The sequence below is a fragment of the Streptomyces sp. NPDC001732 genome, assembly GCF_053596315.1.
The window spans coordinates 113909-171579 of sequence record NZ_JBSFFY010000014.1 but is presented as its reverse complement, the minus strand read 5'-3'; the positions used below and the strand labels follow the sequence as shown (position 1 = coordinate 171579).

The following is a 57671-nucleotide window of genomic DNA, read 5'->3' as shown; positions in this document are numbered from 1 at the left end:
ACGGGGTGACGTGCAGCGTGGTCGCGGCTCCGGCACGGACGACGGTGGCCCCGGCGGTGAGCGGCCAGAGGACCTGGTCGATCTCGCCGGCGGTGCCCGGCGCCGCGGTGGCGCGGACCCGGTCGGTGGCGTCGAGGGCGTGGGCGGCCTGGCGCACCGCGATCCGTGCCGCGACGACGTCCCGCGGCACGGTGACGGGGGCGCCGGTGCGGGTGTGCAGGACGATCGGCTCGCCGGTGACGACGGCGCGCAGGATGCCCGCCGGGGGCTGTTCCAGCAGCTGCCCGTACGTGATCTCGTCGGTGCCGTCGACGATCGCGACGGCGTCCGCGGGCCGGGACCGGAGCAGCTCCAGCGGGTCCGGGGCGTCCGCGGGGGCCGGGGCGGCGGTGGCCGGCAGGGCGCCCGGCAGGGCGACCCGGTCGACGACGGCGTCCGGGTCGGCGCAGACGGCCTCCAGGAGATGGACGAACTGCCCGGCCATGCGCTCCGCCGTGGTGGCGTCGAACAGGTCCTCGGCGTATTCGAGGGCCACCGTGATGCCTTCGGCGGTGCCGTCCTCGGCGGCCGTCTCCTGCATGTGCAGGGTGAGGTCGAAACGGGCCGCGCCCATGTCGACCTCCTCGTCGAACGTCGCGGTGAGCCCCGGCAGGGCCAGGCTGTCGGCGTCGTCGGTCTCGAAGACGAGCATCACCTGGAACAGCGGGTGGTGGCCGAGGGAACGGCCGGGCCGGGCGACGTCGACCAGCCGCTCGAACGGCACGTCCTGGTGCGCGAACGCCGCGAGGTCGGCCTCCCGGACCCGGGCCACCAGCTCCCGGAACGACGGGTGGCCGGAGACGTCGGTGCGCAGGACGAGGGTGTTGACGAAGAACCCGACCAGGTCCTGGAGGGCGTCGTCGGTGCGGCCCGCGACCGGCGTGCCGATCGGGATGTCGGTGCCGGCGCCCAGCTTGGACAGCAGGGCGGCGAGCACCGTCTGGAGCACCATGAACGGGGTCGTGCTCGTCTCCCGGGCGACCGCCTGGACGCGGCCGTGCAGCGCGGCGGGGATGCGGAAGCCGAACTCGGCGCCGCGGTGGCTCGCCACGGCGGGCCGCGGCCGGTCCGTGGGCAACGGCAGCAGCTCGGGAATGCCGTCCAGGTGCTCCTTCCACCAGCTCAGCTGGCGGCTGACGAGCGTGCCGGGGTCGTCCTCGGAGCCGAGGAGTTCCGCCTGCCACAGCGTGTAGTCGGCGTACTGGACGGGCAGTTCGGGCCAGCGCGGCGCCCGGTCCGCGAGCCGGGCGGTGTACGCGGTGGACAGGTCGCGCACGAGCGCGCCGGTGGACCAGCCGTCGCTGGCGATGTGGTGGACCAGCAGCAGCAGCCGGTGCGTGTCGGGGCCCTCCTCGAACAGGGTGGCCCGCAGGGGCGGTTCGTTCTCCAGGTCGAAGGTGTGCCGGGCGGCGTCGGCGAGGCTGCCCGTGCCGGTCTCCAGGACCGGCCGGGACTCGTCCACGCCCAGCACCCGCTGGTACGGGACGCTGTCGGCGTCGGACGGGAAGACCGTGCGCAGCGCCTCGTGGCGGGCCACGACGTCGCCGAGCGCCGCTGCCAGGGCGGCGGTGTCGAGCGTGCCGTCGAGCCGCAGGACGAACGGGACGTTGTACGTGGTGCTCGGGCCCTCCAGCCGGTGCAGGAACCACAGCCGCTGCTGGGCGAACGACAGCGGCACCCGGGCCGGGCGTTCGCGGCGCAGCAGGGCGGGCCGCCTGTCGGCCGTCACGTCGAGCCGGGCGGCGAGGCCCGCCACGGTCGGCTCCGCGAACAGGACGCGGACGGGCAGCTCGGCGCCGAGCGCGGAGCGGACCCGGCTGAGCAGCCGGACCGCCGAGAGCGAGTGGCCGCCGAGGTCGAAGAAGTTGTCGTCGACGCCGACCGTGGCGACGCCCAGGACCTCGGCGAACAGACCGGCGACGATCTCCTCGGCCGCGGTGCGGGGAGCCTGCTGGACGGTGGCGGCGGCGTGGTCCTCCGCCGGCAGTTCGGCGGGCACTTCGAGGACCACGACGAAGCGGGTCGGCACCAGGTAGTCGGGCAGCACGGACTCGGCGAGGCGCCGCGCGGACTGGGCGTCGCCCTCGTGGACGACGTAGGCGGTGACGCGGCCGGAACCGGCCACGACCCCCGCGTCGGCGAAGACCTCGCGCAGCCGGGCCGCCACCTCGGCCGGATTGATCCGGAAGCCGCGCACCACCCGGACGTCCTCGGCGCGGCCGAGCAGTTCGACGGCGCCGTCGCGGTGGCCGCGGGCCAGTTCGCCGGAGGGCAGGGTGGCCACCACGCCCGGCGGCACGAGCCGTCCGTCGCGGTCGACCAGGGCAGTCTCCCGCTCGTCGTCGGCGAGCAGGTCGAAGGAGCCGACGGAGGCGGACGGATCGGCTGCCGCCGCGGCCAGCAGCCGGATCAGGCGGGCGCCGAAGGCGTCCATCGTCGCCCGGTCGAACAGGTCGGTGGCGTACTCGATCTCGCCGACGACACCGGCGGGTTCGCCGTCCGGGCCGTACCGCTCCTGGAGGCGGACGTCCATGTCGAACTTGGCGGCGTCGCCCACCACGTCCTCCAGGCGCGTCTCGACGCCGGGCACGGAGAGGGAGACCTCGTCGAAGTTCTCGAACGTGAACATGACCTGGTACAGCGGGTGCCGGGCCAGCGAACGGGCCGGGTTGACCACCTCGACGAGCCGCTCGAACGGCACGTCCTGGTGGGCGAACGCGGCCAGGTCCGTCTCGCGCACCCGGTCCAGCAGTTCGGCGAAGGCCGGGTCGCCGGAGACGTCGGTGCGCAGCACCAGCGTGTTGACGAAGTAGCCGAAGAGGTCCTCCAGGGCCTCGTCGGTGCGGCCCGCGACCGGGATGCCGATGGCCAGGTCGGTCTGGCCGCTGAGCCTGCTCAGCAGCGCGACGAGACCGGCCTGGATGGTCATGAACAGCGTGGTGCCGCTCTGCCGGGACAGCCGCAGCAGCGCGTCGTGCAGCTCCGCGTCCAGGCAGAGCGGTGCCTCGGCGCCGCCGTACGTGGCCACGGGCGGGCGCGGCCGGTCGGTGGGCAGTTCCACGAGTTCGGGCAGCCCGCGCAGCGTGTCCGTCCAGTAGGCGAGCTGCTGGGAGATGGCGCTGTCGGGGTCGTCCTCGCGGCCCAGGAGCTCCCGCTGCCACAGGGTGTAGTCGGCGTACTGCACCGGCAGGTCCGGCCAGTCGGGGGCGTGCCCCTCGACGCGGGCCGTGTAGGCGACGGACAGGTCGTCGCCGAGCAGGGTCTCGGACCAGCCGTCGCTGGCGATGTGGTGCATCAGCGGCAGCAGCGCGTACTCGCCCTCGCCCGTCCTGAACAGGGTCGACCGGATGGGCAGTTCGTTCACCAGGTCGAAGTGGTACTGCGCGGCCTCGGCGAGGGCGTCGGTCAGGTGTTCCTCGTCGATGTCGACGAGGTGCAGGTCCGCGACGGCCTCGCCGACGGGCACGATGTGCTGGTACGGCGTGCCGTCGGCCTCCCGGAACAGGGTGCGCAGGCCCTCGTGGCGGTCGACCACGTCCTGGAGGGCGGCGTGCAGCGCGGGCACGTCGAGCGGCCCGGAGAACCGCATGACGAGCGGCACGTTGTAGGTGGAGCTGGGGCCTTCGAGGCGGCTGAGGAACCACAGGCCGCGCTGCCCGAAGGACAGCGGGACGCGTTCCGGGCGCGGCATCGGCCGCAGGGCCGCACGGGCCCCGTCGGCCTGGTCGGTCCAGCTCGCGAGACCGGCGACGGTGGGCGTCTCGAAGAGCGCCCGGACCGGCACCTCCACGCCCAGGGCGGAGCGGATGCGGCTGATGAGCCGGGTGGCGAGCAGGGAGTGCCCGCCCAGCTCGAAGAAGTTGTCGTCGATACCGACCCGTTCCGCGTCCAGCACCTCGGCGAACAGGCCGACGAGCAGTTCCTCGCGCGGGTTGCGGGGGCGGCGGCTCTCCGCGCCGCCGGAGAAGTCCGGGGCGGGCAGCGCCTTGCGGTCGAGCTTGCCGTTCGGGGTGAGCGGCAGCCGGTCCACGGCGACGAAGGCCGCAGGCACCATGTGCGCGGGCAGGGCGGCCGTGACGTGGTCGCGGACGTCGGCGGGGTCGCCGCCCACCAGGTAGGCGGTGAGCCGCGGGTCGCCGGGGCGGTCCTCGCGGACGATCACGGCGGCCTGGGCGACGTCGGGGGCGCCGAGGACAGCCGACTCGATCTCGCCCGGTTCGATGCGGAAGCCGCGGATCTTCACCTGGTCGTCGGCCCGGCCGAAGTAGGACAGCGAACCGTCGGCGGCACGGCGGGCCAGGTCGCCCGTGCGGTACATGCGGGTACCGGCCGGGCCGTACGGGTCGGCGACGAAGCGCTCCGCGGTGAGGCCGTGCCGGCCCAGGTAACCGCGGGCCAGGCCGGCCCCCGCCACGTACAGCTCGCCGGTGGTGCCGACGGGCACGGGCTGCAGGCCCTCGTCGAGGACGTACACCCGCAGGTCGGGTATGCCGACGCCGACGACGCTGTTGGCGACGGTGGCCGCCGAGAGCCGGTCCAGCGCGTGGTGGGTGACGTGCACGGTGGTCTCGGTGATGCCGTACATGTTGACGAGCGCGGGCGCGTCGTCGGCGTGCCGCTCGTACCAGCCCGCGAGCCGGCTCAGGTCCAGCGCCTCACCGCCGAAGATCACATGACGCAGTGCCAGGTCCGTGCCGGGCGCCTCCTCGTCGGCCTGCATCAGCTGGTAGAAGGCGGACGGGGTCTGGTTGAGGACGGTGACCCGCTCGCGCTCCAGCAGCCGCAGGAAGTCGAACGGCGACCTGCTGACCTCGTGGGGCACCACGACGAGCGTGCCGCCGTGCAGCAGCGGCCCCCACAGCTCCCAGACGGAGAAGTCGAAGGCGTACGAGTGGAACAGCGTCCACACGTCACAGGCGTCGAAGCCGAACCACTGCTCGGTCCGGGCGAAGAGCCGCGCCACGTTCCGGTGCGGGACGAGCACGCCCTTGGGGCGGCCGGTGGAGCCGGAGGTGTAGATGACGTACGCGCCGTTGTCCGGGCGCAGCGCCGGGACGGCGGGGTTGTGCGCCGGCCCGTCGGTCAGCTCGTCCAGGAGGATGCGAGGCGTGGCCGCGGGCAGCGTCACGTCGGTTCCGGTCAGGGTGACCACGGCGGCGGGGCGGGCGTCGTCCAGGACGTAGGCGATGCGCTCGGCCGGGTAGTTCGGGTCGAGCGGCACGTAGACCCCGCCGGCCTTGAGCACGCCGAGGACGGCCACCACGAGGTCCGCGCCGCGCGGCAGAGCCAGGGCGACCGGGGTCTCCGGGCCGACGCCCCGCTCGACGAGGGCGTGCGCGAGCCGGTTCGCCCGGGTGTTGAGCTGCGTGTACGTGAGGCGCTCGGCACCGTCGACCAGTGCGGTGGCCTCCGGGTGGGCCTTCGCGGCGGCCTCGAACAGGGCGCCGATCGTGGTGTCCCCCGTCAGGTGGGCGGACTCCTCCGTCGCGGCGGGCTCGGACAGGCCGCCGACCAGCGCGCGGCGCTCCGCCGGGGCCAGGATGTCGACCTTCCAGAGGCGCTGGTCCGGGTCCGCGACGACGGCGTGGAGCATCCGGGTCAGCCGGTCGACGATCGACTCCACGGTGGACCGGTCGAACAGGTCCGTCGCGTACTCGACCAGGCCCTCCAGCCCGGCCGGTTCGCCCGCGGGACCGTACGTCTCCGCCATGTCGAAGTCGAGGTCGAACTTGGCGACGCCCGACCCGATGTCCTCCAGACCGGCCTTCAGGCCGGGCAGTTCGAGATCGGCCTCCGCGTTGTTCTGGAAGAGGATCATCACCTGGAACAGCGGGTGGTGAGCCAGGGACCGGGGCGGGTTCAGGACCTCGACCAGCCGCTCGAACGGCACCTCCTGGTGGGCGTAGGCGGCGAGGTCCGTCTCGCGGACGCGCGCCAGCAGCTCCCGGAACGTCGGGTTGCCGGAGGTGTCGGTGCGCAGCACCAGCGTGTTGACGAAGAAGCCGATCAGCTCGTCGAGCGCCTCGTCGGTGCGGCCCGCGATGACACCGCCGAGCGGGATGTCGCTGCCCGCGCCGAGGCGGCTGAGCAGTCCCGCCACGGCGGCCTGGAACACCATGAAGAGCGTGGTGTTGGTGTGCCGCGCCAGCTCCAGCAGCTTGTGGTGGAGCTCGGCGTCGAGCGTGAAGCGCACCTCGTCGCCGCGGAAGCTCGCGGCGGCCGGCCGGGGGCGGTCGGTGGGCAGCTCCAGCTGCTCGGGCAGCCCGGCGAGGTTCTGCTTCCAGTAGTCGAGCTGCTGCGACAGCAGGCTCTTCGGGTCGTCCTCGGAGCCGAGGAGTTCCCGCTGCCAGAGCGTGTAGTCGGCGTACTGCACCGGCAGCACCGGCCACGACGGGGATCGGCCCTCCAGCCGGGCCCCGTAGGCGACGGACAGGTCGCGGGCGAAGGGGGCGTCGGACCAGCCGTCACTGGCGATGTGGTGGAGCAGGAAGAGCAGGACGTGCTCGGTCTCCGAGAGCCGGAACAGCGTGATGCGCAGCGGCAGTTCGGTGGCCAGGTCGAAGCCGTACCGGGTGGCGACGGCCAGCTGTTCGGCCAGGCCCGCCTCGTCGGTGTCGACCGTCACGATGTCGGGCTGCGCCGCCTCGTCGATCAACTGGTGGGGCTGCCCGTCCACTTCGGGGAAGCGGGTGCGCAGCGACTCGTGGCGCGCCACGATGTCGCCGAGCGCGGCGTACAGGGCGTCCCGGTCGAGGGCGCCGGACATGCGCAGCAGGAGCGGCACGGTGTACGTGGCGCTGCGCCCTTCGAGCCGGTAGAGGAACCACAGGCGCCACTGCGCGGCCGACACCGGGACGAGCTCCGGACGCGGCATCGGGGCGAGGGCGAGCCGGGACTGCTCGGCGCCCTTCATCCGCTCGGCGAGTTCGGCGACGGTGGGCGACTCGAAGAGGTGCCTGATGGCCAGCTCGACGCCGAACATCGAACGGATGCGGCTGAGCAGCCGGATCGCGGTGAGCGAGTGCCCGCCGAGGTCGAAGAAGCTGTCGTCGATGCCGACCGTGGGCACGCCGAGGACCGCGGCGAACAGACCGCACAGGATCTCCTGCTCCGGGGTGCGGGCGGCACGGAAGGAGAGCGGCACCACGGCGTCGGCCCCGTCGGCCGGTGCGGGCTCCGGGGCGACGGCCCGCCCGGCCTCCGGCACGACGGCCGGAGGGGCCACCGGCGCGGCCGGCGCGGCATCCGGCCGTGCGGCCGTGTCCTCGGTGTCCTCCCCGGCCCTGGCGACGAGGTCCCCGACGGACACCGAGGCGTCCTCCACGAACGCGGTGAGCAGCCGGACGAGGTCGGCGGCCAGGACGTCGACCTGGCGGGCGCCCAGCAGGTCCGGCCGGTACTCCAGGCGCAGGCGCAGCTCCCGGCCCGGGAGCACGGAGAGGGTCAGCGGGTAGTGGGTCGCGTCGTGGTCCTCCAGGACGCTCGCGCGCAGGCCCGGGGCGGGCTCCCAGGCGTCGTCCTCGCCGTGCGGGTAGTTCTCGACGATGGTGAGGGTGTCGAAGAGGTCGCCGAGCCCGGCGATCCGCTGGACGTCGTTCAGCCCGAGGTACTGGTGGGCGATCAGGCGCGACTGCTCGTCCTGGATCCGGTCCATCAGCAGCCGGAGGGACTCCGTCCGGTCGAGCCGGACGCGGACGGGCAGCGTGTTGATGAACATGCCGACCATCGCCTCGCTCCCGGCGAGGTCCGCGGAGCGGCCGGAGAACGTGGCGCCGAACACCACGTCGTCGTGGCCGGTCCGGCCGCCGACGAGCAGGCTCCACAGGCCCTGGACGGCCGTGTTGAGGGTGAGGCCGTACTCGCGCAGCCGGTCCTGGAGCCGGGCGGACACCGTGTCGGGCAGGTCGCAGTAGACCTGTACCGGGCGGGCCGGGGCCGCCGTGCCGGGCCCGGCCAGCAGGCTCGGCGCCTCCAGCCCGGCGAGCGCCTCGCGCCAGGCCGCCTCCGCGGCCGTCCGGTCCTGGGCACCGAGCCAGGCCAGGTGGTCGCGGAAGGCGGCGGGCTCGGGCAACTTCTCGCCGCGGTGCAGCGCGAACAGCTCGTCCATGAGCAGCTGCATGGACCAGCCGTCGAACAGGATGTGGTGGTTGACGATGACGAGCCGGTGCTCGTGCTCGGCGAGCTTCACCAGGGTGAACCGCAGCAGCGGCGGCCGGGCCAGGTCGAACTTCTCGGCCCGTGCGGCGGAGACGATCCGGGCCAGCTCCGCCTCCCGCTCACCGGCGGCGAGCCCGGACAGGTCGGCCTCGCGCCACGGCAGCTCGATGTCGTCGAAGACCACCTGGACGGGCCGGGACAGGCCCTCGTGGTGGAAGCCGGCGCGCAGGTTGGGGTGCCGGTCGAGGACCGTGGCCGCCGCCGCGCGCAGGGCGGCGGCGTCCAGCGGGCCGTTCAGCTCCAGGACCTCCTGGACCGCGTACACGTCGGCGCCGTCGGTGTCGTACAGGGCGTGGAAGAGCAGGCCCTCCTGGAGCGGGCCGAGCGGCAGGACGTCGGAGATGGCCGGAAGGGACGCTTCCAGCTGCTCGATGTCGCTCTGCGAGAGGTCGACGAGCGGCAGGTCGGAGGGGGTGAGTCCGCCGGTGGTCACGGTGGCGAGGCCGGTGAGGGCGGTGAACCACTCCTCGGCCAGCTCGCGGACCTGCTCCTCGGTGAGCAGTTCGCCGGCCCAGGTCCAGTGGGCGACGAGCCGGGGCCCGTCCGCGTGGTCCACGACCGCGGCGTCCAGCTCGACGACGAGGCCGAGGGGCGCGGCGTCGTCGAAACCGGCGCCGAGCGCGGGCGCCTCGGGCGCGGGCGCCCAGGGGGCGGTCCCGGGCGCGGCGAACCGGCCCAGGTAGTTGAGGCCGAGCTGGGGCCGGGCGCGCCCGGCGAGCTCCGGGGCGGTGTCCGCGTTGCGGTGGCGCAGCAGGCCGTAGCCGATGCCGTTGTCCGGCACCGCGAGCAGCTGCTCCTTGACCCGCTTCAGCGCCCGTACGCCACCGGTGGTGCCGGGGTCGACCCGGACGGGGTAGGCGGTGGTGAACCAGCCGACGCTGCGGGTGAGGTCCAGGCCCGGCGCGATGTCCTCGCGGCCGTGCCCCTCCAGCTCCAGCAGCAGCGCGGACGTGTCGGTCCCGCGACGGCCGCGCCACTCGGCGACCGCCTGGGCGAGACCGGTGACCAGGACGTCGCGGACACCGGTGCGGACGCTGCCGGGCACGGCGGCCAGCAGGGGCGCGGTGACGTCGGACGGCAGGGTCAGCGTGAGGCTTCCGGCCCCGGCCCGGACGTCGAGCGCCGGGTCGAGCGGGCGGCTGCCCAGGAGCGGGTCGGGGGTGCCCAGCGCGGACCGCCACAGGGCCAGCTCGCCCGTGCGGCGGGTGGCCTCCTCGTCGAGGAGCGCGCTCCACCGCCGGAACGAGGTGCCGACGGGTTCGACGGTGCCGCCCTCCCAGGCGGTGCGGAGGTCGGTGAGGATCGGCTGCCAGGAAACGCCGTCCACCGCCAGGTGGTGCACGAGCAGCAGCAGCCGGCCCGGTTCCGTGCCGGCGTCGAACCACACCGCCCGCACCAGGTCGCCGGCGCGCGGGTCCAGCTCCGCCCGTGCCGTTGCCGTGTACCGGTCGACGGCTTCGCGCAGGGCGTCCTCGTCCGCGCCCGTGACGTCGGCGCGGTGGACGACGGCGGGGGCGGTGCCCGGCTCCGGAACGGTGAGCCGCCAGTCCTCGTCGAGGCGCATCCGCAGCGCGCCGTGCCGGTCGAGGACCGTCTGCAGGGCGGCGGTCAGCCGCTCGGTGCCCAGCTCCGGCGGGACGACGAGCAGCGTCGACTGATGGTAGGCGGCGACGGGCCCGCCGAGGTCCCGCAGGTCGGCCATGATCGGCGTGGGCTTCAGGGTGCCGGTCGCGACGTCCCGGACGACCGGGGCGTCGGTCCCGGCCGTCCGTGCGACGGCGGCGATGCGGGCGACCGTCTTGTGCTCGAAGACGTCCCGCGGGGTGATGTGCAGCCCGGCCCGGCGGGCCCGGCTGACCAGCTTGATGGAGACGATGCTGTCGCCGCCCAGGTCGAAGAAGCCCTGGTTCAGGCCCACTTCGGTCAGGCCGAGGACCTCGGCGAACAGCTCCGCGAGCAGCCTCTCCTCGTCGGTTCCGGCGGCGGTGGGCTCCCCGCTCTCGGGGGCCGGCAGCTCGGCGGTGCGCAGGAGGCCGTCCGGGGTGCGCGGCAGCTCGGCGACGGTGACGTACGCGTCGGGGACCAGGTGCTCGGGGAGGACCCGGGCGAGGTGGTCGCGCAGGTCCACGGCGCGCACGGACTGGCCGGGAGCGGTGACGAGGTAGGCGACGGGCCCGTCCGCGACGGCCGCGTCGGCCACGGCGGGGTGGGCCAGCAGGGTCGTGACGACGCGGGAGACGTCGAGGCGCGTGCCGTGCACGAGGACCGGCCGCTCCAGGCGCTCCAGGGTGCCGTCGGCGGTGTACCGGGCGGGCGCCCCGTCGACCAGACCGGTCACCCCGTCGGGCACCGGGACGCCGTGCTCGTCGACGACCCGGACGGGACGGGCGGCGAGTTCGCGGCGCTCGTCACCGGTCAGCAGCTCGACGCCGCCGATCCGCAGCTCCGGGTCGGCCACCACGGCGTCCAGCAGCCTGGCCAGGCGCGCGATCAGCCGGTCGACGGTGGAGCGGTCGAAGAGGTCCGTGGCGTACTCGGCGATCACGTCGACCCCGGCCGGGGCGCCGTCGTCCGCGAAGCGCTCCTGGAGGCGCAGGTCGAGGTCGAACTTCGCGACGCCGGTGGGGGCCTCGTCCGCCTCGGCGGTGAGACCGGGCAGTTCCGGCCTGGCCAGACCCAGGTTCTCGAAGGTCAGCATGGTCTGGAAGAGCGGGTGGTGCGCCAGGGACCGGGGCGGGTTCAGGGCCTCGACGATGCGGTCGAACGGCACCTCCTGGTACGGGTACGCGGCCACGTCGGCCGTCCGCACCCGGTCCAGCAGCTCCCGGAACGTCGGGTCGCCGGAGGTGTCGGTGCGCAGCACCAGGGTGTTGACGAAGTAGCCGACGAGCCCGGCGAGGCGCTCGTCGGGGCGGCCCGCGGCGGGCGTGCCGAGCGGGATGTCGGTGCCGGCCCCGAGCCGGGTCATGAGCGCGGCGAGTGCCGCCTGGACCACCATGAAGACGGTGCTGCCGGTGGAGCGGGCGAGCGCGGTCACGCCGCGGTGCAGTCCGGCGTCGAAGCGGGTGCGCAGCTCGTCGCCGCGGAAGCTCGCCGCCGGGGGGCGGGGGCGGTCGGCCGGCAGTTCGACGAGGACGGGCAGGCCGTCGAGGGCGGTCCGCCAGAAGTCGATGCCGTCCGCCTCGCCCTGCCAGAGCGTGTAGTCGGCGTACGTGACCGGAAGCTCGTCCCACTGCGGCGCGTGCCCGGCGCACCGGTCCGCGTAGGCGCGGGACAGGTCCTCCACGAGCGGTCGCTCGGACCAGCCGTCACCGGCGATGTGGTGCATGAGCAGCAGAAGGGTGTGCTCGTCGCCGCCCGTACGGGAGAACAGGGTGGCGCGCAGCGGCGGTTCGGTGTGCAGGTCGAACGCGTGCCGGGCGGCCCCGGCGACCGCGCCGTCGACGTCGTCGGTGGTCACGACGGCGAGCCCGGCCGGGTCGTCGAGGACCTGCTGCCGGGCCACTCCGTCGGCCTCGGGGAAGACGGTCCGCAGGGTTTCGTGCCGCAGGGACACGTCGCGGACGGCGGCGCGCAGCGCGTCGACGTCCGGGTCACCGGTGAGCCGCAGGACGAGCGGGATGTTGTAGGTGGCGCTCGGGCCTTCCAGGCGGTGCAGGAACCACAGCCCGCGCTGGGCGTGCGACAGCGGCATCGGGTCCGGGCGCTCGGCACGGACCAGGGCGGGGCGGGCGGTCGCGGCCTCGTCGAGGCGGCCGGCGAGCCCCGCCACCGTGGGCGCCTCGAACAGGGTGCGGACCGACACCTCCCGGTCGAGGGCGGTGCGGATGCGGCTGATCAGCCGGGCGGCCAGCAGCGAGTCGCCGCCGAGGTCGAAGAAGCCGTCGTCGACCCCGGCCCGCTCGACGCCCAGGACGTCGGCGAAGAGCCCGCACAGGATCTCCTCGGCGGCCGTGCGGGGCGCGCGGCCCGCCGCGGCGGCGGTGACGTCGGGGGCGGGGAGGGCGCGGCGGTCCAGCTTTCCGTTCGGGGCGAGCGGCAGGGCGTCGAGGACCACGTACGCGGTCGGAACCATGTGCTCCGGCAGGCGCGCGGCCAGCCGCTCACGGGCCGCGGCGGTGTCCGCGCCGCCCACGAGGTAGGCGACGAGGCGCTGCCGTCCGGGCTGGTCCTCGCGGACGGCCACGGCCGCCTGCTCCACTTCGGCCAGTTCGGTCAGGGCCGCCTCGATCTCGCCGAGTTCGACGCGGAAGCCGCGGATCTTGACCTGGTCGTCGACGCGGCCGGTGAACTCGACCAGGCCGTCCTCGTGCCGGCGGGCCAGGTCGCCGGTGCGGTACATCCGCTCGCCCGCCGCGAAGGGCGACGCGACGAACCGCTGGGCGGTGAGACCGGGACGGTCGAGGTAGCCGCGGGCCAACTGCACGCCCGATACGTAGAGTTCGCCCTCCTCGCCGGGGCGCACGGGGCGCAGCGCGGCGTCGAGGACATGGACCTCGGTGTTCCACAGCGGCGTGCCGATGGGCACGGTGCGGTACCCGGAGTTCGCGGGCACGTCGTAGGCGGTGACGTCGATGGACGCCTCGGTCGGGCCGTAGTGGTGGCCGAGCCGCAGCCCCAGTTTGGTGACGATCTCGTCCGCGAGGGAGGGCGGCAGCACCTCGCCCGCGACGAACACGAGCCGGAGCGCGAGGCCCGTGGTGTCGCGGAGCGCGGGCACCGCGACGGACAGCAGCGAGGGCACGAACTGGGCGACCGTCACCCCGTGTTCGGCGGCGTACGCGAGGAGCCGGTCCGGGAGGCCCACGACGTCGTCGGGCGCCATGCAGATCGTCGCGCCGGAGACCAGCGGCAGCCAGATCTCGGTGCCGGCCGCGTCGAAGCTGAAGGCGGTGCGGGCGAGGATCACGTCGGACGGCCCGATGTCCCAGGTGTGCGCCTGCCACAGCATGTGGTTGGCCACGCCCCGGTGCGGGACGACGACGCCCTTGGGGCGGCCGGTCGAGCCGGACGTGTAGATGACGTAGGCGGCGTTCCGGTCGTCGAGGACGACGTCGGGCGCGGTCGCGGGACCGGCCGCCGGGTCGAGCGTGTCGAGCATCAGCAGCGGGGCGGACGTGTCCGGCAGCGCGGCGGCCGTCGCGGTGGTGGTGACCACCACCGCCGGGCGGCCGTCGGACAGCATGAACGCGATCCGGTCGGCCGGGTAGCGCGGGTCGACGGGGAGGTAGGCGGCGCCCGTCTTGAGGACGGCCAGCATCGCGACCACCGCGTCGGCGGACCGTGGCAGGGCGAGGGCCACGATCCGCTCGGGGCCCGCGCCCAGGCCGGTCAGGACCCGGGCCAGCCGGTTGGCCCGGCTGTCGAGTTCGCCGTAGCCGAGGGCCGTGGCACCGAAGACCACCGCCGGGTGGTCGGGCGTGCGCCGTGCCTGCGCCTCAATCAGCGCCGGCAGCGGTGTCGGTGCCCCGGCACCGTCCAGGCCGGGCCCCATCGGGTTGCGCGTCGCACGACGGTTCACGCTGCTGACTCCTGTACTTCGTCGACAACCAGGCAGGAAGCCGGGGCGCGCACGCTTTTCCGGCATGGTGGCAGACGGTAGGGAGAGGCCTTTTCGAGGCGTTATCGTGCGCTTCTCGACCTCCGGCGGGGAGAAATATCTGGGTGATAAATGGCCTCGGTACATTTCGAGGCCGCCGAGTTCAGGAGTCGAGTTAATGGCCCGCAGACACGTCATTTCGTTGGCCGACATCCCCGACAGCAGCCTGTATCAGATCGTTGAGCGGGGTCGGCAGTTCGCTTCCGGCGCGTGGCCGTGTGAATCACTCGGCGGCGCCGTGGTCGGGATCTATTTCCGCGCCACGTCCACCCGCACCCGCACCGCGTTCTCCGCGGCGGCCCTGCGGCTGGGCGGCAGGATCATCCAGTACGGTCCCGGCGACCTCCAGCTCAACACGGGCGAGACGATGGAGGACACCGGCCGCGTCTTCGCCGGCATGCTGGACGCCCTCGTGGCCCGTACGGCGGGCAGCGAGGCGGAGCTTCGTGCCCTGGCCTCCCAGGACCGGATGGCCGTGGTGAACGCGATGAGCGCGCTGGAGCACCCCACGCAGGCGCTGACCGACCTCACGACGATGGCCGGGCACTTCGGTGACCTGGGCGGGCGCCGCGTCCTGTACCTGGGCGAGGGCAACAACACCGCCGCCGCCCTGGCGCTCGCCCTTCCCCGCTTCCCCGGTACCGAGCTGCACCTGCGCACCCCGCGGGGCTACGGCGTCGATCCGGGCGTCCTGGCCCTGGCGAAGGAGTACGCGGCACGCCACGGCTCGGTCGTGACCGAGCGGCACGACACGGACGACCTGCCGACCGGCGTCGACGTCGTCTACACGACCCGCTGGCAGACCACGGGCACGTCGAAGGCCGACCCGGCGTGGCGGAAGACGTTCGCCCCGTTCCAGGTCGACGAAGCCGTCCTGGACACCAGCCCGGACGCGGTGTTCATGCACGACCTGCCCGCGCACCGCGGCGAGGAAGTCACCGCCGCGGTGCTGGACGGGCCGAGGTCGATCGCGTTCACCCAGGCCGAGGCCAAGATGCACAGCGCCGCCGCAGTCCTGGAGTGGAGCCTCGGGGCGCTGTAGTCGCCCGGTGCCGTGACCGGCAGGGCCTGCCCCGCCTGGGCAGGCCCTGCCGGTCACGGCATGGGTCGTCCTGCGGGCGGGCGGCGCACCGGGCACGCCCGCTCGAAGGCGTGCGCGAGCCGGAACAGCACCGGCTCGCCGAACGCCCGTCCCGTGAAGGTGATACCGACGGGCAGCCCCTGCGACCAGCCGGCCGGCACGCTGATGGCCGGGTACCCGGCGACGCCGGACACGACGGCGGCCCCGTGCGGCTCGGGATCGCCCCGGACGAGGTCGATCGGCCACGGCGGCGGACAGGTCGGCATGACCAGGGCGTCCAGCCCGTGCTCGTCCATGACGGCGTCGATGCCGTCCCGGCCCGCCATGCGCCGCACCGCGGCCAACGCCTCCCGGTACGCCGCGCCGTCGAGGTCGGGCACGAAACCGGCCAGCATCTCCAGGGTCTCCTGGCCGAAGTGGGCGAGTTCGACGTCCGCGTGGTCCCGGTTCGCCGCGACGAGCCCGGCGAGGGTGCGCGGATGGTCCCCCGGCGTCTTCGCGAGGTACCGGGCGAGGTGGTGGGCGGTCTCGTTGACGACGACGGCGCCGATGGCCGGATGGGTGGTCAGCTCGGCCGCGGCGGGAATGTCGGTGCCGTCGACGATCACGGCGCCCGCCCGGCGCATCACGTCGAGTGCCGCCTCCGCGACCGCGTCGGCCGCCTCGCTGTACCCGAAGAACACCTTGCGGGGCACACCGATACGGGCTCCGCGCAGGCCGTCGTCGTCGAGGAAGGAGCGGTAGTCGAGCACGGGAGCCGTCCGCGTCGCCTCGTCCAGGGGGTCGGGACCGGCGATGACGGACAGCACGTCCGCGGCGTCGGCGACGGTACGGGCCAGCGGCCCGACGGAGTCGAAGCTGGGGATGGCCGGGATCATTCCGGCACGGCTGGTGAGCCCGGTCGTCGGCTTCACCCCGACCACGCAGTTCGCGGCGGCCGGGCCGAGGATGGAGCCCACGGTCTCGGTGCCGAGGGCGACGGCGCACAGGTTCGCGGCGACCCCGGCCGCCGAGCCGGAGCTCGACCCGTGCGGCGAGTGGTCCGTCGCGTACGGGTTGCGGGTCTGGCCCCCGCGGGCGCTCCACCCGGCCGAACCGGTGATCCACGACGTCTTGTTGGCCTTGCCGAGCAGCACCGCCCCGGCGGCCCGGAGCCGGGCCACGGCCGTGGCGTCGCGCGCCGGACGGGAGCCGAGCATGACGGTGGAGCCGCTGGTGGTGTGCATCCGGTCGGCGGTGTCCAGGTTGTCCTTGAGCAGGACGGGGACGCCGTGCAGCGGCCCCCGCACCGGCCCGGCGTCGAGGCGGGCGGCCTCCGCCTCGGCATCCGGGTTCACCTCGATGACCGCGTGCAGCTCCTCGTTGAGCAGCGCGATCCGGTCCAGGTACCAGCGGGTCGCCCCGAGCGCGGTGACCCGCCCCTCGGCGAGCGCCGCCCGCAGCCCGGCGAGTGTGGTCTCCGTCAGATCAGCCATGGGTCACCACCGACAGCTCCCGCAGCAGCGCGGACTCCTGCTCCGCCAGGTAGAAGTGCCCGCCGGGGAAGGACCGTTCCGTGTACGGGCCGGTCGTCGCCCCGGCCCAGGCCCCGACGTCCTCCGGCCGGGCATCGGCGTCGTCCTTGCCGTAGCAGGCGACCACGGGGCAGTCGAGCAGCTTCGGGGTCCCGGGCCGGTAGGTGCGCACGAGGGTGAAGTCGGCCCGGATCGGCGGCAGCACGAGGTCGAGCAGCTCGGTGTCCTCGAAGAGCGAGGCGTCGTACCCGCCGAGCCTCTTGACCTCGCCGATCAGCTCCTCGTCGGACATGTCGTCGCCGTCGCCCCGGCGGGCGGATCCGGGCGGCGCCGACGACCGGCGCGAGGGCGGCACCTGGCCGGACACCACCAGGGCCCGCACCGGGACGCGCTGCGCCACCTCGTACGCGATCCAGGCGCCCATGCTGTGCCCGAAGAGCACCAGGGGCCGGTCGTCCAGCTCGGTGAGCGCCCGCACGACCGCGTCGACCAGCGGCTCCATCCGGTCCATGCACGGCTCGGTCACCCGGTCCTGCCGGCCCGGGTACCGCACGGCCAGCACCTCCACGTCGGACGGCAGCTCGCCGGCCCACGTCCGGAACGCGCTCGGACCGCCCCCCGCGTGGGGAAAGCACACCAGCCGGAGCCGCGGGTGCGCCACCTCCCCGTAGCGCCTCAGCCACGCACTGGCTACCCGACTTGTCATCATCCGTACCTCCGGAGGGCGGTCCTGGGCATGTCGCTCGGGCCGGCGCGGTACGTCCCCGTCAGGGCAGCGGAGGACCACGGAGCGGCACGCTTCAGCAGACCCTACGAAGGCCCGGTATCGACCGGTTATCGCCCGGAACCCCGGCGGCGGACCGGACCACGCGCTCCCGTGCCGCGTCGCGCTCGGTGACGCCGGTCTCCGCGTAGGCGATCTCGGCCGCGTGCAGCGCGAGGAGCTCCGGCATGCGGTACTGGAACCAGCCGTCGGGCCCCACGTCGGCGACCTCCAGCAAGGTGGCGTCCACCAGTTCCTCCAGAAGGCCCCGGGCGTCCGCCTCCTCCGTGTCGAGCAGCGCCTCGGCGACGCGGACGTCGATGCGGTCCGTGTCGACGAGGCCCAGCCGCCGGTAGAGCTCCGCCGCCGAGGAGCCGAGCGTCCTGCGACCGCTGTCCAGCGCGGACCTCAGCGCCGGAGCCCCGGTGTAGAGCTCCTCCAGCCGGTGGCGCGGGTCCTGGAGACGGGTCAGGAGATGGGACAGGCGCCAGTGCGGCTTCGCGGCGAGCCGGGCGGATGCCGCGGACAGCGCCAGCGGGAAATGCCCGCACAGGGCGGCCAGTTGATGGACCGGCAATTCTCCTTCCGACGAAAGGTCGTTCACCGAAAGCGAATTGAGCAGTCGCACCGACTCTTCCGGGGCCAGCTCCGACAGCCTGAACCGCACCGTCGTCTTGACGGCGAGCACCCGCCGACTGGTCAGCAGAAAGGCACAACTCCCCGTCCGGGGAACGAGTTCGTACGCCGTCATGTCGTCCGGCACACCGTCGAGGATCACGAGCATCCGCCGGTTCCCCATGTACCGGTGAACGTCGTCGATCCGCTCCTGAAAACTTTCCGGAATGCGCGAGTCCGGCACACCGAGCGATTTCAGGAGCACGGTGGGGACGTCGGCGGACCCCGTGGCACCGAGATCGACGTAGAGCTGCCCCTCGGGGAACGACTTGGCGGCGGCGCGCGCCCAGTGCAGCGCCAGCGCGGTCTTCCCGATGCCGGGCAGCCCGACGACGAGACCCACCGCCGGGGCCCCCGCGGCACCCCTCTGCACCAGGGCGTCGAGGGCCTTGAGCTCGCGCTCCCTGCCGACGAACGGAGCGGAGACGGGCGGAAGCGCCGGCAGCGTGACCTCTCCGGCGGACAGCACCGTCGTGTCGGCGCTGGGCAGGAGTTGAGTGGTCTCCTGGAGCATGGCCATGTGCAGGTCCTGGAGGACCCGGCCCGGCTCCAGGCCGATCTCCTCGCGGAAGACGCTCCGCGCCTGGCGGAAGAGCCGCAGGGCCTCCGGCCGGTGCCCCGAGCGGTAGTGCGCGAGCATGAGGGCGGCCCGCCCGTGCTCCCACAGGGGCTGGTCGTTCACCAGGGCGGTGAGCTCGGGAATGACCTCGCGGTGCTTGCCGAGTTGCAGCTGCAGGGTCACGTACTGCTCGTACGCGGCGAGCCGCTGCTGCTCCAGCAGCTCCGCCTCCGTCTCGATCACGGCGCTGGAGATGTCCGCCAGGGCCGGTCCGCGCCACAGCGCGAGCGCCTCTCCCAGCATCGCGACCGCCGCGCCGCTGTCCCCCTGCTGACCGAGCATGCGCGCCGTCTCCGCGGCGGCGGCGAACTCCACCGCGTCGACCCGGTGCCGCGTCCTGCGCAGCAGATAGCCGGACGTGGTGGTGGCGATCACCTCGTCGGTGTGGCCGGCGGCCAGGATCGCCTTCCGCAGACTGGCGATGCAGATCGCGATCTGCGTGCGGCACGTCACCGGCGGCCGGCCGTTCCACACCGCGTCGATCAGCCGGTCGTGCGAGACGACCTGGTCCGAGGAGAGCAACAGCATCGCCAGCACGGTCCGCTGCCTGCGTCCGCGGATCTCGACCCGCTGGGACCCCGCCCAGACTTCGAGCGGGCCGAGCATCCTGAAGTCGAGCCGGCCGACGTGTTCCGTGGTCCCGCTGCGTTCACGCGCGACCGGTGAGTGCGCCGTCTCCGCGCACAGTGGGCGCTGCGGCAGGCAGTCGATCCCATGCGTCATGGTGAACCCCCGTTGTGAGACTGCTGTCTGGTCCTTCTGGTCATTGGAGGGCGACCCCGCTCGCCACTCACCGCACCGCGTGCACCCCCGTGCCGTGCGGTGTCGTGGAAGCCCGAGCCGGATTTCGATGTCGTGCGATCTGGGGCGCAAATGCCCGCTCCGCCATGCCATCGGCGCACGCCCCCCAAGCGGCGCCGACCTCACGATGAGGTTCTGCACGGGCCGGGCCTCGCCCGGAGCACCGTCTCCGCCACGCCGTCGGCGTCGACCGGCCGAACGATGCGGTCCTGAATGGATATCGGCACTGCGCGGCGCACCCTTGGCTTCACGTACCAGGGCCTCTACCGGACCGGGTCGCGCCGTCGATCGCTTCGTTCCCCCGTTGTACGTATCCGGTCCGTACCTGTCCGGTTCGCATACGGGGCTGAAGGCAGCCCCCCTCTGCCATCGATGCCTTGATCTGCAGCAACGATAAGCAGACCTCACCCGGACGGACTAACTCCATCTTTTACGACCCTCTTAACCGCTGGCCGAAAACCGCCCGCTCAGATGTCTCATGTGGTCGGCCGTGCCGGCTTCCCGCGACGGATCGGGGCGGTTGCGGAACCGAGGAGGACCGGCCCGGGGCCCCTCGCCCGGATCGGGCCGGACCGCTCCGGCCGGAAGGCCCCGGGCGGCCGGAGGAGAAGTACGTTCCGTCCGCGCGGAGTTCACCGGGTACGGGCCGGTCAGCGCGCTCCTTTTTCCATCCGCGCGTCGGCGGCCCCGACGATCACCGAGGCCCAGTCCGGCTCGCCCCGGGCGCCGGTTCCGTCCGGGACCACGCGACGCAGCCGCCGCCACAGACCCGCCCGGGTCCACGCGGTGAACCTGCGGTGCGCGGTCGCGGGCGAGACACCGAACGTCTCCGGCAGCTGCCGCCAGGCACACCCACTGGTCAGCACGTACACCACCGCGACGAACACGGCCCGCTCGTCGTACGGCGCGGTACCGCCGCCCTGCGGACGGGCGTTGAACAGTGGCAGCAGCGGAGCGACCAGCTCCCACAACCCGTCAGGAACCAGTCGCTGCGACAGATCGGCACTCACGACCAGCAATGATGCAGCAACCTGCACCCGCCGCCACGTGAGACGCACCCTCGATCACCTGCCCGGCAACCCCGATGTGGAATGTGTGTTCGGGACAACGCCGAGGAGGGCGCGCACGATCGCCCGTCACTTCGCCGGAGATCGGATTGGCTCATTTGCTCTGCCGACCTCGGTCTCGCCGACGGTGGACACCCTTGACCGAGGGGATCGGTTCACCCCGGTTTGCTCCGGTGACACCGGTGGGTCCGCCGTATGCCGCCCAGGTCCGGTTCGTCACGAAAAGCCGGAGCGAGATGCACGGCCGGCGCCCACGCGCGACCGGCCTCCAGGACCACGAAGACGGATTCCGAGACTCTCCGGATGCCCGTGTGGACCGCGAGCGCCCCCCGAATCCTCCGCCGACGTCCGTGACGACCGTCACGTACGCCCCTGCGACCGCCTCACGGCCCTCGCCACCGGAAAAGTACCCCGGATCACCGCCGCGACACGAGCCGTCAGCACACCGTCACGCCGAGCAATCCCTCTCGACGGACAACCCTTCCCCTCGCCCACGGGGCACCCGTGGGCGACACCGCCCACACCTCACCCGACCGCCATCGACGAAACGGCCGACACCGTGATCACGATGCCGACCGTTTCGTTCGGTACTGCTGGAACACCCACATCGGTGTTCCTTATTGTGCGCGAGGGGGGATTTGAACCCCCACGTCCCTAAGGACACTGGCACCTGAAGCCAGCGCGTCTGCCGTTCCGCCACTCGCGCAAGAGTGGTGCTTCCAGGTTCTCTCACCGTTTGGTGCGATCGCCTGGCGACATCCGGAAGATTAGCACGCTGGACAGGGTGGATTCACATCCGTTGTTTCACCGGCCGCCCGGCGGGAAGCGGGAACGCCGAGCGGTCGCCCCCACTCCTCCTGTATGCACCCCGGGTGCGGGACACTGGGAGGAAGCCGCCTCTACGATCCGTGTGAGAGGTGACACTCGTCCACGGGGCGGACAAGGGGAACCAGCCGGTTTCCCGAGGCGTGGATACGATCAGTAAGCAGTACAGGGACGACTACAACGGAGGAGGTGCCCCATGGGAGTCATGAAGCGTTTCGAGCAGCGTCTCGAAGGTCTGGTCAACGGCACCTTCGCCAAGGTCTTCAAGTCCGAGGTCCAGCCCGTCGAGATCGCGGGAGCCCTCCAGCGCGAGTGCGACAACAACGCAACGATCTGGAACCGCGAGCGGACAGTCGTCCCCAATGACTTCATCGTCGAGCTCAGCACCCCTGACTACGAGCGACTCAGCCCGTATTCCGGCCAGTTGGGCGACGAGCTCTCCGGCCTGGTCCGCGACTACGCCAAGCAGCAGCGGTACACCTTCATGGGCCCCATCAAGGTCCACCTGGAGAAGGCCGACGACCTCGACACCGGGCTCTACCGGGTGCGCAGCCGCACCCTGGCGTCGAGTTCGTCGCAGGACCCCCAGGGCCGGCAGGGAGCGCAGGGCCACCCCGGACAGCCTCCCCACCCCGGACCGGGACGGTCCCCGCAGCCCCCCGGCGGCTACGGCTACCCCCCCAGCTCCGCCCCGCCCATGCCCGCGGCCCCGCCGCCGGGAGCGGGCAGGACCGGCGCCGACCGGCACCCGCCGGCCGGTCCCGGGCCCCTGTCCAACACGCAGGTGCGACGCTGGATCGAAATCAACGGCACCCGCCACCAGATCTCCCGCCCGACGCTGGTGCTGGGCCGCAGCACCGACGCCGACGTGCGGATCGACGACCCCGGCGTATCGCGCCGGCACTGTGAGATCCGGACCGGAACGCCCTCGACGATCCAGGATCTCGGGTCCACCAACGGCATCGTGGTGGACGGGCAGCACACCACCCGCGCTACGCTCCGCGACGGCTCACGAATCGTCGTGGGCAGCACCACCATCGTTTACCGGCAAGCCGAAGGGTGAAGCGGGGGCAATGTCAGAGCTGACCCTGACGGTCATGCGGCTAGGTTTCCTGGCCGTTCTGTGGCTGTTCGTGATCGTGGCCGTCCAGGTCATCCGCAGTGACCTGTTCGGAACGCGCGTCACACAGCGCGGCTCACGCCGCACCGCGAACGACGCACGACCACCGCAGCAGCGCCAGAACGCCGCGGCACCGCCGCAGCAGCGCCAGCAGTCCGGCCGCCAGCGCCGGGGGGCACCCACGAAACTGGTCGTCTCCGAGGGCAGCCTCACCGGCACCACGGTGGCGCTCCAGGGGCAGACCATCACGCTGGGCCGTGCGCACGATTCAACGATCGTGCTGGACGACGACTACGCGTCCAGCAGGCATGCCAGGATCTACCCCGACCGTGACGGCCAGTGGATCGTCGAGGATCTCGGGTCCACCAACGGCACGTATCTCGACCGGACCCGTCTCACCACCCCGACGCCCGTTCCGCTGGGCGCGCCGATCCGAATCGGCAAGACCGTCATCGAGCTGCGGAAGTAGTACGACAATGAGCGAGCGGAGCGAGCGAGCCACGGCGGTACGGTCATCGGACCCCGCCCGGCTCCCGACCGGAGGGTGGGCAGTGTGGCTCGAGACCGGCTGTACCCCGAGCCGACGGGAGAGGTGCGCATGAGTCTTTCCCTGCGCTTCGCCGCCGGATCGCACAAGGGCATGATCCGGGAGGGCAACGAGGACTCCGGCTACGCCGGCCCGCGCCTTCTCGCCATCGCCGACGGCATGGGCGGCCAGGCGGCCGGCGAGGTCGCCAGCTCCGAGGTGATCTCCACCCTCGTCCAGCTCGACGACGACGTCCCGGGCTCCGACATCCTGACCTCGCTCGGCACGGCGGTCCAGCGGGCCAACGACCAGCTGCGCATGATGGTCGAGGAGGACCCCCAGCTGGAGGGCATGGGCACCACGCTCACCGCCCTGCTCTGGACCGGTCAGCGCCTCGGCCTCGTCCACGTCGGCGACTCCCGCGCGTACCTGCTGCGCGACGGCGTGCTCACCCAGATCACCCAGGACCACACCTGGGTGCAGCGGCTGGTCGACGAGGGCCGGATCACCGAGGAAGAGGCCACCACCCACCCGCAGCGCGCCCTCCTGATGCGCGCCCTGGGCAGCGGCGACCACGTCGAACCCGACCTCTCCATCCGCGAGGTCCGGGTCGGCGACCGCTATCTGATCTGCTCCGACGGGCTCTCCGGCGTCGTCTCCCACCAGACGATGGAGGAGACCCTCGCCAGCTACCAGGGCCCCCAGGAGACCATCCAGGAACTGATCCAGCTCGCCCTGCGCGGCGGCGGACCGGACAACATCACCTGCATCGTCGCGGACGTCCTCGACGTCGACAGCAACGACACCCTGGCCTCGCAGCTCAACGACACCCCGGTCGTCGTCGGCGCGGTCGCCGAGAACCAGGCCGCGCAGATGACCTCCGCCGAGAGCACGGCCGCCATGCAGACCCCGGCGGGCCGCGCGGCCGGCCTCGGCCGCCCCGTCCCGCCGCCCGCCGGAGGCTTCGGCCCGCCCGGAAGCGGGGAGGACGTCGGCTACGGCGGGATGCCGGACGGCTCCTTCGACTCGTACACCGACGACGACTTCGTGAAGCCCGGCGGCGGCCGCAAGTGGCTCAAGAGGTCCCTCTATACCGTGCTGGCCCTCGCCGTCGTCGGCGGCGGCCTCTACAGCGGCTACCGCTGGACCCAGAACCAGTTCTACGTCGGCGCGAAGAACGACCACGTCGCGCTGTTCCGCGGCATCAGCCAGGAACTGGGCTGGATCTCGCTCTCGGAGGTGGAGAAGGACCACCCCGAGATCGAACTCAAGTACCTCCCGAGCTACCAGCGCAAGCAGGTCGAGGCGACCATCGCCGAGGGCGATCTCGTCTCCGCCCGCGAGAAGATCGGCGAACTCTCCGTCCAGGCGTCCGCCTGCCGGAAGAACGCCGAACGGCGCGCCGCCGAGAAGGCCAGATCGGACGAGGGCCAGGCCGCGGGCACGGACTCGGACGCCGCCAAGACATCCGGTGGCGCCAAGACCTCCGAAACCGACAAGACCAAGCCGACCAAAACTCCCGCTCCTGGTCCCAGCCTCTCGGAGGAAGAGAAAAAGCTGGTCCCGCAGTGCGGTAAGCAGTAAGCCGTAGGGGGCCTTCAGCACCATGAGCGTTGTCACCAACACGACCACGATCGGCGCGATCGACGCGCCGAGCCGTCGCAACACCGAGCTGATGATGATGGGCTTCGCCGTCGCCATCTCGGTCTTCGCCTACGCCAACGTCGGGCTCGCCATCGACGGCAAGCTCCCGTCCGGCATGTTCGGATACGGCGCCGGGATCATCCTGCTCGGCGGCGTCGCCCACCTCGTGGTGCGCAAGTTCGCCCCGTACGCGGACCCGCTGCTGCTGCCGCTGGCGACCCTGCTCAACGGCCTGGGGCTGGTACTGATCTGGCGGCTGGACCAGTCGCAGCGACTGATCCAGCGCGCGGAGTTCGCGTACGGGAAGTACAGCCCCGACGCCCCCAAGCAGCTGCTCTACTCGGCGATCGGCGTCGCCTTCTTCGTCGCCGTGCTGATCATCCTCAAGGACCACCGCATCCTCCAGCGCTACACCTACATCTCGATGGCCGTGGCGCTGGTCCTGCTGATCCTGCCGATGTTCTTCCCCGCGGTGAACGGCGCGAAGATCTGGATCAGCCTCGGCCCGTTCACCATCCAGCCGGGAGAGTTCGCCAAGATCCTGATCGCGATCTTCTTCTCCGGCTATCTCATGGTGAAGCGTGACGCCCTGGCGCTGGCCAGCCGCCGTTTCATGGGGATGTACCTGCCGCGCGGCCGCGACCTCGGTCCGATCATCACCATCTGGGCCCTGTCGATCCTGATCCTGGTCTTCGAGACCGACCTCGGCACCTCGCTGCTCTTCTTCGGCCTCTTCGTCGTGATGCTGTACGTCGCCACCGAGCGGACCAGCTGGATCGTCTTCGGTCTGCTGATGTCCGCGGCAGGTGCGGTGGGAGTGGCTTCCTTCGAACCCCACGTGCAGCAGCGTGTGAACGCCTGGCTCGACCCGTTCTCCAAGGCCACGATGGCGCAGAGCGACCAGATCGCCCAGTCGCTGATGTCCTTCGGTGCCGGCGGCACCCTCGGCTCCGGACTGGGGCAGGGCCACTCGGACCTGATCATGTTCGCCGCCAACGCCGACTTCATCCTCTCCACCGTCGCCGAGGAACTCGGCCTGGCCGGGATGATGGCCGTCCTGCTGATCTACGGCCTGATCGTCGAGCGGGGCCTCCGCACGGCGCTCGCCGCCCGTGACCCCTTCGGCAAGCTGCTCGCCGTCGGGCTGTCCGGGGCCTTCGCCATCCAGATCTTCGTGGTCGCGGGCGGCGTCATGGGCCTCATCCCGCTCAGTGGCATGACGATGCCGTTCCTCGCGTACGGCGGTTCGTCCGTGCTGGCCAACTGGGCGCTGATCGCCATCCTGATCAGGATCAGCGACACCGCTCGCCGCCCCGCTCCGGCACCCGCGCCGTCCCCCGATGCCGAGATGACCCAGGTGGTCCGACCGTGAACAAGCCCCTGCGCCGAATCGCGATCTTCTGCGGCGTCCTCATCCTCGCCCTGCTCGTGCGCACCAACTACCTCCAGTACGTCCGCGCCGACGAGCTGAACAGCCGCGACGAGAACCGCCGCGTCCGGATCGAGCGCTACGCGCACGAGCGCGGCAACATCATCGTGGACGGCAATCCCGTCACCGGGTCCGTCGAGACCAAGGGCAGCGACTTCAAGTACAAGCGGGTCTGGAAGGACGGCCCCATGTGGGCCCCCGTCACCGGCTACTCCTCGCAGGCCTTCGACGCCTCACAGCTGGAGAGCCTGGAGGACGGCATCCTCACCGGCAACGACGACCAGCTCTTCTTCGACCGCACCCTGTCGATGTTCACCGGCGACAAGAAGCAGGGCGGCAACGTCGTCACCACGCTGAACGGCGCCGCGCAGAAGGCCGCGTTCAAGGGGCTCGGCGACAGGAAGGGCGCCGTCGCCGCCCTCGACCCGCAGACCGGCGCCATCCTGGCCCTGGTGAGCACCCCGTCGTACGACCCCTCGGTCTTCGCGGGCAACTCCGACAAGGACAGCAAGGCCCGGCAGCAGCTCCTGAAGGACAAGGACAAGCCGATGCTCAACCGGGCATTGCGCGAGACCTACCCGCCCGGCTCGACCTTCAAGGTCGTCACCGCCGCCGCGGCGCTGGAGAACGGGCTGTACACCGACATCGACGCGAAGACGAACTCGCCGCTGCCCTGGCGCCTCCCGCTGTCCACCCTCAACCTGGACAACGAGGGCAACATCCCCTGCGAGAACGCCTCGCTCCGGGAAGCACTGCGGTGGTCCTGCAACACGGTCTTCGGCAAGATCAGCGACGACCTGGGCAACAAGAAGATGATCGACCAGGCCGACAAGTTCGGCTTCAACGAGGAGATCTTCACCCCGGTCCGCGCCGACGCCAGCGCCTACCCCAAGGACAACCGCCCGCAGAACGCCATGGCCGGCATCGGCCAGGCGTCCAACCGCGCCACCCCGCTCCAGATGGCGATGGTCGCCGCCGCGGTCGCCAACGACGGCAAGCTGATGCAGCCGTACATGGTCGCCGAGCGCCAGGCCCCCAACCTGGACGCCATCTACACCCACGAGAAGGAGCAGTTCAGCCAGCCCCTCTCGGGTGAGAACGCGCAGAAGCTCCAGCAGATGATGGAGACCGTCGTCCAGAACGGCACCGGTCGCAACGCGCAGATCAGCGGCGTCACCGTCGGCGGCAAGACCGGTACCGCCCAGCACGGCCTCAACAACAGCGAGAAGCCGTACGCGTGGTTCATCTCGTACGCCAAGACCGACAGCGGCTCCCCGGTCGCCGTCGCCGTCGTCGTCGAGGACGGCCAGGCCAACCGCGACGACATCTCCGGTGGCGGTCTGGCCGCCCCGATCGCTCGTTCGGTGATGAAGGCGGTCATCGACAGCAAGAGGTGATGCCCATCACACCGGATGGCATACCTGCACATTGGGATACCGGTCGGATATCGAGTCCGGACTTCCGCCCGATCGGGTAGTGCGTGGCCGGTAGCGTAGGTGCGAGCAGCACACCGCCGGACCGCACACCGGTGCGGTCGGGACCGACGGAGAGGGCTGGAACAGTTATGGAAGAGCCGCGTCGCCTCGGCGGCCGGTACGAGCTGGGCTCGGTGCTCGGCCGTGGTGGCATGGCCGAGGTCTATCTCGCACACGACACCCGGCTCGGCCGCACCGTAGCTGTGAAGACGCTGCGGGCCGACCTGGCCCGCGACCCGTCCTTCCAGGCCCGGTTCCGCCGTGAGGCCCAGTCCGCCGCCTCGCTCAACCACCCGGCGATCGTCGCCGTCTACGACACCGGCGAGGACTACGTCGACGGGGTCTCCATCCCGTACATCGTCATGGAGTACGTGGACGGATCGACGCTCAGGGAACTCCTGCACTCCGGCCGGAAGTTGCTGCCCGAGCGCACCCTGGAGATGACCGTCGGCATCCTCCAGGCACTGGAGTACTCGCACCGCGCGGGCATCGTCCACCGGGACATCAAGCCGGCGAACGTCATGCTGACGCGCACCGGCCAGGTCAAGGTCATGGACTTCGGCATCGCCCGCGCCATGGGCGACTCCGGCATGACGATGACCCAGACCGCCGCCGTCATCGGCACCGCCCAGTACCTCTCCCCGGAGCAGGCCAAGGGCGAGCAGGTCGACGCGCGCTCCGACCTGTACTCGACCGGCTGCCTGCTCTACGAGCTGCTGACGGTCCGGCCGCCCTTCGTCGGGGACTCGCCCGTCGCGGTCGCCTACCAGCACGTACGGGAAGAGCCGCAGAAGCCCAGCAACTTCGACCCCGAGATCACGCCCGAGATGGACGCGATCGTGTTGAAGGCCCTGGTCAAGGACCCCGACTACCGCTACCAGTCGGCCGACGAGATGCGCGCCGACATCGAGGCGTGCCTCGACGGCCAGCCGGTCGCCGCCACCGCGGCGATGGGCGCGGCCGGTTACGGCGGCTACGACGGTTACGGCGGCAACGACCAGCCCACCACCGCGCTGCACGCCGCCGACCAGAACGGCGCGGCCACCTCCATGCTGCCCCCGGTCAACCCGGACGATGGCGGCTACGGCTACGACGACCGGCCCGACCGGCGTCGGCAGAAGAAGAGCAACACCTCGACGATCCTGCTGGTCGTCGCGGGCATCCTGGTGCTGATCGGGGCGATCCTGATCGGCAGGTCGGTGTTCAGCGACACCAACAGCAGCGGCGAGATCGATGCGCCGAACCTGGTCGGCACGACCGTGAAACAGGCGCAGAAACTCGCCGACAACGCCAATGTCACCCTGAAGATCGGCTCGCGCGAGCCCTGCGAGGAGCAGGACGCGGGCAAGATCTGCAGCCAGACCCCGGACGCCGACGCGAAGATGGAGGAGAAGGAGACCATCACGGTCGTCGTCTCCACCGGAGCGCCGAAGGTCGAGGTCCCGGACGTCGTCGAGAAGACGGAGGCGACCGCGCGCAAGGACCTGGAGGCCAAGGGCTTCACGGTGACCGTCAACACGATCGAGTCCGAGAAGACCCCGGGCACGGTCATCAAGCAGAACCCCGAGGGCAACTCGAAGGCCGAGCGGAACTCCGAGGTCACGATCACGGTCGCCAAGGAAGCCACCCTGGACCTTCCGGACGTCCGCACCCGTACGTACGAGGCGGCCGAGGCCCAGCTCAGGGGCATCGGGTTCACCAACATCTCGCGCACCGACATCGACTCGGACCAGCCGGCGAACACGGTGGTCGAGCAGACCCCGGGCGTCGGCAAGCAGGCCAAGGACGTGCAGATCGTCCTGAAGGTCTCCAAGGGGCCGCAGCAGCCGGAGAAGGCCACGGTGCCCGATCTGCAGGGCAAGACCCTCGGGGAGGCGAAGGCCCTGCTGACCCAGGCGGGTCTGCAACTCGGCCAGGTCCAGGGTCCCGGTGACGACAACGCGAAGGTCCTCGGCTTCCAGCCCGGACCGGGCCAGCAGGTAGACAAGAACAGCGCGGTCAACGTCCAGACCATGCCGGGCGGTGGAGACGGCAACATCTTCGGCGGCCCGTCCGGCTCGCGGAAGCACTGACCCCGTACCGCACCGAACGCCATCGGGCCCCGGCACCTCACGGTGACCGGGGCCCTTTGTCGTCCCTGCTCTTCTTGCTCTTCTTGCTCTGCTTGCCCTAGCGCAGCTCCGCCGGCTTCGTGCGGTCCTTGTCCACCTTCTCGGTGCGGACCAGTTCGCCCCACACGATGTAGCGGTACTTCGAGGTGTAGACCGGCGTGCAGGTCGTCAGCGTGATGTAGCGTCCGGGCTTCTTCGCGCCCGAGCCCTTCGGTACCGGCTGCAGGACGTCGACGTCGTACTTCGACGTCTCGGGAAGCTCCTCGAAGACCTTGTAGACGTACCAGGTGTCCCTGGTCTCGAAGACGATCGCGTCCCCGGTCCGCACCTTGTCGATGTTGTGGAACTTGGCGCCGTGCCCGTCGCGGTGTGCCGCCAGGGTGAAGTTGCCCTTCTTGTCCCACGGGAGCGCCGACTTCACCGGCTCCGTGTAGTAGCCCGCGATGCCGTTGTTGAGGTTCTCGGTGTCGGTGCCCTTCTTGACCAGGACCTCGCCGTTCTTCATCGACGGGACGTGCAGGAACCCGATGCCGTCCTTGGTGTCCAGCGCGCCCGGTCCGCCCGCCCAGCGGTCGCGGACGGTGTGGCCCTGCTCGGCGGCCTCGCGGTCGGCGAGCACGTTCGTCCACCAGAGGGAGTAGGCGACGAAGAGTCCCAGCACCAGGCCCGCGGTGATCAGCAGTTCACCGAAGACGCTGACCGCGGTCGCGACGGGGTGGCGACCCGCGCGCCGGGAAGGGGGCGTGGACTCGCCGACTCGCTCTTCGTCCTCGGTCCTCGCTGTCACCGCACCCGTCCCTGTCGTGATGTTGATTCAGCCCACGAGCGCGTCGGGCTTCCCCTTGCTGCGCGGTCGTTCGTCGACCATCTTGCCCCAGACGATCAAACGGTATGTACTCGTGAATTCCGGCGTACAGGTCGTCAGCGTGATGTACCGGCCCGGCTTGGTGAAGCCGGAACCGGCCGGCACCGGGTCGATCACCGAGACGTTGGACGGCGACGTCTGCGGCAGGATCCTCGTCATCTCGTACGTGTAGTACGCGTCCTGCGTCTCCACCACGATCGGGTCGCCGGGGTTCAGCCGGTTGATGTAACGGAACGGCTCGCCGTGGGTGTTGCGGTGGCCGGCCAGGGCGAAGTTGCCCTTCTCGGCCGACGGCATCGCCGTGCGGAGCGAGCCCTCTCCGTAGTGGCCGACCATGCCCCGGTCGAGGACCTTCTCCTTGCTGATGCCCTCGGCGATCGGAGCGACCACGTCCAGTTTGGGGATGTGGATGATGGCGAATCCCTGTCCCGCTTCGAACACACCGGGGTTGCGGTCGCCCTTGGCCCAGTCGTCCTGGATCTTGTGTGTCTCCTTGCCCGCGTACAGGTTGGCGCGCACGTTCGTCCACCACAGCTGGTAGGTGACGAACAGCAGCATCAACACGCCGAGCGTGATGAACAGTTCGCCGGTGAACCGGCTGGCGACCACGGCCGGGCTGTCCTTGGCCGCGCGTGCCGCACGCCGTGCCTCGACGCGCGACATCGGTCTGTCGGCCTGTGCCGCGGCCGTCGACGCGGTCCGTGCCGGGGCGTCGGTGCGGCGGCGACCGCGTCCCTTGGCCGCGCGGCGGCGTTCGGCACGGCCGCCGGGGCGTGGTTCCGAAGGCGTGTCCCCGGGGGCCGGCCCGGGGGCCTCCGGGCCCTGTCCGGGGTCCTCGAAGCGCTCCGTGCCCTTCGTCGGCACGGGGTCCGGGCCGAAGTCCGGTTCGTCGACGACCGGCAGAACGACCGTTCCGTCGTCGGCCGGGAAGGGGCCCGGCTCGTGGACGGTCGGCAGGACGGCCGTTCCCTCCTCGGCGGAGAAGGCACCCGGGAAGGCACCTGGGGAGGGGGCCGGGTAGGAGGAGGGGCCGGGCCGGGCCGGGGGCACCGGAGCGGGCGCGGGCACAGGAGCGGGCGCGGGTGCCGGAGCGGTCTGCTGCCCGTACCAGTCCCGTTCGAACCCCTGGGGGTCGTACCACTCGTCCGGAACGCCCCCGGGATCCCGTGCCCCCTGCGCCGCCGACGGCTGCGCGGGCGACTGCGCCTGTGGGGCGGGCGGCGTCCCGGACCACTGCTGCGGAGCCGGGTTCCGGTGCCGTCCTCGTCCCGCCTCCGGTGCCTCGGCCTCCTCGGGGCGGATGTTGTCCGCCCTGAACCACGGCGAGGCGTGCTGTCCGGGCAGCGGATCGCTCAGCGGGTCCGCCATCCGGTCGGCCGTCGCCTCGAACACGCCTGCGGCCTCGTACGTCCCTTGTTCGTACGGGCCGTCCCGTCCTGCTTCGTGTTCGGGGCGGAGCGGGGTCACGCGACGGCCTTGCCCACCACCGGCGCGAGCCCCGCCGACCTCGCGACGGCCCCGGTGTCGCCGCACTGCACCAGCCAGTTGGCCAGCATCAGGTGTCCGTATTCGGTCAGCACCGACTCCGGGTGGAACTGCACGCCCTCCACCGCCAGTTCACGGTGGCGCAGCCCCATGATGATGCCGTCGGCCGTACGCGCCGTCACTTCCAGCTCCGGAGGTACGGTGCCGGGCTCGGCGGCGAGCGAGTGGTAGCGGGTCGCGGTGAAGGGGGACGGCAGGCCGGCGAAGACCCCCACGCCCTCGTGCGTCACCGGCGAGGTCTTGCCGTGCAGCAGCTCCGGGGCACGGCCCACCACGCCGCCGTACGCCACCGCCATCGACTGCATCCCCAGGCAGACCCCGAAGACCGGAACGCCCGTCGCCGCGCAGTGGCGGACCATCTCGACGCAGACGCCCGCCTGCTCCGGGGTGCCGGGGCCGGGCGAGAGCAGAACGCCGTCGAAGCCGTCCTGGGCGTGCGCCGTCGTCACCTCGTCGTTGCGCAGCACCTCGCACTCGGCACCGAGTTGGTAGAGGTACTGGACGAGGTTGAAGACGAAGCTGTCGTAGTTGTCCACCACGAGGATGCGGGCGCTCACTGGCCGCCCTCCGTCCCTGTCGAGCCGTCGACCGTCACGTCACCGAACGGGAGCAGAGGTTCCGCCCAGGGGAAGACGTACTGGAAGAGCACGTAGACGACCCCCAGCACCAGTACGAGCGAGATGAGCGCACGCACCCATGTGTTGCCCGGCAGATGCCGCCAGATCCAGCCATACATGCTGTCCCCTCCATTCGGTACGGAACCAGACTAAGGGGCCGCGGCGGAAGCGGGGGTCAGCTGTGGAAAGCCGTCGGTCTGCCTTCCGTCACGGGCTGGGTGGCGTCGAGGTGCGCCCAGGCGATGAGCCGGTGACTGCTGCCCCATTCGGGATCGCAGGTGGTCAGGGTCAGATAGCGTCCGGGCCCGTCGAAGCCGGACCGGCGGGGTACCGGGGCGATGACCCCGGTGTCGCTCGGCACGGTCCGGTAGGGCGGCTTCCCGATGCGGTACGTGAACCACGTCGTCCCGTCCGTCACCAGGACCGCGTCGCCCCGGCGCAGCTTCGGGAAGTCCTTGAACGGGTCCCCGTAGGTGCGGCGGTGTCCGGCCACCGCGAAATTGCCCGTTTCTCCCAAGCGTGCGGTGCCCCGGTAGTGGCCGAGACCTTTCTGCAGGGTTTTGACCTCGGTGTTCTCCAGGACGGGCCATTCCCACCCCTTGCCGAAGCGCGGTATGTACAGCATCGCGAACGGCTTGCCGTCCCGGTACGCGGCGGGGGCGGGGGGCTTCGCCGGCCCCGGGGAGGGCCGCGCCCCGGGCACGGGCACCGTTCCCCGCGACCACTGGCCGCGCAGGGCGTCGATCTCCTCACCGGCCGCGTCCGCCGCCTTCACGCCGGTCCAGAACAGCACGTACGCCACGAAGAGCACGATGAGTGCGCCGACGGTGATGCAGAGTTCGCTGAACGTCCTGACGACCAGTCGCACCGACACCGGGCCGGCCTCCCCACAGCTGCTCGCTACTTCACGGGCTCCGCGTAGTGGAGATCCACTGTGCCCGAGTAGCCGGGAAGAGTCACCGCCTCGTGCTCGTCCACTTTCCAGCCGAGCCCGTACGCCTTGACGTACAGCAGGTAGTTGCTGATCGCCGGGGAGTTGTTGAGTGCCTGCTTGAGGCTGCCCGGGTCGCCGATCGCGGTGATCTTGTACGGCGGGGAGTAGACCCGGCCCTGGAGGATCAGGGTGTTGCCGACGCAGCGCACCGCGCTCGTGGAGATCAGCCGCTGGTCCATGACCTGGATGCCCTTGGCACCGCCCTGCCAGAGGGCGTTGACGACCGCCTGCAGGTCCTGCTGGTGGATGACCAGGTCGTTGGGTTGCGGATCGGGGTAGCCGGGGCCGGCGGTGGCGTCGGGCGGGGCGTCGTTGAGGGTGACCGAGACCGAACGGCCGGTGAGCTTCGTGGTGCCCGCGGTCCGTTCGAGCTCCTTGAGCCGGGCGTCCTCCGCCTCGGTGCTGCCGTCGTCGCGCCGGGCGAGGGCGTCGATGTCCTCGCGCGCGGATGCGGTCGTCTCGTCCAGCTGGGCGTTCTTCTCGCTGCGCTGCTGGATGAGGTCGGAGAGCTTGAGCAGCGAGGAGTCGGTGCGGATGTTGGTGCCCTTGGCCGTGTTGGCGCTGGTGACGAAGATCAGCCCGGCGAGGGCGAAGACGGCAGCGGTGAGCACTCTGGCCGGGTGCCGGAAGGTGCGCCGGACCGGCCCTTGGGGGGAGTCGGCAGAATTGCTCAACGTACCCTTATCTCCTTAGGCGCCACGGAAGCACTACGCTAACGGACGCCCGGGAAAGGCAGCAGTCCCCCTCGCGCCCGCCCCGGCGCCAGCCACAGTTACCTGCGCGGTCACGCAGCGCATCGACAGGAGAGTTCCTCGTGCCGAAGTCACGTATCCGCAAGAAGGCCGACTTCACGCCCCCTCCGGCGAAGCAGTCAACCAACATAAAGCTGACCAGCCGCAGCTGGGTCGCGCCCGTGATGCTGGCGCTCTTCCTGATCGGGCTGGCCTGGATCGTCGTCTTCTACGTGACCGACGGCGATCTGCCCATCGACTCGCTGGGCAACTGGAACATCGTCGTCGGCTTCGGCTTCATCGCCGGTGGCTTCGGCGTCTCCACACAGTGGAAGTAGTGCCGTCCCGCGTCTGAACGCACAGCGGGGCCCCGTCCCGCAACCCTTGCCCCGAGTTACCCACAGCGTTATCCACAGGCAGGGGAAAAGGTCAGACGATCTGTGGATAACCCTCCGGCTGTTGACGCCGATGTGACTGCAGTCTCCCTCATCGAGGGAGGGAGCGCCCCTTGTCCCTGCTGGAAAAACCCGGCTTGGCGACAAGGGGCACAGTTGTTCCCACAGAGTGCACAAGATCCGGCACCCGCTGTGGACAACTCCCGTCACAGACGATCACAACCGGTCCGATCCGAACGGTCGACGGCCCGGCACGGACTCTCCTGCAGGGCCCCCGCTCAAGTCGGCACGGCTTGAGCGGGTCGGCTGCCCGGCACGACTGGCCGGGTCGGCCCGTCCGCTCGGGCCGCCGCACCCGCTCAGGTCAGCGCGGCCGTTCTGGCGAGGACGATGAGGACGGTGGCCGCCAGGACGAGGGCACAGGTGCCGTACTGCACCAGTCCGCGCCGCTCCCGGGGGGCGTGCACCATGCCGATCGCGATCAGCGTGCCCGCGATCAGGCCGCCGACATGGGCCTGCCAGGCGATTCCGCCCCAGGGGTTGAACGTGATGACCAGGTTCACCGCGAGGAGCACGAGGACCGGGCGCATGTCGTAGTTGAGCCGGCGCATCAGCACGGCGGTGGCGCCCAGCAGGCCGAAGATCGCCCCGGAGGCGCCGAGCGAGCCCTGCACGGGCGCGGAGAGCCAGTAGGTGAGAGCACCGCCCGCCAGCCCGGAGATCATGTAGAGCGCGAGGTAACGGGCGCGGCCGAGCGCCGCTTCCAGCGGGCCGCCGAGCCACCACAGGCCCAGCATGTTGAACATGATGTGCCACACCTCCTGGTGCAGGAACATCGATGTCACCAGCCGGTACCACTGGCCCTCTGCCACGCCCTCCAGCGGGCCGCCGAAGTGGGTCGTGGCCCGGCCGAGCAGCATCAGCTCGTCGACCAGCCCGGTGCCCTTCGCCAGCACCGCGATGTACACCGCGATGTTGAGGCCGAGGAGGATCTTGGTGACGAGGCGGGGATCGGCCGTGACGCTGCCGCCCGCGACGGTGCGCGGGCGGTCGGCGGCCGGGTGGTGCCCCGTACCGGATCCCCGGCGGACGCAGTCCGGGCACTGGAAGCCGACCGAGGCGCCGACCATGCACTCGGGGCAGATCGGGCGGTCGCAGCGGGTGCAGCGGATGTTCGCCTCGCGGCCGGGGTGGCGGTAGCAGCCGAGCGAGCCCTCCGCCTCGGCGAACCGGTCCGGGCCCCCCGGCGGCTGCTGGTCCATCGGTCCCATCGCTTCCCGGTCCCTTCGGTCCTCCGGCGTCCGCACGCACGACGCCGCCCTGCTCGCCCCGGTACGTGAACAAGTACCGCTATGCAACAAGTACGGACGAGCAGGGCGTTTGGTTCCCGGGAGGACGATCAGAAAGTGATCGTCCGATGACCTGCGGTGATCAGCGGCTCTCGATGACGACCGACTCGATCACGACGTCCTCCACCGGACGGTCGGTGCGGGGGTTGGTCTGCGTGGCGGCGATGGCATCCACGACCTTCTTGCTGGCGTCGTTGCTGACCTCGCCGAAGATGGTGTGCTTGCCGGTCAGCCAGGCGGTCGGCGCCACGGTCACGAAGAACTGCGAGCCGTTGGTGCCCGGACCGGCATTGGCCATGGCCAGCAGGTACGGCTTGGTGAAGGCGAGGTCGGGGTGGAACTCGTCGGCGAACTCGTACCCCGGACCACCGGTGCCGTTGCCCAGCGGGTCGCCGCCCTGGATCATGAAGCCGCTGATGACGCGGTGGAAGACGGTGCCGTCGTACAGCTTGTCCGTCGACTTCTTGCCGGTCTGGGGGTGCGTCCACTCGCGCTCGCCCTTGGCGAGCTCGACGAAGTTCTTGACCGTCTTGGGCGCATGGTTCGGCAGAAGCTCGATCTCGATGTCGCCCTGGTTGGTCTTCAAGGTGGCGTAAAGCTTCTCGGCCACGATCTGCCTTCCGTGAGTCTTCGGTGACGTTCAAGCCGTCGGTGACGTCCGGGTCGCCCGTGCCGTGCACCGCACGGTCCCCGAGGTGCGCAGCTCGGCCCTCGGGGACGTTCCGATCCTCGCACGGACCGCCCGCCCCGGCCCCCGGCCGCCACCGGCGGACACACCGCGCTCACCTCCCTGCCCGATTCCGCTCCCCCCGTACGGCGCCGCGGGCACGACCGGAACCCCTCCGCCCGCCGCGGCACCGACGCACCGCCCCGTACAGCTCCCGTACAGCTCCCCGCAGCAATAAATGCGGCCAAGTGCGTGAGAAGCAGAGCAGACCGTGCTGAACCGTGGCATTGTCGGCGAGAGGCTCCCCTTGCACCGCATTGCCCGACGGCATCACCCGTGATCCGGATGCCCCGGATGGCCGCCCCGCATGCCGTACCGGAATCCGGCGGGCATGATCTCGAAATGGGTGGAAAGGCGGAGTACCCACCCGCCACCAAGGAGGAGGATCCCGTGACCCGCATCGACAGCGTGCGCGCCGCAACCGACTCGGCGAAGGACAGCGTGCAGCACGCCGCGGAAGTGGTGGCGCCCTACGCCGAAACGGCCAAGGAGCAAGCCGCACACCTCGCGCACGAGGCCCGCACCCTGCTCGCGCCGAAGGTGTCCAAGGCGGCCCGGCAGGCCCGCATCCAGTACGACGCACATCTCGCCCCGCGCATCGAGACGGCCCTCACCCACGTGCCCCCCAAGGTCGACGAGGTCGGCCGCCGGGCCGCCCTGCACACCCGCCGGGCCGCCCGCAGCGCCGCGGACTACACCGTGCCGCGCGTCGAACACGCGATGGCCCTCGCCCAGCCCATGGCCGAGGAGGCATCGGCCCGCAGCGCCGCCGCGCTCGCCGCACTGCGCGGACAGGTCACGGCGCAGGAGATCCGGCAGCTGGCCAGAAAGCACGAGCGGCGGGCGAGGGCCGGGCGGCTGCTCAAGTGCTTCGCCGTGACCGGCCTCGTGGCGGGCGTCGCCTACGCCGCCTGGCGCTGGTGGGACAAGCAGGCCAACCCCGACTGGCTGGTCGAGCCGACCGCCCCCACGGAGGTCTCCGACCGTCCGCCGCTGACCTCGGTCGACGGCAGCGGCCCGACCCCGCCCGACCCCGAGGCCCGGACCGAGGACGAGAACGACGGGACCGGCGGCCCGGACGACCGCCCCTGAGCCGCCTCCCGTCCCGCCGGACCCGTGTCCACAAGCCCTCGGGCTTCATGTGGACACGGGTTCGCCCCTTCCACGCACAGAACCCCCTCCGACCGTGTTTCCACAGGTGGGAGGGGGTTCCAGAAGTGGAGCCTAGGAGATTCGAACTCCTGACATCTGCCTTGCAAAGGCAGCGCTCTACCAACTGAGCTAAGGCCCCGAAAACGGACAGCACCGGACACTCCAGCGTCTCGGTCACCGCCGCAGACCCACAGTACCGGGTTCCCCCCGCATTCCTGCAAAAGGATAGGGACTCCCGGTCGGCGACCACTCTCCGTAAGATGCTCGACGAGGTTCGCAGCAGCGAAGCCGCAGCGAAGGGGAGACGCCATGGACGCAGCGCAGCAAGAGGCCACCGCAAGAGCCAGGGAACTTCAGCGCAGTTGGTACGGGGAGCCCCTCGGCGCGCTCTTCCGTCGGCTGATAGACGACCTCGGCCTGAACCAGGCCCGGCTCGCCGCCGTCCTCGGACTGTCCGCCCCCATGCTCTCCCAGCTGATGAGCGGCCAGCGGGCGAAGATCGGCAACCCCGCCGTCGTCCAGCGCGTCCAGGCGCTCCAGGAGCTGGCCGGCCAGGTCGCGGACGGCAGCGTCAGCGCGGGCGAGGCCACCGACCGCATGGAGGAGATCAAGAAGTCCCAGGGCGGCTCCGTCCTCACCGGCACCGGCCAGACCTCTCACACCGGCGGCGCCCCCACCGTCCGGCGCGTGGTCCGCGAGATCCAGTCGCTGCTGCGGTCGGTCGCGGCGGCCGGCGACATCATCGACGCCGCGGACTCCCTCGCCCCGACCCATCCCGAACTGGCAGAGTTCCTCAGGGTGTACGGCGCGGGGCGCACCGCGGACGCGGTGGCGCACTACGAGGGCCACCAGAGCTAGGGATGTTCGTCCGGATCGGGCCGGGCACTGCCTCCGAAAACCGGTCGTGGGACCGAAACGGGAACTGGGAGCGGGCACAGCGCAATGGGTGAGGTCTTCGCCGGTCGGTACGAACTGATCGATCCGATCGGACGTGGTGGGGTCGGTGCCGTCTGGCGGGCCTGGGACCACCGCCGCCGCCGGTACGTGGCGGCCAAGGTCCTCCAGCAGAGCGACGCGCACACGCTGCTGCGCTTCGTCCGCGAACAGGCCCTGCGGATCGAGCATCCGCATGTGCTCGCCCCGGCCAGCTGGGCCGCGGACGACGACAAGGTCCTGTTCACCATGGACCTGGTGAGCGGCGGTTCGCTGGCCCATGTCATCGGCGACTACGGGCCGTTGCCTCCCCGTTTCGTCTGCACCCTCCTCGACCAGCTGCTGTCCGGGCTGTCCACGGTGCACGCGGAGGGCGTCGTGCACCGGGACATCAAACCGGCCAATATCCTGATGGAGGCGACCGGTACCGGCCGTCCGCATCTGCGGCTGTCCGACTTCGGCATCTCCATGCGCAAGGGCGAGCCCCGGCTCACCGAGACCAACTACGTGGTGGGGACGCCCGGTTACTTCGCGCCCGAGCAGATGATGGGCGCGGAACCCGACTTCCCCGCGGACCTGTTCGCGGTCGGGCTCGTCGCGCTGTATCTGCTCCAGGGGAAGAAGCCCGACTCCCAGGCGCTCGTCGAGCACTTCGCCGCGCACGGCACCCCGGGGGCCCCGGAGGGGATTCCCGAGCCGTTGTGGCAGGTTCTGGCGGGGCTGTTGCAGCCGGACCCGCAGGCCCGGTTCCGTACCGCGACGGGCGCGCGCAAGGCGCTGACGGCCGCGGTCGAGATGCTGCCCGAACCCGACATCGACGACGAGCCCGTCGAGGTCTTCGACCAGATCGGGCCGCTGCCCGAGGGATTCGGCCCGTCGGGACCGATCACGGCCCCCGCGCAGAACCCGCAGAACCCCCAAGCCTCGCAGAACCCACAGACCCCACAGAACCCGCAGGACGTACAGCCCGCGCAGCAGGGAGCAGTGGCGGAGCAGCCCCCCGCCCAGCCCCCGGTTTCGATGTCGGAGACGGGCAGCTTCCACCTCCCGCCGCCTCCGCAACAGCCCACACCGCCGCCCCAGCAGGCCCAGCCGGTCCCACCCTCCACTCCGGCCCCGGCGCACACGGCTCACCCCTACGCCCCGCACCCGGCGGAGTTCTCGCAGGCCCCCACGACCGCCGTGCACCACGAGCCGGCGGCCACCCGGGCCTACACCGCCGGGCAGCCGCAGATCCCCGCGCCCGGCGCTTCCCCGCACCCCGCGCCCCCCGCACCCGCACCCGCACCCGCGCCCGCGCACACCCCGCAGAAGCGGCCGGGACCGCCCCTGAAGGTGGCGGTCCCGATCCTGATGGTGGCGCTGGTCTGCTTCGCGGTGGGCATCTGGGCACTGACCCAGAGCTAGGGCCTTTCGTCCGGACCGGACCGGACTGGCCGGGCCCGGTCCGGATCAGGAAGCGGGGCCCGGTGCACCGACGGCCCCCTACCAGCCCTGCGGCGGGCCCCCGTACGGTGCCCGGCCGTCCCCGGCCGGGGCGGCCGTCGCGCGGCGCCGGGCCAGCAGCGTCCACGCGCCGAGTCCGAGCACCAGCACCGAGCCCGCGCCGATCCCGGCCGCGCCGATCAGCTTCATCCGGTCGCTCCTGGCGGCCTGGGAGCTGCTCTTGCCGTCCCTCGCCATGTCCTTGTCGTCCTGCGTGACCGAGAAAGGCCCGGCGTCCCCGGCGTACGGCGAACTCCCGGCCTTCCCCTCGACCTTGATCCTGAGGGTCAGCGGAATCGCCTTGTCGCCGTACGCCTTCGCGACCTTCGGGTTGAGCGTCACCGAGAGGTAGTACCAGCCGGCGAACCGCATGGCGCTGACGCTTCCGTCGGAGTCGTAGCGGTTCTCGTACGCCACCGGGGGCAGCGGGTCCAGCGACACGGACGCGGGCTTCCCGGAGTACGACAGCGGCGACGCGGAGTCGACGTGGCCGTGCGCCGGATTGTCCAGGGACATCGCGAGCGCGCTGCTGACGTACTCGTCCGAGGCGTTGTTGTTGCTCAGGTCGGCGGTGGCGAAGATCTGCTGCCCCCAGTCCACCGGAATCCGGTAGAAGAGGGTCTGCCCCGGCCGGATGCCGTCCTTCTCCTGCCACTCGCCGGTGTCCAGGCCGGTCGCGTCGTAGTAGCTGGTGCCGCCCGACCGTTTCTGGGGGGCGGTGGTGGGCGGCACGGGGGAGGCCGAAGGCCAGTCCTCCGGCGCCTCGGTCGGCATCGAACCGGCCGACTTCAGCTGCGGCTCCGCCTCGTAGCGCAGCTCCAGCTGCCACGCGTCGGGGGTCGACGTCGCCTTGCTCTCCCGCTCGATCAGGACGTTGTACGTCCCGGCCTCCTGGCAGGTGCTGTTGTCCTTCTTCATGAGCCGGTAGGCGTACGCCGCGATCGGACGCGGGAACTCCGCCGACTCGAACCGCGCGTTCTCGGAGCTGCACTGGAGGTCCGTGTTGTCCCGGATGCTGACCGTGATGCCGTCCCCGTAGGCGACCTGGCCACCGCTCCCCGGCACGGCGACCGCCGAGACGTAGGCGTTCGTTTTCGCGTCGAGGTTCAGGCGGTAGTAGAGCTTCTCGCCGGGCCTGATCGAGCTCCGGTAGACCGATCCTGACGTCAGCGCCGGAGCCTCGGTACTGACCTCCGCACCGTCGATCTTCTCCGCCCCGGGATCGAAGGCGTACGCACCGGCCTCCCCGGCCGCGTAAGCCTGCCCCGGCAGCGCCACCGCCGCGCACATCGCCGCGACCGCGGCCAGTGCCACCCGGCCCCTGTTGCGCTGCCTCATCACGCGCTTCCCCTCGTCGTCCGTGCGGCCCGTCCGCGACGCCCGCGCAGCAACACGAACCCCACGATCACCACCACCGCGGCGCCCGCCCCGACAGCGGCCGCAATGCCGGTCCATCCTGCCCCGCCCGTACCACTGCTGTCTCCGGCACCGTTGGAATTGCCGCCCTTGTCCGCCTTCTCGGCCACGACGGGCGCGTGGTGGCCGGGGCCCGCCGACTCGTTCCCGAACACCGGCACCCGCAGCACCAGCCCGATCCGCGGGCTCTCCGCGACCCGCGCCCCGGCGTCACGCCGGTTCACACTCCCGCGGCCGCGGTACGACGACGGCGCCGCCTCGGCCGGTTCCGTGTCCCCACCCGTGCCCCCTCGACCGAAAAACCCAGCCGCTTTGCTCCGGCAACTTATCTATTTGCTCGGGTGAACTCAAGAGGCACGGGCGTCACGGTCCCGCAACAGCACGAAGCCCCGGCCGCTCAGCGACCGGGGCCCGCAATCAGGCTGTTCTCGTCTCACACACCCGAACCTGCGGGCACGGAGTCGGTCGCCTCCGTCCACAGATCCTGCTCGGCGCGATCCGCCTGGATCTGGCGGTACACGAGGAGCCCGCCGATGGCGGCCAGTGCGACCAGGAGAAGCTTCTTCACCGCGCGACCTCGTCTTTCCTTGACGTAGGGGACTTCTGCCGCCCGACTATACACACCGACCGATATCAACCGGTGACCTGCCCGTGGCCCAACTGGCGCCCGGCGGAAAGCGGTCGCCCAGGGTCCGCCCCCGGCCCGCGGACACCCTCGCGGACCGCCTCCCGACGCCCGTCACGAGTCCGTACGGGCCGGTTGAACCATACGAGTGGTGTTCATCTGAAGATCCGCGCACCGGTGGCGTGGGTCCGGGAAATCGCGGGCCACATACACATCATCAGAAAGGCAAGCAAACCGGACCACCCGAAAGTGAGGGGCCATGAGCACCTTCAAGCCCAAGAGCATCTGGACCGCCTTCATCACCGCCTTCTTCGCGCTTCTCGCCGCACTGGGCCTCATGAGCACCACGGCGACGGCCACGGAGAACGGCGCCGTGGAGCCGACCGCCACGAACCAGAAGCACACGGGTGCGACCGCGGCAACCGCGACCATCCCGTCGATGCGACAAGCCCTTCCGCGTGACAGGGCGCTGCCGCCCACGATGAAGCAGCGCATCCGCGCCGAGGCACACGGCTCCTCGCCCGCCACCCGCCATCTGCCCGACGGCACCACGAGCACCGACGGCACCATGGACACCAACACCGCCGCGGGCGCCGACACCGCCACGCGCATCGACAGCACTGTGAACACCGAAGGCACCACGAACACCAGCGCCATTGCCCGCACCGGAGGCACCACCCGCACCAGCGGCAGGACGGATGCCGGAGGCACCACGCGCACCAGTGACCTCGCCGGCGCCGCCGCCGGAGCCCCGGCGGGGGACGCGTCCCTCCTCCCGCCGTGACAGCCTTACGGCCGCACGACCGATGCCCGAGCCCCCGGCGCCCCGCCCGGGGGCTTCTTCGTGCCCCCGCAACCCATCACCGGGCCTCCCCGCGCCTCCCGGCCCACCACCGGGCCGCCTCACCCCTGCCGAGCCCCGCCGGGAGAGCCCTGCCCACACCAGCCGGCCCACCCCACGACCGGCCCGGCACCAACCCGCCCCGCACAGCACGACACAGGCGACGGAACACGTCGCACCACTCCACAACGCGGAAGGCCCGGAATCTCCGAGGAGATTCCGGGCCTTCCGTTGTCACTGTGGGGCTAACAGGATTTGAACCTGTGGCCTCATCCTTATCAGGGATGCGCTCTAACCAACTGAGCTATAGCCCCGCCGCGCTGCGCGCTGACCTCTGAAGATTAGCGCACGTCGGGGCCAGTCCCAAAATCGATACCCCGCGCCCTACTCGTCCTCGGCCAGAGTGAGCTCGACACCGCCCACAAAACCCGCCGACAGGTTGTAGATGAAGGCGCCCAGCGTCGCCAGCGCGGTCGCCAGAACCACGTCGATCACCGCGATGACCGAGGTGAAGATCAGGACCCTCGGCAGCGACAGGAACGACTGGAGGTCGAAGCCGTTGCTGTCGCTGGAACCGGTGGCCTCGCTGATCGTGCCGCCCACGGTGGAGAAGACGCCCATCGCGTCCATCACCATCCACAGCACCGCCGCCGCCACCACCGTGCAGATGCCCAGCGCGATGGAGAGCAGGAAGCTGACCTTCATCACCGACCACGGGTCGGCCTTGGCCACCCGCAGACGGGCCTTGCGGGTGCGCGGGGTAGTCCGCGCACCCGTACGCGGACGACGGGCTGCCTGCGCGGCTCCGGCGCCCCGTGCGCCACCCTGCGTCCCGCCCGCGGGCGAGGGGTACGCCTGCGGCGGGTGGTACGGCCCGCTCGCCTGCCCCGGTGCGGGCGCACGCTCGCCCGGCAACGGCCCGGCCGCGTAACCCTCGTACTGGGGCTGAGGCCCCCGGGTGTCCGTCACTGTGCCCCCTTGGGAGTCCGTGGCAGGGCCACGGGCACCGTTCGCTCCGGAAGCGGCCGAACCGGCGCCCGTGGCTCCACTCACGCTCTACTCCTCGTGCTCCCCGGTCGAAGGCGAGGTGCCTTCGACACTGCCCTCGACAGCCTCCGCCGTCGCGGCCCCGGCGTCCTCGGACCCCTCGGCCTCCTCGGCCTCTTCGGCCTCGGCTTCGGCGTTGCGCGCGATGCCCACGACGGCATCCCGCTTGCCCAGATTGATCAGTTGGACGCCCATGGTGTCACGGCCCGTCTCCCTGACTTCATTGACTCGCGTGCGAATCACACCGCCGCCGAGCGTGATGGCGAGGATCTCGTCCGACTCCTCGACCACCAGCGCGCCGACCAGCGAACCGCGGTCCTCCACGATCTTGGCGGCCTTGATGCCCAGACCGCCGCGGCCCTGGACGCGGTACTCGTCGACGGGAGTCCGCTTCGCGTACCCGCCGTCGGTGGCAGTGAACACGAACGTACCCGGCCGGACAACATTCATCGAGAGCAGTTCGTCGCCCTCGCGGAAACTCATGCCCTTGACGCCCGAGGTCGCACGGCCCATCGGGCGCAGCGCGTCGTCCGTCGCAGTGAACCTGATCGACTGGGCCTTCTTGCTGATGAGCAGCAGGTCGTCCTCGGCCGACACCAGCTCCGCGCCGATCAGCTCGTCGGCCGTGCCCTCGGCACCGTCCGCCGTCTCCCGCAGGTTGATGGCGATGACACCGCCGGAACGGGGCGAGTCGTAGTCCTTCAGCGCGGTCTTCTTCACCAGGCCGCCCTTCGTGGCCAGGATCAGGTACGGCGCGGCCTCGTAGTCGCGGATCGCCAGGATCTGGGCGATCCGCTCGTCCGGCTGGAAGGCCAGCAGGTTGGCGACGTGCTGGCCGCGGGCGTCCCGGCCGGCGTCCGGCAGCTCGTACGCCTTCGCCCGGTACACCCGGCCCTTGTTGGTGAAGAACAGCAGCCAGTGGTGGGTCGTCGACACGAAGAAGTGGTCGACGATGTCGTCTTCCTTGAGCTTCGTGCCCCGCACGCCCTTGCCGCCCCGCTTCTGCGAGCGGTAGTCGTCCGTCTTCGTGCGCTTCACATAGCCGCCACGCGTGATCGTGACGACGATGTCCTCCTCGGCGATCAGGTCCTCGATGGACATGTCGCCCTCGAAGGGCACCAGCTTGGAACGCCGGTCGTCGCCGAACTTCTCGACGATCGCCGCCAGTTCCTCGCTGACGATCCGCCGCTGCCGCTCGGGCGACACCAGGATCGCGTTGTACTCGTTGATCTTCGCCTGGAGCTCGTCGTGCTCCGCCGTGATCTTCTGGTGCTCCAGCGCGGCCAGCCGGCGCAGCTGCATCTCCAGAATGGCGTTCGCCTGGAGCTCGTCGATCTCCAGCAGGCCCATCAGGCCCTCGCGCGCCACCTCGACCGTCTGGCTGCTGCGGATGAGCGCGATGACCTCGTCGATCGCGTTCAGCGCCTTGAGCAGACCGAGCAGGATGTGCGCCCGCTCCTCCGCCTTGCGCAGCCGGAAGCGCGTACGCCGGACGATGACCTCGATCTGGTGCGTCACCCAGTGCCGGATGAACGCGTCGATCGAGAGGGTCCGCGGCACGCCGTCGACCAGCGCCAGCATGTTGGCGCCGAAGTTGGTCTGCAGATCGGTGTGCTTGTACAGGTTGTTCAGGACGACCTTGGCGACCGCGTCCCGCTTCAGCACGACGACCAGGCGCTGACCGGTGCGCGACGAGGTCTCGTCACGGACGTCGGCGATCCCGCCGATCTTGCCGTCCTTCACCAGGTCGGCGATCTTCTGCGCCAGGTTGTCAGGGTTGGTCTGGTACGGAAGCTCCGTGACGACCAGGCACTGCCGGTTCTGGACCTCCTCGACCGCGACCACCGCGCGCATCGTGATCGAGCCGCGGCCCGTGCGGTACGCCTCCTCGATGCCCTTGCGGCCCACGACGAGCGCGCCGGTCGGGAAGTCCGGCCCCTTGATCCGCTCGATCAGCGCGTCCAGGAGCTCCTCCTGCGAGGCCTCCGGGTGCTCCAGGTACCACTGCGCACCCTCCGCGACCTCGCGCAGGTTGTGCGGCGGGATGTTGGTCGCCATGCCGACCGCGATGCCCGCAGAACCGTTGACCAGAAGGTTCGGGAACCGCGCCGGCAGAACCGTCGGCTCCTGGTTGCGGCCGTCGTAGTTGTCCTGGAAGTCGACGGTCTCCTCGTCGATGTCCCGGACCATCTCCATGGACAGCGGCATCATCTTGCACTCGGTGTACCGCATGGCCGCGGCCGGGTCGTTGCCCGGAGAACCGAAGTTGCCGTTGGAGTCCACCAGCGGCATCCGCATCGACCACGGCTGCGCCAGGCGCACCAGCGCGTCGTAGATCGACGAGTCGCCGTGCGGGTGGTACGTGCCCATGACGTCGCCGACGACACGGGCGCACTTGTAGAAGCCCTTCTCGGGCCGGTAGCCGCCGTCGTACATCGCGTACAGCACCCGGCGGTGGACGGGCTTGAGACCGTCCCGCACGTCCGGCAGCGCACGCGAGACGATCACGGACATCGCGTAGTCGAGGTAGGAGCGCTGCATCTCCGTCTCGAGCCCCACGGGCTCGACACGCATGCCCACACCGGCGACGGCGGGCTCCTCTTCGGGTGTCACAGGGGTGTTCTCGTCGGCCATTGCTGGTCAAAGTCCTTTCGAGCGGCGGCTTGGCTGGTACGGCCGACTCAGATGTCGAGGAAGCGGACGTCCTTGGCGTTGCGCTGGATGAACGAACGCCGCGCCTCGACGTCCTCGCCCATCAGCACCGAGAAGAGGTCGTCGGCCTGCGCCGCGTCGTCCAGCGTGACCTGGCCGAGCACCCGGTGGTCGACGTCCATCGTGGTGACGCGCAGCTCCTCGGCGTTCATCTCGCCGAGGCCCTTGAAGCGCTGGATCGAGTCTTCCTTGATCCGCTTGCCGTTCTGCTTGCCCAGCTCGACCAGGGCGTCGCGCTCCCGGTCCGAGTACGCGTACTCGAAGTCGTCCCGGCCCCACTTGATCTTGTAGAGCGGCGGACGGGAGAGGTACACGTGCCCGGCCTCGACCAGCGGACGCATGAAGCGGAAGAGGAACGTCAGCAGCAGGGTGTTGATGTGCTGGCCGTCGACGTCGGCGTCCGCCATCAGGATGATCTTGTGATAGCGGAGCTTCTCGATGTCGAAGTCCTCGTGGACCCCGGTGCCGAAGGCCGAGATCAGCGCCTGGACCTCGGTGTTCTGCAGGATCTTGTCGACCCGGGCCTTCTCGACGTTCAGGATCTTGCCGCGGATCGGCAGGATCGCCTGGTACATCGGGTTGCGGCCGGACTTCGCCGAACCACCGGCGGAGTCGCCCTCGACGATGAAGATCTCGCACTTCGTCGGGTCGTTGGACTGGCAGTCGCTCAGCTTGCCCGGCAGCGAGGCGCTCTCCAGCAGCCCCTTGCGACGGGTCAGATCGCGCGCCTTGCGGGCCGCGACCCGGGCGGTGGCCGCCGCGATGCCCTTGCGGACGATGTCGGCGGCCTCGTTCGGGTTGCGGTCGAACCAGTCCGTGAGGTGCTCGTGGACCACCTTCTGGACGAAGGTCTTCGCCTCCGTGTTGCCCAGCTTGGTCTTCGTCTGCCCCTCGAACTGCGGCTCGCCCAGCTTCACCGAGATGATCGCCGTCAGACCCTCGCGGATGTCGTCGCCCGTGAGGTTGTCGTCCTTCTCGCGCAGCAGCTTCTTGTCCCGCGCGTACTTGTTGACCAGCGTGGTCAGCGCGGCGCGGAAGCCCTCCTCGTGGGTACCGCCCTCATGCGTGTGGATCGTGTTCGCGAAGGAGTAGACGCCCTCGCTGTACTGCGTGTTCCACTGCATCGCGATCTCGGCCGAGAGCATGCGCTCCTTGTCCTCGGCCTCGATGTCGATCACCGACTGGTGAATGACGTCGCCCTTGCGGGAGTTGAGGTACTTCACGAAGTCGACGATGCCGCCCTCGTAGTGGTACGTGACCCTGCGGACCTGCTCCGCCTCGGCGCCCTCGGCCACCTCGGCGACCTCCGCGCCCAGCGTCGCCTTCGCCGACTCGCGCTCGTCGGTGAGCCTGATCGTCAGGCCCTTGTTGAGGAACGCCATCTCCTGGAAGCGGCGCGACAGGGTCTCGAAGGAGTACTCGGTCGTCTCGAAGATGTCCCCGTCGGCCCAGAAGGTGACGGACGTGCCCGTCTCGTCGGTGGCCTCGTTGCGGGCCAGCGGGGCGGTGGGCACACCGAGCTTGTAGTCCTGGGTCCAGCGGTAGCCGTCCGTCCTGACCTCGACGGCCACCCGCGTGGACAGGGCGTTGACGACGGAGACGCCGACGCCGTGCAGACCGCCGGAGACCGCGTAGCCGCCCCCTCCGAACTTGCCGCCGGCGTGCAGCACCGTCAGCACTACCTCGACCGCGGGCTTTTTTTCCGACGGCACGATGCCGACCGGGATGCCGCGGCCGTTGTCGATCACTCGGACCCCACCGTCGGCGAGGATCGTGACGTCGATCGTGTCCGCGTGCCCGGCCAGGGCCTCGTCGACCGAGTTGTCGACGACCTCGTACACGAGGTGGTGGAGGCCGCGCTCACCGGTCGAGCCGATGTACATGCCGGGTCGCTTGCGGACCGCGTCCAGGCCCTCCAGGACAGTGATCGCACTGGCGTCGTACGAGGCGGACGCCTCGCCGGTGCCTGGGGTCTCGCCCATGGCGGCGGCCTCGGCGTCCTCACCGGATGCGGACGGAATGTTCTCGTTGGGGTTGCCGGAATCGGCCACGAAGCGCCCTTTCTGGCACAGCACAGGCCGTTCTCCGGGCAAACGGGAGCGGCTGCGTCGTTCGGCTTGTAATCGACGACTCCCGCAAGGACGCGGGATTGTTCACCAGTCTACCGGTAGCGCTGACATGAATGGGGGTTTGCGGGTACCTGAGTCCGCATGTGCCGCCCTCAACGAGCGGCTGACGACTCCCCATATTCAGGATGGTGCCTCAAGCGGCTCACGCGGGCCTTGAGCGCTTCGGCCTGTCAACCTCCCGCTACCGTGAGGGACGCCCCACTCTTCTCGCCCGTCCCCGGGTGCCCCGCACCCCCGGACCCCGGCCCGGCAGGCCACGTCCCACCCGGGCCGCACCGGGCCACGACGGCCCCGCCTCCGGACCGGAAACAGCAACCCCGACGAACCCCGGGGCAGGGAAAAGCGCAGCTCAGCCGTAGGTGTCGCCCGGACCCGTGCTCCCCGGCGCCCGCAGCGGACCGAACCTGCGCTGCGGACCGCCGGGCCCCAGCACCTTGATCATCCGGACCGTGCCGTGCCCCAGATCCGCGTTCAGCCGGGCCACCAGCTGGGGCGCCAGCAACCGGAGCTGCGTCGCCCACGCCGTCGAGTCGCACTGCACCGTCAGCACCCGCTCGTCCGGCTCCTCGTCGTACCGCAGCGGCACACAGTGATTGGCCAGGTCCTCACCGACGATCTGCGGCCAGCGCCCCATCACCCCGCCCACCGCCGCGGGCGTCTCCCAGCCGCGCTCGGTGATCAGCCGGTTGATCGCCGCACCCAGCGGCAGCGGATCGCGCCCGTCCGCCCGTGCCCCCGACCGCAGCCCGCCACCCCGCCTGGCCTGCTTCCGCTGCTGCGCGGCGGCACCGCGCGCCCGCGCCTGCTCCTTCGCCGCGCGCAGCGCCACCCGGGCCAGATCGACCCCCGACGGCTCCGGCACGCCACCCGCGCCGGGATGCTCCCGCGCCGGTTCCCCGGCCGCGCCCGGCACCTCGCCGAAGCCGCTCACAGCCGCTCCACCGCACCCGCGGACACCGCGTACCGCGCCCCCGTCAGCACCCCCGGGACGTCGTCGCCCACCGCGGCCGTCACCAGAACCTGCTCGCCCGGGGCCACCAGCTCGGCCAGCCGCTCGCGACGCCGCGCGTCCAGCTCCGCGAAGACGTCGTCGAGCACCAGCACCGGCTCGTTGCCCTCACCACGCAGCAGCTCGTACGAGGCCAGCCGCAGCGCCAGCGCGTACGACCAGGACTCGCCGTGGCTCGCGTACCCCTTGGCCGGCATCCCCCGCAGCCCCAGCAGCACGTCGTCGCGGTGCGGACCGACCAGCGTCACACCCCGCTCGATCTCCTGCTTGCGCACCTCCGCCAGGGCGGCGATCAGCCGCTCGTACAGCTCCTCGCGGCCATGGGCCGACCCCACGTCCGCCCCGACCGAGCTGCGGTACTCCAGCGCCACCGGGCCGCCGCCCGGCGCCACGTCCCCGTACGCCTTGTCCGTCAACGGCTGCAGGGTGGCGATCAGATCCAGCCGCTGCGCCAGCAGCTCCGCGCCCACCCGGCCCAGGTGCTGGTCCCACACGTCCAGCGTGGACAGGTCCATCGACCGGCCGCCGTGCCGGCGCGCCATCGCCGCCGACTTCAGCAGGGTGTTGCGCTGCTTCAGCACCCGCTCGTAGTCCGAACGCACCCCCGCCATCCGCGGCGAACGCGCCGTGATCAGCTCGTCGAGGAAGCGCCGACGCTCCCCGGGGTCGCCCTTGACCAGCGCCAGGTCCTCCGGCGCGAACAGCACCGACCGGACGATCCCCAGCACATCACGCGGTCTGACCTGCGACGATCTATTGATACGGGCCCGGTTGGCCCGGCCGGGGTTGAGCTCCAGCTCGATCAGCTGGGAACGCTCGCCCTGGGTCACGGCGGCCCGTACGACGGCCCGCTCCGCGCCCATCCGCACCAGCGGGGCATCGGAGGAGACCCGGTGGCTGCCGAGCGTCGCGAGATAGCCGACCGCCTCGACCAGATTCGTCTTGCCCTGACCGTTGGCCCCCACGAACACGGTGACGCCCGGATCGAGAGGCACCTCGACCCGGGCGTACGAGCGGAAATCGGCCAGCGAGAGATGCGTGACATGCATGGTGTACGCCGACCTTTCCGGCTTCCTGCTCTGTGCTTCGTGGAGGGGCCGGACGCTCGGTCCGGCCGCTTCCCGTGCGGCTACTTCTTGCTCTCGACCGCGTGGCCACCGAACTGGTTACGCAGCGCGGCGATCATCTTCATCTGCGGGGAGTCCTCCTGGCGCGAGGCGAAACGCGCGAAGAGCGACGCCGTGATCGCGGGCAGCGGCACCGCGTTGTCGATCGCGGCCTCCACCGTCCACCGGCCCTCGCCGGAGTCCGCGGCATAGCCGCGGAGCTTGTCCAGGTGCTCGTCGTCGTCCAGCGCGTTGACCGCCAGGTCGAGCAGCCAGGAACGGATGACCGTGCCCTCCTGCCAGGACCGGAAGACCTCGCGCACGTCGGTGACGGAGTCGACCTTCTCCAGGAGCTCCCAGCCCTCGGCATAGGCCTGCATCATGGCGTACTCGATGCCGTTGTGGACCATCTTGGCGAAGTGACCGGCCCCGACCTTGCCCGCGTGGACGGACCCGAAGTCGCCCTCGGGCTTCAGGGCGTCGAAGATCGGCTGGACCTTCGCCACGTTCTCGGCGTCGCCGCCGTACATGAGCGCGTAGCCGTTCTCCAGGCCCCAGACGCCGCCGGAGACTCCGCAGTCCACGAAGCCGATGCCCTTGATGCCCAGCTCGACCGCGTGCTTCTCGTCGTCGGTCCAGCGGGAATTCCCGCCGTCCACGACGATGTCGCCGGGCGACAGGAGACCGGCCAGCTCGTCGACGGTGGCCTGGGTCGGGGCGCCGGCCGGAACCATCACCCAGACGACCCGGGGGCCCTTCAGCTTGCCCACGAGCTCTTCGAGACTGTGGACATCGGAGACGTCCGGATTGCGGTCGTAACCGATGACGGTGTGGCCTGCGCGGCGGATGCGCTCGCGCATGTTGCCGCCCATCTTGCCGAGGCCGACGAGACCGAGCTCCATCAGAGATTCCTTAAGCGTTGTGCCGATTCGTACCCAGGGCCGAGCCTACGCCCGGCCCGGTACGGACCGCCGGACGGACCGACGGGCATGCCCGGCACCGAGCGTGCCCGTCGGGGCTGCCGCGCCGGGCCCGGTCCGGGGCCCGGCCACGGGGTCAGCCGGAGAGGCGGACCGGCATGATCAGGTACTTGTACGCCTCGTCCGCCTCGGCGTCCACGGCCGGACGGCCGCTGAGCAGCGCGGGCTTCGTGGACGTCGTGAAGGAGAGCTGGGCGACCGGGGAGTCGATCGCGCTCAGACCGTCCAGCAGGAAGGTCGGGTTGAAGGCGATCGAGATGTCCTCGCCCTCCAGCACCGCGTCGACCCGCTCCACAGCCTGTGCGTCGTCGCTGGAACCCGCCTCCAGGATCAGCACGCCCTGCTCGAAGCTGAGCCGCACCGGGGTGTTCCGCTCGGCGACGAGGGCCACACGCTTGACGGCCTCGACGAACGGGGCGGTCTCGATGACCGCGACCGAGTTGAACTCGGTGGGGAACAGCGTGCGGTACTTCGGCAGGTCGCCTTCGAGCAGGCGCGTGGTCGTACGCCGGCCGGCGCCCTCGAAACCGATCAGGCCCTCACCGGCACCCGAGCCGGAAAGCGCCAGCGTCACCGTGTCACCGCTGGTCAGGGCCTTGGCGGTGTCCAGCAGCGTCTTCGCGGGCACCAGGGCGACGGCCGAGGCGTCCGGGTTCTCCGGCTTCCAGAGGAACTCACGGACCGCGAAGCGGTAGCGGTCGGTGGAGGCCAGGGTGACGGTGTCGCCCTCGATCTCGATGCGCACACCGGTCAGCACCGGCAGCGTGTCGTCACGGCCGGCGGCGATGGCGACCTGGGCTGCGGCCGAGGCGAAGACCTCGCCGGGGACGGTGCCCGTGGCGGTCGGCATCTCCGGCAGCGCCGGGTACTCCTCCACAGGAAGGGTGTGGAGTGTGAACCGCGAGGAGCCGCAGACCACGGTCGCCCGTACACCGTCCGTGGAAATCTCCACCGGGCGGTTGGGAAGGGCGCGGCAGATGTCGGCGAGCAGCCGGCCGGAGACGAGCACCGTGCCGTCCTCCTCGACCTCGGCGTCCACCGAGACCCGGGCCGACACCTCGTAGTCGAAGCTGGAGAAGCTGAGGGCGCCGTCCTCCGCCTTCAGCAGAAGGCCCGCGAGAACGGGCGCCGGCGGACGGGCCGGGAGGCTACGGGCCACCCAGGCCACAGCCTCCGCGAGTACATCGCGCTCCACCCGGATCTTCACCGGAACCGCCTCCTGCTGTTGCTCGCTCGCCCTGCTGGCCTTCGTCGTCTGAATCGGGTCTCCCGCCGACTGGGGAGGGAGGACGCCGGGAACCAGTCTGACGTACGGCACCGACACTCGGTGCTGCTCGGGGTCAAGTCGCGACAAGAGGCTCGGAGCGCTCCAGCCCCGAGTTGTGCACAGGCCCCACTTCGAAGCGAATCCCGAGCTAACTCTAGTCGGCAGTAGTAGTAGGGCCTGTGGAAACCGTGGATAACGTCGTTCCCGCAGGTCAGGCCCGATTTTTTGTCCACTGCCCCTGTGGGCGGCACCGGTGGACAACACGGTGCTTCTGTGGACGCCCGAAAGTTCTACACACCCGATGCACAGGACAGGGCACTTTCTCCCCAGGGCTGTCCCCAGCTTTACCCAGGTTCCCCACAGCTCAACCAACCCTCTCGGTGTGACGCCTTTCACTCGGCGCGGTGACGAGCGGTGTCGCGTTGCCGAACAGTGGACAGAGGTGTGGAGAAGCTCGAGAAAGTTGGGGACAACGAAGCCGCGCCTGTGGGCCGCTGGTGGACAACATCATCGGCGGCCTGTGGACGGATATTTTGTCCACAGGCTGTGGATTGTTGTTGGCCACAAATCCCCAGGGTCTTGACCTGGCCTGATGGAGTATCGGCAGTCGCCCCTGTGGAAGCAATATGGACAACTTCCGGATCCCCAGGCTGTGGAGGGAAAAAACTCCCCAGATCTGTGGAGAACCGCAGGTCGACGGCAGGTATTCGAACACCGTGGTGCCGCCGGAGCCCCGGTGGAGGGTCCGGCCGGAGGTTTGGAACAGGTGCGGAGGCGGTCCTGCGGGGTTCCACAGGCGGTCCCGGAGCCCTCGGACCCGGCGCAGGACGGCCACGGGCGAAGACGCGGGCGGTCCCGGAGTCGGCCGGACGAGCGGTCCGGGGAAGCAGCCCGGACGGGTCTGTGCGGGGGCGGGCGGCCGTGAACGAGGCGGGGACGGGACGCACGAAGGCGCCCGGGAAGCCCTGTTGAGGGTCCTCGGGCGCCTTCGTGACGTGTGACGCGTGCGGCGGGGCGCGGGGCGGTGGCGGTGGCGCGGCGCGGGGTCAGCCGCCCCGCGCCGGTGTCCACAGCCGTGTGGACACCGGCGGCCCGTCAGCCGTTCTTGATGCGGTTGGTGAGCTCGGTGACCTGGTTGTAGATGGACCGCCGCTCCGCCATCAGCGCACGGATCTTCCGGTCCGCGTGCATCACCGTCGTGTGGTCACGGCCGCCGAACTGCGCGCCGATCTTGGGCAGTGAGAGATCGGTGAGCTCCCGGCAGAGGTACATGGCGATCTGGCGCGCCGTCACCAGCACACGGCTGCGCGACGTTCCGCAGAGGTCGTCCACCGTCAGGCCGAAGTAGTCCGCGGTCGCCGCCATGATGGCCGTCGCCGTGATCTCCGGCGCCGAGTCCTCGCCGCCCGGGATCAGGTCCTTCAGCACGTGCTCGGTCAGCCCGAGGTCCACCGGCTGGCGGTTGAGGCTGGCGAAGGCCGTGACCCGGATCAGCGCCCCCTCCAGCTCCCGGATGTTCCGGGAGATGCGGGAGGCGATGAACTCCAGTACCTCCGGCGGGGCGTTGAGCTGCTCCTGCACCGCCTTCTTGCGGAGGATCGCGATCCGCGTCTCCAGCTCCGGCGGCTGCACATCGGTGGTCAGACCCCACTCGAACCGGTTGCGCAACCGGTCCTCCAGGGTCACCAGCTGCTTGGGCGGCCGGTCCGAGGAGAGCACGATCTGCTTGTTGGCGTTGTGGAGCGTATTGAAGGTGTGGAAGAACTCCTCCTGCGTCGACTCCTTGCTCGCCAGGAACTGGATGTCGTCGACCAGCAGGATGTCCACGTCGCGGTAGCGCTTGCGGAAGGTGTCGCCCTTGCCGTCGCGGATCGAGTTGATGAACTCGTTGGTGAACTCCTCGGAGCTCACGTACCGCACCCGGGTCCCCGGGTAGAGGCTGCGGGCGTAGTGCCCGATGGCGTGCAGCAGGTGGGTCTTGCCGAGCCCGGACTCCCCGTAGATGAAGAGCGGGTTGTACGCCTTGGCGGGCGCCTCGGCGACCGCGACCGCGGCGGCGTGCGCGAACCGGTTGGACGCGCCGATGACGAAGGTGTCGAAGAGGTACTTCGGGTTCAGTCGGGCCGCCGGCTCGCCGGGGCCGGGCGCGGCAGCGGGTTGCGGACCCATCGGGCCCCCGCCCCCGGGCCGCCCGGTGCCGGCGCCGCCCTGGCGGTGCTGGGGCTGGGGTTCCGGCAGCTCGTGACGCTCGGGGCGCTGCGGTTCGTAGCCCTGGCGCTCGGGCGGCTGCGGACGGTAGTCGTGCTGCGGCTGCTGGGGGCGGCCCCCGGGGTACGGCTCGCGCCACTGCTCCGCGGCAGCCTCACGGTCCTGGAACCCGCCGAGCCGGGGCTGCTGCCAGGAGAGGTCCTCCTGGGTTCGCGGCCAGGCGCCGGGCTCGGGCCGCTGCTGCTGGTACTCGGGGTAGGCCGGCCGTGCGGTCGGCATGCCGTCGTCCGAGGGGCGGTGCCCGTATCCGTCGTAGGCGTCGTTGTGCTGCCGCTCCTCGTGCTGCTGGCCCGGGTAGCGGTGCTGCTGGGGCTGCGGAGGCTGGTGCATCGGCGGGGCGGGCGGGCTCGGGGGCTCGCCCGCGGAGTCGTCGACGGTGATCGCGATGCGGATCGGGCGGCCGCACTCGCGGCTCAGCGTCTCGCTGATGAGCGGCGCGAGCCGGCCTTCCAGGACGCGCTTGCCCCATTCGTTGGGGACGGCGAGCAGGGCCGTGTCGGCCACCAGCGCGAGTGGCTGGCAGCGCTCGATCCACTGCTTGTCCTTCGGCTCGATGCCCTGCTGGCCCTCCCCGAGGAGTTGTTCCAGCACGCGTGGCCACACTGCGGCAAGATCGGCAGGTACGTCAGCCACGGGGCACGCTTTCTCGCTGGTCCCACGAATGTGTGGTTCTCGGGACGGGATGGTTCGGGATGGGTGAGGACCGGCAGGCAGGAAGAAAAAGCACCGGAGCCCAGCCACGGTAGTCAGGGCGACCCGCGTCGTTCAAGTTGTTGTCCACAGCCTGTGCACAGTGACGGGTGTCGAGGAGCCGGTTTGACCGGATGGCGTAGCCGCGCGTACCGTGACCAGGTCGAGTTGTCGATGGCTGCTGCCGCCTGCCTCCGATGGGCAAAGATCACGATCTGTGATTGCGAAGCGGTGCACTAGAGCGTTTACGCGAGTCTCTCGTGGGCGCACGGTGACAGCCAGGCGATGTCCCGCCAACACACGAGTCATTTCTGGAGCCCCCGAGTGAGCAAGCGCACCTTCCAGCCGAACAACCGTCGTCGCGCGAAGACCCACGGCTTCCGGCTGCGTATGCGCACCCGTGCCGGCCGCGCGATCCTCGCGTCCCGCCGTAGCAAGGGTCGCGCCAGCCTGTCCGCCTGATCGCTTTCAAACAGGTCATGACGTGCTGCCTACCGAGAATCGGCTGAGGCGGCGCGAGGACTTCGCGACCGCGGTACGTCGAGGACGCAGGGCCGGACGCCCGCTACTCGTCGTTCATCTACGCAGCGGTGCAACGGACCCGCACGCGACTGGGGAGAACGCTCCCCCGACGCGTGCGGGTTTCGTTGTCAGCAAAGCAGTGGGTGGAGCGGTGGTGCGCACGGCGGTGAAGCGCAGGCTTCGCCACCTGGTACGCGATCGGCTCGCGCTGCTGCCCCCCGGTAGCCTGGTTGTCGTACGAGCGTTGCCCGGAGCGGGCGACGCCGACCACGATCAGCTGGCCCGAGACCTGGATGCCGCTCTTCAGCGGCTGCTGGGAGGGGGCGCGCGATGAAGTACCCGCTGCTGGCTCTCATCAAGCTGTACCAGTGGACGATCAGCCCACTTCTCGGGCCTGTCTGCCGTTACTACCCGTCGTGTTCCCACTACGGATACACGGCGATCGACCGGCACGGGGCGATCAAGGGGACTGCGTTGACGGCCTGGCGCATCCTGCGGTGCAATCCGTGGTCACCCGGTGGCGTGGACCATGTTCCACCACGCAAACGTCCGCGTTGGCATGAACTCCTGCGTAATGCCATGCGCGGTGGCAAGGGCGGGGACTCCGCCGCTGACGTGCCTGTTCGGGGATCGGCTTCCGAACCCCGGAACTCGGCCGCAGAGACTTCGCCCAATGCTCAAGGAGCCTGATTAGTGGACACGATTGCCAGTCTGTTCAGCTTCATCACCTGGCCCGTCTCATGGGTCATCGTCCAGTTCCA

At 70.9% G+C, this 57671-nt stretch carries 39 protein-coding genes, 3 tRNA genes and 1 pseudogene (2 of these 43 running past the window's edge); 16 read left to right on the top strand and 27 right to left on the bottom strand.

Features of this window, described 5'->3' with window-relative positions; genetic code table 11:
- Nucleotides 1-13777 carry part of the coding region annotated (locus ACWCXX_RS17130; RefSeq protein WP_451127895.1) for an amino acid adenylation domain-containing protein on the bottom strand (this coding region is incomplete at its 3' end). 1009 nt of the annotated region lie to the left of the window's left edge, so 13777 of the 14786 annotated nt are shown.
- A 196-nt stretch (nt 13778-13973) separates the two neighbouring features.
- Between ACWCXX_RS17130 and ACWCXX_RS17125 the strand changes: the two genes are divergently transcribed.
- Complete coding sequence (locus ACWCXX_RS17125; protein WP_451127893.1) at nt 13974-14897, top strand: ornithine carbamoyltransferase; 924 nt, start codon at nt 13974-13976, stop codon at nt 14895-14897.
- Between the two features lie 53 nt (nt 14898-14950).
- Here the strand turns inward: ACWCXX_RS17125 and ACWCXX_RS17120 are convergent, their stop codons facing one another.
- From ACWCXX_RS17120 to ACWCXX_RS17100, 5 genes are all read right to left on the bottom strand, one after another.
- On the bottom strand, nt 14951-16411 hold the full coding sequence (locus tag ACWCXX_RS17120; protein ID WP_451127891.1) for an amidase family protein: 1461 nt from the start codon (nt 16409-16411) through the stop codon (nt 14951-14953).
- The gene (locus tag ACWCXX_RS17115; RefSeq protein ID WP_451127889.1) at nt 16404-17156 is read right to left on the bottom strand and encodes a thioesterase II family protein; all 753 of its coding nucleotides are present in this window, start codon (nt 17154-17156) and stop codon (nt 16404-16406) included. The genes ACWCXX_RS17120 and ACWCXX_RS17115 overlap by 8 nt, the downstream gene beginning before the upstream one ends.
- 94 nt (nt 17157-17250) lie before the next feature.
- Nucleotides 17251-19230, bottom strand: coding sequence for a BTAD domain-containing putative transcriptional regulator (locus tag ACWCXX_RS17110; RefSeq protein ID WP_451127887.1), 1980 nt, complete (start codon nt 19228-19230; stop codon nt 17251-17253).
- A gap of 728 nt (nt 19231-19958) precedes the next feature.
- Entirely contained in the window at nt 19959-20318 is a 360-nt protein-coding gene (locus ACWCXX_RS17105; protein ID WP_451127885.1) for a transposase, read from the bottom strand.
- A 680-nt stretch (nt 20319-20998) separates the two neighbouring features.
- Nucleotides 20999-21081, bottom strand: a tRNA-Leu gene (locus tag ACWCXX_RS17100).
- A 315-nt stretch (nt 21082-21396) separates the two neighbouring features.
- Between ACWCXX_RS17100 and ACWCXX_RS17095 the strand changes: the two genes are divergently transcribed.
- From ACWCXX_RS17095 to pknB, 6 genes are all read left to right on the top strand, one after another.
- Nucleotides 21397-22263 (top strand): FhaA domain-containing protein, encoded by an 867-nt coding sequence (locus ACWCXX_RS17095; RefSeq protein WP_451127883.1) that lies wholly within the window; start codon nt 21397-21399, stop codon nt 22261-22263.
- Between the two features lie 10 nt (nt 22264-22273).
- Nucleotides 22274-22789, top strand: coding sequence for an FHA domain-containing protein FhaB/FipA (locus tag ACWCXX_RS17090; protein WP_148836929.1), 516 nt, complete (start codon nt 22274-22276; stop codon nt 22787-22789).
- Nucleotides 22790-22918: 129 nt separating this feature from the next.
- Nucleotides 22919-24430 carry a Stp1/IreP family PP2C-type Ser/Thr phosphatase gene (locus ACWCXX_RS17085; protein ID WP_451127881.1) on the top strand — a complete coding sequence of 504 codons (1512 nt, stop codon included), beginning with the start codon at nt 22919-22921 and terminating at the stop codon, nt 24428-24430.
- Between the two features lie 22 nt (nt 24431-24452).
- Complete coding sequence (locus tag ACWCXX_RS17080; protein ID WP_451127879.1) at nt 24453-25862, top strand: FtsW/RodA/SpoVE family cell cycle protein; 1410 nt, start codon at nt 24453-24455, stop codon at nt 25860-25862.
- Complete coding sequence (locus ACWCXX_RS17075; RefSeq protein WP_451127877.1) at nt 25859-27316, top strand: peptidoglycan D,D-transpeptidase FtsI family protein; 1458 nt, start codon at nt 25859-25861, stop codon at nt 27314-27316. The genes ACWCXX_RS17080 and ACWCXX_RS17075 overlap by 4 nt, the downstream gene beginning before the upstream one ends.
- A 167-nt stretch (nt 27317-27483) precedes the next feature.
- Nucleotides 27484-29466, top strand: coding sequence for a Stk1 family PASTA domain-containing Ser/Thr kinase (pknB, locus tag ACWCXX_RS17070; RefSeq protein ID WP_451127875.1), 1983 nt, complete (start codon nt 27484-27486; stop codon nt 29464-29466).
- Nucleotides 29467-29563: 97 nt separating this feature from the next.
- Here the strand turns inward: pknB and ACWCXX_RS17065 are convergent, their stop codons facing one another.
- The 6 genes from ACWCXX_RS17065 to ACWCXX_RS17040 are packed head-to-tail and all read right to left on the bottom strand — an operon-like array spanning nt 29564 to nt 34200.
- Entirely contained in the window at nt 29564-30292 is a 729-nt protein-coding gene (locus ACWCXX_RS17065) for a class E sortase (RefSeq protein ID WP_451127873.1), read from the bottom strand.
- Nucleotides 30293-30319: 27 nt separating this feature from the next.
- Entirely contained in the window at nt 30320-31837 is a 1518-nt protein-coding gene (locus ACWCXX_RS17060) for a class E sortase (protein ID WP_451127871.1), read from the bottom strand.
- A complete protein-coding gene (locus ACWCXX_RS17055; RefSeq protein WP_451127869.1) occupies nt 31834-32472 on the bottom strand; it encodes an aminodeoxychorismate/anthranilate synthase component II in 639 nt (212 codons plus the stop codon). The genes ACWCXX_RS17060 and ACWCXX_RS17055 overlap by 4 nt, the downstream gene beginning before the upstream one ends.
- A complete protein-coding gene (locus ACWCXX_RS17050; protein ID WP_148836937.1) occupies nt 32469-32651 on the bottom strand; it encodes a hypothetical protein in 183 nt (60 codons plus the stop codon). Before ACWCXX_RS17050 ends, ACWCXX_RS17055 begins: the two co-directional genes overlap by 4 nt.
- Before the next feature lie 56 nt (nt 32652-32707).
- The gene (locus tag ACWCXX_RS17045) at nt 32708-33406 is read right to left on the bottom strand and encodes a class E sortase (protein ID WP_451127867.1); all 699 of its coding nucleotides are present in this window, start codon (nt 33404-33406) and stop codon (nt 32708-32710) included.
- 26 nt (nt 33407-33432) lie between these two features.
- Nucleotides 33433-34200 carry a DUF881 domain-containing protein gene (locus ACWCXX_RS17040; RefSeq protein WP_451127865.1) on the bottom strand — a complete coding sequence of 256 codons (768 nt, stop codon included), beginning with the start codon at nt 34198-34200 and terminating at the stop codon, nt 33433-33435.
- A 140-nt stretch (nt 34201-34340) separates the two neighbouring features.
- Here ACWCXX_RS17040 and crgA point away from each other — a divergent pair, with 140 nt between their 5' ends.
- On the top strand, nt 34341-34595 hold the full coding sequence (gene crgA / locus ACWCXX_RS17035; protein WP_451127863.1) for a cell division protein CrgA: 255 nt from the start codon (nt 34341-34343) through the stop codon (nt 34593-34595).
- Nucleotides 34596-35011: 416 nt separating this feature from the next.
- On the opposite strand, the gene ACWCXX_RS17030 is transcribed toward crgA, so the two are convergent.
- Both ACWCXX_RS17030 and ACWCXX_RS17025 read right to left on the bottom strand, forming a co-directional pair.
- Complete coding sequence (locus ACWCXX_RS17030) at nt 35012-35914, bottom strand: rhomboid family intramembrane serine protease (protein ID WP_451127910.1); 903 nt, start codon at nt 35912-35914, stop codon at nt 35012-35014.
- Between the two features lie 169 nt (nt 35915-36083).
- On the bottom strand, nt 36084-36611 hold the full coding sequence (locus tag ACWCXX_RS17025) for a peptidylprolyl isomerase (RefSeq protein ID WP_451127861.1): 528 nt from the start codon (nt 36609-36611) through the stop codon (nt 36084-36086).
- Nucleotides 36612-37118: 507 nt separating this feature from the next.
- On the opposite strand from ACWCXX_RS17025, the gene ACWCXX_RS17020 reads away from it, so the two are divergent.
- The gene (locus ACWCXX_RS17020) at nt 37119-37820 is read left to right on the top strand and encodes a DUF5324 family protein (protein WP_451127908.1); all 702 of its coding nucleotides are present in this window, start codon (nt 37119-37121) and stop codon (nt 37818-37820) included.
- Between the two features lie 126 nt (nt 37821-37946).
- On the opposite strand, the gene ACWCXX_RS17015 is transcribed toward ACWCXX_RS17020, so the two are convergent.
- Nucleotides 37947-38019, bottom strand: a tRNA-Ala gene (locus ACWCXX_RS17015).
- 170 nt (nt 38020-38189) lie between these two features.
- Here ACWCXX_RS17015 and ACWCXX_RS17010 point away from each other — a divergent pair.
- Nucleotides 38190-38738, top strand: coding sequence for a helix-turn-helix domain-containing protein (locus ACWCXX_RS17010; RefSeq protein WP_384226763.1), 549 nt, complete (start codon nt 38190-38192; stop codon nt 38736-38738).
- An 84-nt stretch (nt 38739-38822) separates the two neighbouring features.
- Nucleotides 38823-40220, top strand: a complete 1398-nt coding sequence (locus ACWCXX_RS17005) for a serine/threonine protein kinase (protein ID WP_451127858.1) — start codon at nt 38823-38825, stop codon at nt 40218-40220.
- Nucleotides 40221-40298: 78 nt separating this feature from the next.
- Here ACWCXX_RS17005 and ACWCXX_RS17000 read toward each other — a convergent pair whose 3' ends face one another.
- From ACWCXX_RS17000 to ACWCXX_RS16990, 3 genes are all read right to left on the bottom strand, one after another.
- A complete protein-coding gene (locus ACWCXX_RS17000; RefSeq protein ID WP_451127856.1) occupies nt 40299-41636 on the bottom strand; it encodes a hypothetical protein in 1338 nt (445 codons plus the stop codon).
- Nucleotides 41636-41938, bottom strand: a complete 303-nt coding sequence (locus tag ACWCXX_RS16995) for a hypothetical protein (protein WP_451127854.1) — start codon at nt 41936-41938, stop codon at nt 41636-41638. Before ACWCXX_RS16995 ends, ACWCXX_RS17000 begins: the two co-directional genes overlap by 1 nt.
- 209 nt (nt 41939-42147) lie before the next feature.
- The gene (locus ACWCXX_RS16990) at nt 42148-42282 is read right to left on the bottom strand and encodes a DLW-39 family protein (RefSeq protein WP_003958712.1); all 135 of its coding nucleotides are present in this window, start codon (nt 42280-42282) and stop codon (nt 42148-42150) included.
- A gap of 316 nt (nt 42283-42598) precedes the next feature.
- On the opposite strand from ACWCXX_RS16990, the pseudogene ACWCXX_RS16985 reads away from it, so the two are divergent.
- A pseudogene (locus ACWCXX_RS16985) lies at nt 42599-42928 on the top strand (DUF6344 domain-containing protein); the annotation flags it as partial.
- Nucleotides 42929-43420: 492 nt separating this feature from the next.
- On the opposite strand, the gene ACWCXX_RS16980 reads toward ACWCXX_RS16985, so the two are convergent.
- The 9 genes from ACWCXX_RS16980 to dnaA all read right to left on the bottom strand — a co-directional run bounded on the left by ACWCXX_RS16980 (nt 43421) and on the right by dnaA (nt 56331).
- Nucleotides 43421-43494, bottom strand: a tRNA-Ile gene (locus ACWCXX_RS16980).
- A gap of 70 nt (nt 43495-43564) precedes the next feature.
- Nucleotides 43565-44149 (bottom strand): DUF3566 domain-containing protein, encoded by a 585-nt coding sequence (locus tag ACWCXX_RS16975; RefSeq protein ID WP_451127852.1) that lies wholly within the window; start codon nt 44147-44149, stop codon nt 43565-43567.
- Between the two features lie 87 nt (nt 44150-44236).
- Nucleotides 44237-46861, bottom strand: coding sequence for a DNA gyrase subunit A (gyrA, locus tag ACWCXX_RS16970; protein ID WP_451127850.1), 2625 nt, complete (start codon nt 46859-46861; stop codon nt 44237-44239).
- A gap of 47 nt (nt 46862-46908) precedes the next feature.
- The gene (gene gyrB / locus ACWCXX_RS16965) at nt 46909-49014 is read right to left on the bottom strand and encodes a DNA topoisomerase (ATP-hydrolyzing) subunit B (protein ID WP_451127848.1); all 2106 of its coding nucleotides are present in this window, start codon (nt 49012-49014) and stop codon (nt 46909-46911) included.
- A gap of 403 nt (nt 49015-49417) precedes the next feature.
- Nucleotides 49418-49999, bottom strand: coding sequence for a DUF721 domain-containing protein (locus ACWCXX_RS16960; RefSeq protein WP_451127846.1), 582 nt, complete (start codon nt 49997-49999; stop codon nt 49418-49420).
- Entirely contained in the window at nt 49996-51126 is a 1131-nt protein-coding gene (gene recF / locus ACWCXX_RS16955; RefSeq protein ID WP_451127844.1) for a DNA replication/repair protein RecF, read from the bottom strand. The genes ACWCXX_RS16960 and recF overlap by 4 nt, the downstream gene beginning before the upstream one ends.
- 80 nt (nt 51127-51206) lie before the next feature.
- Nucleotides 51207-52085 carry a phosphogluconate dehydrogenase (NAD(+)-dependent, decarboxylating) gene (gnd, locus tag ACWCXX_RS16950; protein ID WP_451127842.1) on the bottom strand — a complete coding sequence of 293 codons (879 nt, stop codon included), beginning with the start codon at nt 52083-52085 and terminating at the stop codon, nt 51207-51209.
- Nucleotides 52086-52239: 154 nt separating this feature from the next.
- Nucleotides 52240-53370 (bottom strand): DNA polymerase III subunit beta, encoded by a 1131-nt coding sequence (gene dnaN, locus ACWCXX_RS16945; protein WP_356930245.1) that lies wholly within the window; start codon nt 53368-53370, stop codon nt 52240-52242.
- A gap of 1155 nt (nt 53371-54525) precedes the next feature.
- The gene (dnaA, locus tag ACWCXX_RS16940) at nt 54526-56331 is read right to left on the bottom strand and encodes a chromosomal replication initiator protein DnaA (protein WP_451127840.1); all 1806 of its coding nucleotides are present in this window, start codon (nt 56329-56331) and stop codon (nt 54526-54528) included.
- 381 nt (nt 56332-56712) lie between these two features.
- On the opposite strand from dnaA, the gene rpmH reads away from it, so the two are divergent.
- The 4 genes in view from rpmH to yidC are tightly spaced (at most 22 nt apart) and all read left to right on the top strand, a layout consistent with a single transcriptional unit that may run on beyond the window.
- On the top strand, nt 56713-56850 hold the full coding sequence (rpmH, locus tag ACWCXX_RS16935) for a 50S ribosomal protein L34 (protein WP_006348049.1): 138 nt from the start codon (nt 56713-56715) through the stop codon (nt 56848-56850).
- A 22-nt stretch (nt 56851-56872) separates the two neighbouring features.
- Nucleotides 56873-57244, top strand: a complete 372-nt coding sequence (gene rnpA, locus ACWCXX_RS16930) for a ribonuclease P protein component (protein ID WP_451127838.1) — start codon at nt 56873-56875, stop codon at nt 57242-57244.
- On the top strand, nt 57241-57600 hold the full coding sequence (gene yidD, locus ACWCXX_RS16925) for a membrane protein insertion efficiency factor YidD (RefSeq protein WP_451127836.1): 360 nt from the start codon (nt 57241-57243) through the stop codon (nt 57598-57600). The genes rnpA and yidD overlap by 4 nt, the downstream gene beginning before the upstream one ends.
- Nucleotides 57601-57603: 3 nt before the next feature.
- Nucleotides 57604-57671: the beginning of a membrane protein insertase YidC gene (gene yidC, locus ACWCXX_RS16920; protein WP_451127834.1), read on the top strand. 1171 nt of this gene lie beyond the right edge of the window; 68 of the gene's 1239 nt are visible here — the first part of the coding sequence; its start codon is at nt 57604-57606; the stop codon falls past the right edge of the window.

What these genes read in the sequence shown, in the direction of transcription:
- ACWCXX_RS17125 (WP_451127893.1), top strand. Translation starts at nt 13,974, where the DNA reads ATGGCCCGCAGACACGTCATTTCGTTGGCCGACATCCCCGACAGCAGC.
- ACWCXX_RS17120 (WP_451127891.1), bottom strand. Translation starts at nt 16,411, where the DNA reads ATGGCTGATCTGACGGAGACCACACTCGCCGGGCTGCGGGCGGCGCTC.
- ACWCXX_RS17115 (WP_451127889.1), bottom strand. Translation starts at nt 17,156, where the DNA reads ATGACAAGTCGGGTAGCCAGTGCGTGGCTGAGGCGCTACGGGGAGGTG.
- ACWCXX_RS17110 (WP_451127887.1), bottom strand. Translation starts at nt 19,230, where the DNA reads ATGACGCATGGGATCGACTGCCTGCCGCAGCGCCCACTGTGCGCGGAG.
- ACWCXX_RS17095 (WP_451127883.1), top strand. Translation starts at nt 21,397, where the DNA reads ATGGGAGTCATGAAGCGTTTCGAGCAGCGTCTCGAAGGTCTGGTCAAC.
- ACWCXX_RS17090 (WP_148836929.1), top strand. Translation starts at nt 22,274, where the DNA reads ATGTCAGAGCTGACCCTGACGGTCATGCGGCTAGGTTTCCTGGCCGTT.
- ACWCXX_RS17085 (WP_451127881.1), top strand. Translation starts at nt 22,919, where the DNA reads ATGAGTCTTTCCCTGCGCTTCGCCGCCGGATCGCACAAGGGCATGATC.
- ACWCXX_RS17080 (WP_451127879.1), top strand. Translation starts at nt 24,453, where the DNA reads ATGAGCGTTGTCACCAACACGACCACGATCGGCGCGATCGACGCGCCG.
- pknB (WP_451127875.1), top strand. Translation starts at nt 27,484, where the DNA reads ATGGAAGAGCCGCGTCGCCTCGGCGGCCGGTACGAGCTGGGCTCGGTG.
- ACWCXX_RS17050 (WP_148836937.1), bottom strand. Translation starts at nt 32,651, where the DNA reads ATGTATGGCTGGATCTGGCGGCATCTGCCGGGCAACACATGGGTGCGT.
- ACWCXX_RS17030 (WP_451127910.1), bottom strand. Translation starts at nt 35,914, where the DNA reads ATGGACCAGCAGCCGCCGGGGGGCCCGGACCGGTTCGCCGAGGCGGAG.
- ACWCXX_RS17010 (WP_384226763.1), top strand. Translation starts at nt 38,190, where the DNA reads ATGGACGCAGCGCAGCAAGAGGCCACCGCAAGAGCCAGGGAACTTCAG.
- ACWCXX_RS17005 (WP_451127858.1), top strand. Translation starts at nt 38,823, where the DNA reads ATGGGTGAGGTCTTCGCCGGTCGGTACGAACTGATCGATCCGATCGGA.
- ACWCXX_RS17000 (WP_451127856.1), bottom strand. Translation starts at nt 41,636, where the DNA reads ATGAGGCAGCGCAACAGGGGCCGGGTGGCACTGGCCGCGGTCGCGGCG.
- gyrA (WP_451127850.1), bottom strand. Translation starts at nt 46,861, where the DNA reads ATGGCCGACGAGAACACCCCTGTGACACCCGAAGAGGAGCCCGCCGTC.
- recF (WP_451127844.1), bottom strand. Translation starts at nt 51,126, where the DNA reads ATGCATGTCACGCATCTCTCGCTGGCCGATTTCCGCTCGTACGCCCGG.
- gnd (WP_451127842.1), bottom strand. Translation starts at nt 52,085, where the DNA reads ATGGAGCTCGGTCTCGTCGGCCTCGGCAAGATGGGCGGCAACATGCGC.
- yidD (WP_451127836.1), top strand. Translation starts at nt 57,241, where the DNA reads ATGAAGTACCCGCTGCTGGCTCTCATCAAGCTGTACCAGTGGACGATC.